At 43.9% G+C, this 57671-nt stretch carries 48 protein-coding genes (2 of these 48 only partly in view); 36 read left to right on the forward strand and 12 right to left on the reverse strand.

The features are described from left to right. The 3 genes from CK503_RS05280 to CK503_RS05290 form a co-directional block, all read left to right on the forward strand. A protein-coding gene (locus CK503_RS05280; protein ID WP_095605755.1) for a patatin-like phospholipase family protein crosses the window boundary here: on the forward strand, positions 1-459 show its 3' portion. Its footprint begins 321 nt before the window's first position; only the last 459 of its 780 coding nucleotides appear in the window; its start codon lies beyond the left edge, outside the window; the stop codon is at positions 457-459. Between the two features lie 549 nt (positions 460-1008). Next, positions 1009-2721, forward strand: a complete 1713-nt coding sequence (locus tag CK503_RS16260) for a BspA family leucine-rich repeat surface protein (RefSeq protein ID WP_141239889.1) — start codon at positions 1009-1011, stop codon at positions 2719-2721. A 265-nt stretch (positions 2722-2986) separates the two neighbouring features. Beyond that, a complete protein-coding gene (locus tag CK503_RS05290) occupies positions 2987-4897 on the forward strand; it encodes a BspA family leucine-rich repeat surface protein (RefSeq protein ID WP_095605756.1) in 1911 nt (636 codons plus the stop codon). A 71-nt stretch (positions 4898-4968) separates the two neighbouring features. Here the strand turns inward: CK503_RS05290 and CK503_RS05295 are convergent, their stop codons facing one another. Further along, positions 4969-5682: an SDR family NAD(P)-dependent oxidoreductase gene (locus tag CK503_RS05295; RefSeq protein ID WP_176466216.1), complete on the reverse strand. Its 714-nt coding sequence runs from the start codon at positions 5680-5682 to the stop codon at positions 4969-4971. A 493-nt stretch (positions 5683-6175) separates the two neighbouring features. Here CK503_RS05295 and CK503_RS05300 point away from each other — a divergent pair, with 493 nt between their 5' ends. From CK503_RS05300 to CK503_RS05415, 25 genes are all read left to right on the forward strand, one after another. After that, positions 6176-7744: a TrkH family potassium uptake protein gene (locus CK503_RS05300; RefSeq protein ID WP_095605758.1), complete on the forward strand. Its 1569-nt coding sequence runs from the start codon at positions 6176-6178 to the stop codon at positions 7742-7744. 24 nt (positions 7745-7768) lie between these two features. Then, on the forward strand, positions 7769-8455 hold the full coding sequence (locus CK503_RS05305; protein ID WP_217988341.1) for a potassium channel family protein: 687 nt from the start codon (positions 7769-7771) through the stop codon (positions 8453-8455). A 630-nt stretch (positions 8456-9085) separates the two neighbouring features. Further along, positions 9086-9238 carry a hypothetical protein gene (locus CK503_RS16070; protein WP_176466217.1) on the forward strand — a complete coding sequence of 51 codons (153 nt, stop codon included), beginning with the start codon at positions 9086-9088 and terminating at the stop codon, positions 9236-9238. A gap of 21 nt (positions 9239-9259) precedes the next feature. Continuing rightward, a complete protein-coding gene (gene kdpF / locus CK503_RS16410; protein ID WP_350354263.1) occupies positions 9260-9334 on the forward strand; it encodes a K(+)-transporting ATPase subunit F in 75 nt (24 codons plus the stop codon). 39 nt (positions 9335-9373) lie between these two features. Beyond that, entirely contained in the window at positions 9374-11071 is a 1698-nt protein-coding gene (kdpA, locus tag CK503_RS05315; protein WP_095605759.1) for a potassium-transporting ATPase subunit KdpA, read from the forward strand. A gap of 21 nt (positions 11072-11092) precedes the next feature. Next, on the forward strand, positions 11093-13126 hold the full coding sequence (kdpB, locus tag CK503_RS05320) for a potassium-transporting ATPase subunit KdpB (protein WP_095605760.1): 2034 nt from the start codon (positions 11093-11095) through the stop codon (positions 13124-13126). Positions 13127-13190: 64 nt separating this feature from the next. Further along, positions 13191-13760: a potassium-transporting ATPase subunit C gene (locus CK503_RS05325; protein ID WP_095605876.1), complete on the forward strand. Its 570-nt coding sequence runs from the start codon at positions 13191-13193 to the stop codon at positions 13758-13760. Positions 13761-13858: 98 nt separating this feature from the next. Beyond that, positions 13859-14593 carry a TorF family putative porin gene (locus CK503_RS05330; RefSeq protein ID WP_217988342.1) on the forward strand — a complete coding sequence of 245 codons (735 nt, stop codon included), beginning with the start codon at positions 13859-13861 and terminating at the stop codon, positions 14591-14593. A 152-nt stretch (positions 14594-14745) separates the two neighbouring features. Then, positions 14746-15411, forward strand: coding sequence for a potassium channel family protein (locus CK503_RS05335; protein WP_095605761.1), 666 nt, complete (start codon positions 14746-14748; stop codon positions 15409-15411). Next, on the forward strand, positions 15380-16390 hold the full coding sequence (locus CK503_RS05340) for an adenine nucleotide alpha hydrolase family protein (protein WP_095605762.1): 1011 nt from the start codon (positions 15380-15382) through the stop codon (positions 16388-16390). The genes CK503_RS05335 and CK503_RS05340 overlap by 32 nt, the downstream gene beginning before the upstream one ends. 210 nt (positions 16391-16600) lie before the next feature. Next, entirely contained in the window at positions 16601-17758 is a 1158-nt protein-coding gene (locus CK503_RS05345) for a sensor protein KdpD (protein ID WP_095605763.1), read from the forward strand. After that, the gene (locus CK503_RS05350) at positions 17748-19613 is read left to right on the forward strand and encodes a sensor histidine kinase (RefSeq protein WP_176466218.1); all 1866 of its coding nucleotides are present in this window, start codon (positions 17748-17750) and stop codon (positions 19611-19613) included. Before CK503_RS05345 ends, CK503_RS05350 begins: the two co-directional genes overlap by 11 nt. Beyond that, a complete protein-coding gene (locus CK503_RS05355; protein ID WP_095605765.1) occupies positions 19603-20928 on the forward strand; it encodes a sigma-54-dependent transcriptional regulator in 1326 nt (441 codons plus the stop codon). The genes CK503_RS05350 and CK503_RS05355 overlap by 11 nt, the downstream gene beginning before the upstream one ends. A gap of 493 nt (positions 20929-21421) precedes the next feature. Then, positions 21422-23275 carry a TrkH family potassium uptake protein gene (locus CK503_RS05360; protein ID WP_095605766.1) on the forward strand — a complete coding sequence of 618 codons (1854 nt, stop codon included), beginning with the start codon at positions 21422-21424 and terminating at the stop codon, positions 23273-23275. A gap of 24 nt (positions 23276-23299) precedes the next feature. After that, entirely contained in the window at positions 23300-24001 is a 702-nt protein-coding gene (locus CK503_RS05365) for a potassium channel family protein (RefSeq protein ID WP_095605767.1), read from the forward strand. Positions 24002-24505: 504 nt separating this feature from the next. Next, positions 24506-24832, forward strand: a complete 327-nt coding sequence (locus tag CK503_RS05370; RefSeq protein WP_095605768.1) for a ribonuclease E inhibitor RraB — start codon at positions 24506-24508, stop codon at positions 24830-24832. 97 nt (positions 24833-24929) lie between these two features. Beyond that, positions 24930-26165: a M48 family metallopeptidase gene (locus CK503_RS05375; RefSeq protein ID WP_095605769.1), complete on the forward strand. Its 1236-nt coding sequence runs from the start codon at positions 24930-24932 to the stop codon at positions 26163-26165. Between the two features lie 352 nt (positions 26166-26517). Continuing rightward, positions 26518-27129 (forward strand): sigma-70 family RNA polymerase sigma factor, encoded by a 612-nt coding sequence (locus CK503_RS05380; protein ID WP_095605770.1) that lies wholly within the window; start codon positions 26518-26520, stop codon positions 27127-27129. Between the two features lie 704 nt (positions 27130-27833). Next, positions 27834-28229, forward strand: coding sequence for an ArsI/CadI family heavy metal resistance metalloenzyme (locus CK503_RS05385; protein WP_095605771.1), 396 nt, complete (start codon positions 27834-27836; stop codon positions 28227-28229). 136 nt (positions 28230-28365) lie between these two features. Beyond that, positions 28366-29490 (forward strand): trans-sulfuration enzyme family protein, encoded by a 1125-nt coding sequence (locus tag CK503_RS05390; protein WP_095605772.1) that lies wholly within the window; start codon positions 28366-28368, stop codon positions 29488-29490. A gap of 171 nt (positions 29491-29661) precedes the next feature. Beyond that, the gene (locus tag CK503_RS05395; RefSeq protein ID WP_095605773.1) at positions 29662-29994 is read left to right on the forward strand and encodes a hypothetical protein; all 333 of its coding nucleotides are present in this window, start codon (positions 29662-29664) and stop codon (positions 29992-29994) included. Positions 29995-30185: 191 nt separating this feature from the next. Beyond that, the gene (sucB, locus tag CK503_RS05400) at positions 30186-31994 is read left to right on the forward strand and encodes a 2-oxoglutarate dehydrogenase, E2 component, dihydrolipoamide succinyltransferase (RefSeq protein ID WP_095605774.1); all 1809 of its coding nucleotides are present in this window, start codon (positions 30186-30188) and stop codon (positions 31992-31994) included. Positions 31995-32067: 73 nt separating this feature from the next. Further along, the gene (panC, locus tag CK503_RS05405; RefSeq protein ID WP_095605775.1) at positions 32068-32916 is read left to right on the forward strand and encodes a pantoate--beta-alanine ligase; all 849 of its coding nucleotides are present in this window, start codon (positions 32068-32070) and stop codon (positions 32914-32916) included. Positions 32917-32924: 8 nt separating this feature from the next. After that, positions 32925-33350 (forward strand): aspartate 1-decarboxylase, encoded by a 426-nt coding sequence (panD, locus tag CK503_RS05410; protein WP_095605776.1) that lies wholly within the window; start codon positions 32925-32927, stop codon positions 33348-33350. 204 nt (positions 33351-33554) lie between these two features. Beyond that, positions 33555-35594 carry a S9 family peptidase gene (locus tag CK503_RS05415; protein ID WP_095605777.1) on the forward strand — a complete coding sequence of 680 codons (2040 nt, stop codon included), beginning with the start codon at positions 33555-33557 and terminating at the stop codon, positions 35592-35594. A gap of 292 nt (positions 35595-35886) precedes the next feature. Here CK503_RS05415 and CK503_RS05420 read toward each other — a convergent pair whose 3' ends face one another. The 7 genes from CK503_RS05420 to CK503_RS05450 all read right to left on the reverse strand — a co-directional run bounded on the left by CK503_RS05420 (position 35887) and on the right by CK503_RS05450 (position 43138). After that, entirely contained in the window at positions 35887-36531 is a 645-nt protein-coding gene (locus CK503_RS05420) for an SDR family oxidoreductase (protein WP_095605778.1), read from the reverse strand. A 126-nt stretch (positions 36532-36657) separates the two neighbouring features. Next, complete coding sequence (locus CK503_RS05425) at positions 36658-37191, reverse strand: hypothetical protein (protein ID WP_095605779.1); 534 nt, start codon at positions 37189-37191, stop codon at positions 36658-36660. Between the two features lie 355 nt (positions 37192-37546). Continuing rightward, entirely contained in the window at positions 37547-38917 is a 1371-nt protein-coding gene (locus CK503_RS05430; protein ID WP_095605780.1) for a dipeptidase, read from the reverse strand. Positions 38918-39023: 106 nt separating this feature from the next. Continuing rightward, positions 39024-39806 (reverse strand): SH3 domain-containing protein, encoded by a 783-nt coding sequence (locus CK503_RS05435; protein WP_095605781.1) that lies wholly within the window; start codon positions 39804-39806, stop codon positions 39024-39026. Positions 39807-39808: 2 nt separating this feature from the next. Beyond that, positions 39809-41596: a BatD family protein gene (locus tag CK503_RS05440; RefSeq protein WP_095605782.1), complete on the reverse strand. Its 1788-nt coding sequence runs from the start codon at positions 41594-41596 to the stop codon at positions 39809-39811. After that, a complete protein-coding gene (locus CK503_RS05445) occupies positions 41580-42302 on the reverse strand; it encodes a tetratricopeptide repeat protein (RefSeq protein ID WP_095605783.1) in 723 nt (240 codons plus the stop codon). Before CK503_RS05445 ends, CK503_RS05440 begins: the two co-directional genes overlap by 17 nt. Positions 42303-42364: 62 nt before the next feature. Continuing rightward, positions 42365-43138: a YebC/PmpR family DNA-binding transcriptional regulator gene (locus CK503_RS05450; protein WP_095605784.1), complete on the reverse strand. Its 774-nt coding sequence runs from the start codon at positions 43136-43138 to the stop codon at positions 42365-42367. Positions 43139-43347: 209 nt separating this feature from the next. On the opposite strand from CK503_RS05450, the gene bshA reads away from it, so the two are divergent. The 3 genes from bshA (at position 43348) to lacZ (ending at position 48789) form a co-directional block, all read left to right on the forward strand. Further along, positions 43348-44502, forward strand: coding sequence for an N-acetyl-alpha-D-glucosaminyl L-malate synthase BshA (gene bshA / locus CK503_RS05455; protein WP_095605785.1), 1155 nt, complete (start codon positions 43348-43350; stop codon positions 44500-44502). A gap of 50 nt (positions 44503-44552) precedes the next feature. Next, a complete protein-coding gene (locus tag CK503_RS05460; protein WP_095605786.1) occupies positions 44553-45446 on the forward strand; it encodes a DMT family transporter in 894 nt (297 codons plus the stop codon). Between the two features lie 109 nt (positions 45447-45555). Continuing rightward, on the forward strand, positions 45556-48789 hold the full coding sequence (gene lacZ / locus CK503_RS05465) for a beta-galactosidase, LacZ type (protein WP_095605787.1): 3234 nt from the start codon (positions 45556-45558) through the stop codon (positions 48787-48789). A 25-nt stretch (positions 48790-48814) separates the two neighbouring features. Here lacZ and CK503_RS05470 read toward each other — a convergent pair whose 3' ends face one another. Beyond that, on the reverse strand, positions 48815-49618 hold the full coding sequence (locus CK503_RS05470; RefSeq protein ID WP_095605788.1) for a TspO-related membrane protein: 804 nt from the start codon (positions 49616-49618) through the stop codon (positions 48815-48817). A 124-nt stretch (positions 49619-49742) separates the two neighbouring features. Further along, a complete protein-coding gene (sucC, locus tag CK503_RS05475; RefSeq protein WP_095605789.1) occupies positions 49743-50948 on the reverse strand; it encodes an ADP-forming succinate--CoA ligase subunit beta in 1206 nt (401 codons plus the stop codon). 304 nt (positions 50949-51252) lie between these two features. On the opposite strand from sucC, the gene CK503_RS05480 reads away from it, so the two are divergent. Further along, a complete protein-coding gene (locus CK503_RS05480; protein WP_095605790.1) occupies positions 51253-52152 on the forward strand; it encodes an SMP-30/gluconolactonase/LRE family protein in 900 nt (299 codons plus the stop codon). An 8-nt stretch (positions 52153-52160) separates the two neighbouring features. On the opposite strand, the gene CK503_RS05485 is transcribed toward CK503_RS05480, so the two are convergent. Then, positions 52161-52715: a D-glycero-alpha-D-manno-heptose-1,7-bisphosphate 7-phosphatase gene (locus CK503_RS05485; protein ID WP_095605791.1), complete on the reverse strand. Its 555-nt coding sequence runs from the start codon at positions 52713-52715 to the stop codon at positions 52161-52163. A 190-nt stretch (positions 52716-52905) separates the two neighbouring features. On the opposite strand from CK503_RS05485, the gene CK503_RS05490 reads away from it, so the two are divergent. The 4 genes from CK503_RS05490 to CK503_RS05505 all read left to right on the forward strand — a co-directional run bounded on the left by CK503_RS05490 (position 52906) and on the right by CK503_RS05505 (position 56782). Further along, positions 52906-53766 carry a DUF4382 domain-containing protein gene (locus tag CK503_RS05490; protein WP_095605792.1) on the forward strand — a complete coding sequence of 287 codons (861 nt, stop codon included), beginning with the start codon at positions 52906-52908 and terminating at the stop codon, positions 53764-53766. A gap of 231 nt (positions 53767-53997) precedes the next feature. Then, positions 53998-54549 (forward strand): bifunctional pyr operon transcriptional regulator/uracil phosphoribosyltransferase PyrR, encoded by a 552-nt coding sequence (pyrR, locus tag CK503_RS05495; RefSeq protein ID WP_255233335.1) that lies wholly within the window; start codon positions 53998-54000, stop codon positions 54547-54549. Then, complete coding sequence (locus CK503_RS05500) at positions 54550-55512, forward strand: aspartate carbamoyltransferase catalytic subunit (protein ID WP_095605794.1); 963 nt, start codon at positions 54550-54552, stop codon at positions 55510-55512. It abuts the gene before it with no gap. Between the two features lie 79 nt (positions 55513-55591). Then, positions 55592-56782, forward strand: a complete 1191-nt coding sequence (locus CK503_RS05505) for a GAF domain-containing sensor histidine kinase (protein ID WP_095605795.1) — start codon at positions 55592-55594, stop codon at positions 56780-56782. 36 nt (positions 56783-56818) lie between these two features. Here the strand turns inward: CK503_RS05505 and CK503_RS05510 are convergent, their stop codons facing one another. Further along, positions 56819-57671: the 3' portion of a glycosyltransferase family 2 protein gene (locus CK503_RS05510; RefSeq protein ID WP_095605796.1), read on the reverse strand. The gene runs 554 nt beyond the window's last position; 853 of the gene's 1407 nt are visible here — the last part of the coding sequence; its start codon lies off the right edge, out of view; it ends in the stop codon at positions 56819-56821.

The raw sequence follows: 57671 nt of genomic DNA on the forward strand, positions 1-57671 counted from the left end.
GATGCTGATATATCCTTTGCCGCAGTAACGACCGACATTTCTACCGGTGAAAAAGTTATTCTTGATACAGGAGATGTTTCCGAAGCAGTAAAGGCAAGCACCTGTATTCCCGTGCTTTTTGAACCCATTGAATATAACGGACGTCTTTTGGTGGATGGCGGACTTAAAGAGAGCGTTCCGCTTTCAGCTATTCAAAATATGAGCGCTGAATTTACCATCGGGGTAGATTTGAATGCTCATAGACAATACAAGCGTCCCGAAAATATATTGGATATCCTGAATAATACCTTGGAAATTGCTTTGAAGCACCTGGCTAACGTAAACCTTAATGAAATGGATCTGCTTATTCAGCCTAACCTGGCCGAGTTCAGCCGAAGTGAAACCAAAGATATTGATAAGATGATTTTGGAAGGATATGAGGCCGCCAAAACCATTTTGGATAAGGAAGAGATCGGATAAGAGCATGGTTCATCACTGATTTTTTTCTGGGCCCTTCTCTTTTTTTACAAGGAATCGGTGTTGTGGTCTATATATGACGAAATATTAGAATATATAAAAAATGACCTCTTTTAGTTATAGGTCTCCTGATATAATAGTGAGACAGATAATGGACAGGATATATACCCAACTACAACTCCCCTGTCATCTCGAGTGAAACGAGAGATCTTTGTTTAATAGTAATGGCAACTTCAAAAACACAGATTTCTCTCTTTTCCCGAAAGCTTTTGGGATCGTTTGAAATGACAAAGGATAAGTTTAAAAGCAGTACTATCATTGGTAATGATGGGAATGAAATTCAATCCGTCTCCACCTGATTCATATAATCTACTGAAGTGTTGGATTTCTCTTCAAAGATTCTTTTATCGATAATTTGACCCGAATTTCCTTTCGGTTACGTATCTGTTAGTAGGGATTACTCAATTTAGTAGGGATTACTCAATTACGATCTACGAATCTTTTATTGGTCCAAAATCCCTTGACCAAAAATTTAATAAATCTACAGATACGATGTATAAATCAAGAGTTGTCCAAACGATACTTATTTCATGCATTGCATTAATACTACTTTCATGCGGGGGTGACGACGAACCCAGCCCGACCGGCGGTGGGGAGCCAACCTTCTATGATGTTAGCGTAAACGTGAACCCGTCTGGTGCTGGTACCATTTCCCCTTCAGTAGATGATACATACGAAGAGGGCAAGGAGGTTGAATTGCAAGCTAATCCCGGTGATGAGTATGTGTTTGCCAGTTGGACCGGTGATTTAGAAGAAACAGACAATCCTTTATTGCTCACTGTTGACAAAAACTATGAACTAACGGCGAATTTTGAACTCAAAACGTATGAACTTTTGGTCAGTACCGAAGGAGAAGGAGCCGTGTCAGAGACAGTAATTCAGGAAAAATCCAAAGAGTATGAGCACGGCACGGTCGTAGAGCTTGCGGCCACTCCGGCTGAAGGCTGGCGATTTGTAGAGTGGCAGGGGGATATTACGGGCAGTGATAATCCGAAGCAGATCACCGTGAATAGTCCCAAAGAAGTAACCGCCGTATTTGAGAAAAAAAGCTATCCCCTTACCATTCTGACCGATGGAGAGGGAGCCGTTTCAGAGACGGTGATACAGCAAAAGACCGCTGATTATGACCACGGTACGGTTGTAGAGCTGGAACCAAGTGCCGCTACCGGCTGGGAATTTGTCGGGTGGAAGGGCGATTTAACAGGTAGCCAAACCCCGATACAAATTACCGTAACGCAAAGCACAACGATTATAGCAGAATTTGAACTACTTGGCTCGGGCAGCCGCCCGGACTTCTACCTGGCTGAAAACGGGGTGACTATAAAATGTGAGGCTGCCAGCGTAGGCGACACTGGAACGGTGGATGGGGAGGAATACACTAAGCGCATCGCCGGAGATATTACCACTGGCAATGCCCCCACTACTTGCACCAGTGGCATTATGACTATGAGGACAATGTTCAGGGATTCAACGGCCTTTAACGGAGATATCAGCCACTGGGATGTGTCCAGTGTCATTGACATGAGTCTGATGTTTTATAATGCTTCATCCTTTAACCAGGATATTGGTGATTGGGATGTTTCCAGTGTAGGTAATATGAGTCAGATGTTTCAGTATGCTGCATCCTTCAACCAGAATATCGGTGATTGGGATGTGTCCGGGGTAGAAGAAATGGGTTGGATGTTTCGGGATACCGATGCCTTCAATCAAGATATTGGCGGCTGGGACGTATCCAATGTAACGGATATGCGTCTGATGTTTTATAATGCTTCATCTTTTAATCAGGATATTGGTGATTGGGATGTTTCCAGTGTAACAAATATGTATGCTATGTTTCAAGGCCCCTTTTCCGGAACCTCATCTTTTAATGCAGATATCAGCGACTGGGATGTCTCCGGTGTAGAAAATATGGGTAAGATGTTCCAGAATGCCGATACCTTCAATCAAGATATCAGCGGTTGGGATGTATCCGGCGTAACCAATATGAGTGGTATGTTTTCTGGCGCTTCAGCCTTTAACCAGGACATTGGTAGTTGGGATGTTTCTGCCGTGACAACTATGGGGGCTATGTTCAATAATGCCTCTTCCTTTAACCAAGACCTCAGCGGTTGGTGCGTATCCAATATTTCATCCGAGCCCACAAATTTTTCAGCCGGCAGTCTGCTTACGAATAGTAATAAACCGGTTTGGGGAACCTGTCCATAATTTGCCAGCAAATTAATTGATATTGTTTTGTCAGAAATAATAAATGCCCGGCTCTTCTAAAGTGCCGGGCATTTGTGTATAAAAGTCACCAGCTTCTGACGTACATGGTTAGAATTGTGCACTACTTATACATGTCCATGGGGTCTCCGATTAGTTGATTTTACAAGTCGATTAATATTTTATATATCTTTAAAAATTTATTTCAAGGGAGCTACAAATAATTCTGTTAAATATTTTTTTAACGCATCAAGAGAGCCTAACTGTTATGAGACGTTTATTATATTCTTCAATTCTTGTACTTCTTACCATTTCATTTATTTCTTGCGGGGGCGATTCGGGTACCGGCCCTGATCCGGATAACGACAACGAAGGCACCGGTGGAGAAGAAGCGACCACCTACACCGTGGAGGTCTCTGCTGCCGATGGCGGCTCGGTGTCGCCTTCCGGGTCCAACGAATATGAAGAAGGCGAGGAAATAGAGATTGAAGCCAGTGCCAACGACGAATATCTGTTTTCCGAGTGGACGGGCGATACCGAAAGCGAGGAGAACCCGCTGTCGCTTACCGTGGACCAAGACTATTCGCTGACGGCTAATTTTGAAAAGAAAAGCTATTCACTGACCACCAATACCGAAGGGGACGGAGCCATCGATGAAAATGTGATTGAGGAAAAATCCACTGATTACGAGAGTGGCACGGTCGTGGAACTGACGGCCAATCCCGCCGATGGGTATAAATTTGTGGAGTGGAAAGGCGATCTGACAGGCACCGATAATCCCCAGCAAATAACCGTGGACAGCCCCAAAGAAGTGACAGCGGTTTTTGAGAAGAAGACGTATTCGCTGACCACGAATACCGAAGGGGAAGGAGCCATCGATGAAAATGTGGTTCAAGAGAAATCCACCGATTATGAGCACGGCACGGTTGTAGAGCTGACGGCCAATCCTGGCGAAGGGTATAAATTTGTAGAGTGGAAGGGCGACCTGTCAGGCACCGACAATCCCCAGCAAATAACCGTGGACAGCCCCAAAGAAGTGACGGCCGTATTTGAGAAGAAAAGCTTTGCACTGACTACTAATACGAGCGGGAGCGGTTCAATAACAAAATCTCCTGATCAGTCAACTTATGAATATGGAACGACTGTTGAGTTGGAGGCTGTCCCGGCTGACGGCCATGTATTCGTAGAGTGGACTGGTGCAATAGCGAGTGCTGATAATCCTGTTCAGCTAACTGTCGATGAGGAAAAGGAAATGACGGCAGTCTTCGAAGAGGAACAAGCAAAATTCTATCTGGCATCCAACGGGGTGACTATAAAGTGTGAGGCTGCCAGTGTGGGGGATACAGGAACGGTAGATGGTGTGACTTATACTAAGCGCAGCGCCGATCAAATTACCACTGACAACGCCCCCACTACTTGTACCTCGGGCACTACGGATATGAGCGAGTTGTTCAAATATGAGGATAATTTTAACGGTGATATTGGGCACTGGGATGTTTCTTCAGTAACAAATATGCACCGAATGTTTACAGATGCCGACGATTTCAATCAAGATCTCAATAGCTGGGATGTATCCAATGTAACAGACATGAGTGTAATGTTCGCATCAGCCTCTAAGTTTAATGGAAATATCAGTGGATGGGATATATCGAGTGTAACTGATATGAGTGCAATGTTTAATGGCGCATTATCTTTTAATGGTGATCTCAGCGATTGGGATGTTTCCTCTGTAACAGATATGAGCAGTATGTTTAGGAAGGCTAATGATTTCAATGGGGACATCAGCGTTTGGGATGTGTTAAGCGTAACGGATATGAGCAATATGTTTTCCTCTGCAGCTTCTTTTAATCAAAATATTGGTTCTTGGGCTGTGAACAATGTGACGGATATGAGTAGAATGTTTTATGAAACTGATTCTTTTGACCAAGACCTGGACAATTGGGATGTGTCTAGTGTTGAAAATATGGATAGTATGTTTGCCTATTCCACTTTTGATGGGATTATTAGTAATTGGAATGTGTCGAATGTGACTAATATGGATCAAATGTTCTATTACGGTGCTTTTAATCGTGATATCAGTGGCTGGTGCGTTGAAAAAATTTACTCTGAACCTGACAGGTTTTCAGAATGGGGTGCCCTTGAAGAAAGCCACAAACCTGAATGGGGCACGTGCCCATAATAGGCCTACAAGTATATCTAATAAAATGCCCGGCAACTTCTGAAGTGCCGGGCATTTGTGTATAAAAACAATCAGCTTTTGCCATACACCGTTACGATACTTCCCCGCGTTACTTCATTTTCGGGAGAAACCAAGTAGGCAACCTGTTGGGCCAACTGCTTGGGCTTCGGCCACTTGCCAAAATCAGCATCGGGCATGCTTTTGCGGTTTTGTGGCGTATCAATCACCGAAGGGGCAATGGCGTTAACTAAAATATCATCCTCCACTACTTCGGCAGCCAGTGATTCAGTGAGTGCTGCAACACCTGCTTTAGATGTTGTATAGGCTGTCATTCCTTTTCCCTGTCGCGGCTCCTGGGCGGGACGTGCGGCAATATTGACAATACGTCCACCTTTGCCCTGTGACTTAAAATGCTGCACCGAAGCGCGACAGCTGTTGAAACAGGTAACTAAGTTTAAATTAATTTGCTTCATAAAATCCGCTTTGGGCGTGTTTTCAATGGAACCCATGCCAAAACCGCCGGCAATATGAATAGATCCCCATAGGGAGCCGTTGGCGTCAATCGCATCCTCATAAAATGATTGTGCCTGGGCTTCATCGGATAAATCCACACCAACCTTGGCAAAAACATTTTCGTGATCCGACAGCTCAAAAGAATCAAACTCATCCTGATTAAAGCAGGGGACGCTGCAAGTGGCACCGGAATCTAATAATAATTCTACAACAGCAGTCCCCAGTGATCCGGCTCCGCCTGTTACAATCACATGTCGATCAGAAAAATCCATAGTCAATTCTATAAAGTTTGAAACCACCCCCATTACAGATAAAAAAAGAGTGGAATTGAGATTCAATTATTCAATGAATCCAAGTTAAAAATAAACAAATAGAAACTTTAGTCTTCTATGTTCCCAAATACTTAAAAAAATATCCCATTTTGAGAATATGATCTCCCAAAATGAAGCATTATAAAATGAGAATTAAATTCCATTTTCTGTTAGAAAATCCTATAAATCGTTGCATAACAATTGGTTTTGGATATAATGGATGTGCTTCAATTTGAATTGGCACGTTTTTTTCAACTTATCTTATGTTCCAAGACTGTATCTCAAATACAGATGGCCATATATCACAAGACAATTGTATCGAAGATTGAAAACTATGTGTAATTAGCGGAAGCTGTTATAGGTGTAGATGACGACGATCCCTGTAAAATAGTTGAATAGTCTCCTTTCTAAATAATAGAAATACAACGAATAAGATTTAGATAATCCCCAATACATGAACGCAAAAAGAAGTCAATTTAGAACCATCATTAGAGATGTTGGAAGCATCCAATTACTCATTGGTCCCATATTACTGATTCCGGGTTTGGTTTCTATGTTATATGGTGAAACCTATTCGGCCTTCTCTTTTGGAATCAGCTCGGTTATTACTACCCTTTTTGGAGGTATTGCCTATCAAATAAATAAAAAGGCAGAGAGCAACGGACAGAGTCAGGCGATGATGACGGCAGCAGCGGCCTGGATGGTGACTTCGTTCTTCGGAGCTCTTCCCTTTTTCATCGCTGCTCATATTACTCCGGTTGAGGTAGCTCAGTCATTTGTACCGGCCGGAGAAACCTATTCTTCAAGCCTATACAATTTTAAGAGTTTCCTGCACGCTTTGTTTGAGAGTGTGAGTTCATATACCACCACCGGTTTGACGATGAGCGTTCATGAGCCGTCGGTTGGCTATGGACTACTGTTCTACCGCTCATTTGCGCAATGGCTTGGTGGGGCGGGTATGATTGTGTTGTCACTTGCTATCTTACGACACTCTAGCGGTATGCATGGGTTAGCCCTGTACAATGTTGAGGCCAGCGGACAAAAAATACGCCCCAATGTCAGGCAGACCACGCAAGCTATCTGGAAGGTCTATCTAACTGTCACATCCTTTTCTGCACTGTATATCTTTGTGGGCACCTGGATGGTATTTCCTGACTATAATCTTCTGCAAAACCTGTTTGAAGCGGTTAATCATGCCATGACCGGTCAGTCAACAGGAGGGTTCAGTACTTTTGATGACAGTATTTCCGGCTATGGATCATACGCCATGGAGATGATTTACCTATTGCCAATGTTATTGGGGGCGATCTCTATCCCATTATATTACAAAATTTACGAGAAAGGGAGCTTAAAAGAACTATGGCTGGATTACCAGGGGCGTTGGCTTATTCTGCTGAATATTGTTGGTTCTACGGTGCTGATTATAATGTTAATGAGTTCATTTTCTTTTTCTCAATCATTCAGAGAGGGGATTTTCCAATTTATTAGTGCGTTGACGACCACCGGCTGGCAAACGGCTGATTTAAACACGTGGCCAGTTTATGCCACATTATTGATGGCTTCGATCCCAATGATTATTGGAGGATCAACTGGAGCTACGGTAGGAGGAATTAAGATTTTTCGTGCCTATTTTATGGCAAAAGGATTTACATGGAAATTAAAGAAGGTTATTCAGCCGTCCAGTAGTATTATTTCAGTAAAGTTAGGAACAGACCGCTACCCATACAAAGAAGTTTCTGACGATTTGATGGAAGCATATGTGTACTCCATGTTATATTTTGTCGTACTATTGGGGGGCATTATAATTAGTGCCATGTTTATGGGAGAAAACTTTCAATTGATTGATGCCATCTTTGAATCGGTCTCAGCACAGGGTACGGTAGGTTTATCCAGTGGACTCACAAGTCCTTCTATGCATCCCGTAACAGAGATAACCTATATCATTCAAATGTTGGTAGGACGTCTGGAGCTTATTCCGATACTCATTATGCTGCGCTCATTTTTCAAACACTCAAAGATTTAACTAAAACTTTTACAAACAAGAGTTATGACTAAACAGAATAATATGATGTATCTTATCGTCGTGGGAGCTGGTCGCATAGGCAACCGTGTCATTGAACTGGCTACTCATGACGGACACGAAGTCGTGGTAATAGAGAAAAATACGGACTTGGCAGAAGTAACAAGCTCAAAGTATGATTGCCTGGTCATTAATGACGATGCCTCCAAAAACGATGTATTGGAAGATGCCGGTATTGAAGAAGCAGATGCCTTAATCACGACCACCAATGATGATTCCACCAATCTCTTAGTGATGATGCTGGGACGGCGATATAACGTCCCCCGGTTGTTGAGTTCGGTCAGAGAGCCGGATCATATCAGTTTGTTTGATGAATTGGATATCGATTCTGTTGAAAGTCCTCACCGATTGAATGGAGAATTCCTGTACAAAACGATTCAGCGTCCGGGTATTAAAGATTTTATGCGCCTGGATGGAGGAGCTGAGATTGTCGAGGTTGTACTTGAGAAAGAATCTTCACTAATCGGGCTGACTATTATTGAAGCGCTTGAATCCGAGAAAGTTGCAGAGGATGTCATTATTGTAGCTATTTACAGGGAGGGTGAGCTTATCATTCCGCGAGGTAATACCAAGTTTGAAGCAGGAGATACTATAACAGTGTTGTCCAAAGAAGGAATAGGAGAAGATGTCATTCAGACATTTAAACCCCGGTAACGTTATATGTTTCTCGAAAGAAATATATAGCATTGGATATGGAGCTTGTGCCAGCTGGTGGAATATGAGCTACCAAACATCATGATGGGGAATCATCCTGCTTGCTGTGATTGAAATTTTGACTACTTGTAGTCAAGCAGTTCAACCTGAAAAGAATTTTCATGCAAGTAAAGTTCTCCAGATCATAGAAAGGGCTGGCTGCAATGGTACCCCTTACACATCTACTACTTACTATAACTATACCAGTGAGGAGCTTGCCGGCTCATTGGATATTGTTTTGACAGCCAATTGTTACGAAGTTCTTTCTTGCCTGGTTCCGGGGCTTCAGTTAGGGAGGCTTAGCTGTAGTTGCGTCTCGGCGAAGGCAGGGAGACCAAAAGAATAGAACATATTGGTTTATAATTGAAGTTTAAGCTTTCCATATCTCTCCTCCCTTTCTATCAAGACATATTTCTTATTTGTCTGATAAGATTTTAAGCCCCCCCATGTTAGGTCTTCCCAAATTGATAATCCATCCTCTCATTTTGAATGAGCATTCCAGTGTTCAAAGATAATTCAGAGTTCTGACTAAAATTTGTAAGTATTTGTTAATAATAGACTTATAGAAATAAATAGGACTTAAAAAACACTTTGGCACGCTTATTTCCTACCCCTATACGTGAAGATGAAACCATAACCAAAGGCAGCAGCATGACACTTTTATTCTGGATTACACTCGTAACATTCGGTCTCGTCATTTTCTGGGGACTGTTCAAAAGCATCGACTTTTTTGCCGACATATAACTCTAAAACAACACAATTATGATGGTACTTCTCATTCTATCAGTCACAATGTTCGGGTACTTGTTTTATGTACTTCTGCACCCCGAAAAGTTCTAGCAATTAATATTCAATCATTAATCTAAATTTGAAACATCTATGGATACGCAACTAATAGGTATTGGGTTTATCTACCTACTTACAATCTTGCTGGCGATACCACTCGGTAAGTATATAGCCCGGGTATATCGCGGCGAGCATACCATGCTTGATCCGGCATTAAATCCGGTGGAAAAGCTGGTGTACAAAATATGCCGCATTACGCCTGGTCGCGAAATGAATTGGAAACAACATCTGGGAGCCCTGCTAACCATCAACATGATGTGGTTTGTATGGGGTATGGTGTTGTTGGTGACTCAAAAAGGCTGGTTTTGGAATCCGGCTGAGATAGCCAACATGTCGCCGGACCTTGCTTTCAACACTGTGATCAGTTTTGTGGTGAACTGTAACCTGCAGCACTATTCCGGGGAGTCGAGCCTGACCTACTGGTCGCAACTTGGCTTCATTACGTTTATGCAGTTTGTAAGTGCCGGTACCGGGATGGCCGCCTGTGCCGTAATTTTCCGTGCGATCAAGACCAAGCAAAGCGAAAAGCTGGGCAACTTCTACCGGCTGTTCGTGCGAAGCTGCGTCCATATCCTGCTGCCGCTTGCTATCGTGGTAGGTTCGCTGTTGGCATTAAACGGATCACCCGTTACCTGGGAAGGCTATGATACCATCACTACGCTCGAAGGCCATCAGCAAACCGTCGCTAAGGGGCCGGCTGCTGCCGAAATTGCCATAAAACAGCTGGGTACCAACGGAGGTGGATTTTTTGGAGCGAACTCTTCGGTTCCTTTTGAAAACCCGAATTACATTACCAATATCGCAGAAACTATGTCTCTTATACTTATTCCCATGGGCATGGTATTTGCCTTTGGCTACTACACAGAGAAGCGAAAACTAGCCTGGATATTCTTTGCTGTAATGACGGTCGGCTACTTGGCTTTAACGACGCTTGCAGTCTATGGTGAGATGGAAGGGAACCCGGCCATTGCCCAAATGGGAGTGTCACAGGAACTGGGCAGCATGGAAGGTACTGAGACGAGATTCGGTCCGGCTGCTTCAGCCTTGTGGGCTACCGCTACGACTTCTACTTCCAACGGCTCGGTCAACTCTATGCACGACAGCCTGATGCCGCTTGGTGGCATGGCTACACTCACGGGAATGTTCATCAATGCTAATTACGGTGGCGTGGGGGTAGGCTTTATCAACTTCTACGTATTCGTGATCGTTGCCATCTTTATTGCCGGACTGATGGTGGGACGAACACCGGAGTTTTTGGGTAAGAAGGTAGAGGCCAAAGAGATGAAGATAGCCACTATTGTCGTCTTGCTGCATCCCGCTGTTATTCTGGTGGGTACGGCCATTTCGGCTTGGTTGATCACCCATAATCCCGATTGGGGCTGGCTGAACAATGCCGGTTTCCATGGCTTCTCCGAGATGTTGTATGAGTTCTCTTCGGCCACGGCCAATAACGGTTCCGGTTTCGAGGGACTCGGTGACAATACGCCCTGGTGGAATATCGCAACGGGTGTTGCGCTCTTGTTGGGCCGTTATGTGCCTATCATCGGACCCATTGCCATCGCGGGGTTACTGGCTAACAAACAATTTATCCCCGAAACGGCGGGAACACTGAAGGCAGACACCGCAACCTTCGGCGTCGTGCTTTTCGCAGTGATTGTAGTTATCGCAGCCCTGGCGTTTCTGCCGGCTCTGGTACTCGGCCCGATCGGTGAATATTTCATGCTCTATTAATCAAATTAGGAATACATCATTATGAAGAAGCAACGACCTAAATTATTTGAACCTGCACTTGTAAAGACGGCCATAAAGGAGGCTTTTGTAAAACTAAAGCCTACTGTTATGGCCCGGAACCCGGTTATGTTTGCCGTGGAAGTGGGAGCGGCAATTATGCTGCTTGTGAGCCTGGCGGTTCTCTTTGGAATGGTTGACCAGGGAAGTTTTGGCTATAATATTGCCATATTCTTAATCCTGCTGTTTACCATTCTCTTCGCCAATTTTGCGGAAGCCCTGGCAGAAGCTCGTGGTAAAGCACAGGCCGACTCCCTGCGAAAAACCCGGAAAACAACCCCTGCCAAACGGCTTAACGAAGATGGTACTACGGAAACCATCCAGTCATCCGAACTGAAAAAAGGTGATATTTTTGTCGCCGAAGAAGGAGACGTAATTCCGGCCGATGGAGAGATCATCGAAGGATTGGCTTCGATTGACGAATCGGCCATTACGGGTGAATCTGCACCCGTGATCCGTGAATCCGGTGGGGATAAATCCGGTGTGACGGGTGGTACGAAAGTACTATCCGACCGTATTAAGGTGGAAGTGACCTCCGATCCGGGCGAATCATTTCTGGACAAAATGATTGGACTTGTGGAAGGCGCCGAACGTCAAAAAACACCGAATGAGCTGGCGCTCGGTATTCTGCTTGCCGGCTTTACGCTGGTGTTTCTGATTGTCGTGGTTACGCTGCAGCCGTTTGCCATGTATGCCAATACGGCTATAGCCATCGCATCGCTGATCGCTCTGTTTGTCTGCCTGATACCCACAACCATCGGTGGGCTGCTTTCGGCTATCGGTATTGCCGGTATGGACCGGGCGCTGCAGGCCAACATCATCAGTAAGTCGGGCCGGGCGGTAGAAACGGCCGGTGATATCGATACCCTGCTGCTTGATAAAACGGGTACGATTACTATCGGGAACCGTAAAGCAACCAACTTCTATCCGGTTAACAGCGTGGATGAGGATCACTTTATTCAGCAGTGTGTGGTCAGCTCGTTGGCTGATACTACACCGGAGGGAAAGTCCATTATTGAACTTGCCAAAGAGATGGACCAACCTATTCCGGAGCCGGACGAGGATGAGGTTGAATTTATCAAGTTTACTGCTCAGACTCGAAGCAGCGGAATCAACCTGCCGGACGGTACGGAGATTCGCAAAGGTGCTGTAGATGCTATGAAGGATCTGGTGGAATCGGCCGGGAATAATTTCCCGGATGCCCTGGAAGAGAAGGCGGAAGAAATATCGTCTGATGGGGGTACGCCGCTGATTGTAGCCGAAAATAAGGAGGCTATCGGGGTGATACAGCTCGAGGATATCATCAAAAAAGGAATCGAAGAGCGGTTTGCCCGCTTGCGCAAGATGGGGGTCAAAACGGTGATGGTGACCGGCGATAACCCGCTGACGGCCGAATATATTGCTAAAAAGGCTGGAGTGGACGACTTTATCGCCGAAGCGACGCCCGAAGACAAGCTCGAGTACATCAAAAAAGAACAGGCTGATGGGAAGCTTGTAGCCATGATGGGTGACGGTACCAATGACGCGCCCGCACTGGCGCAGGCCGATGTTGGCGTTGCGATGAACACCGGTACGCAGGCTGCCAAAGAAGCCGGTAATATGGTGGATCTGGATAACGATCCCACCAAGCTTATCGAGGTAGTGGAGATCGGCAAGCAGCTGCTGATCACCCGCGGTACGATGACCACCTTCTCCATAGCCAACGACGTGGCGAAATATTTTGCCATCGTGCCGGCCCTGTTCATTCTGACATTCCCGCAACTACAGGCGCTGAATATTATGAATCTGGCCAGCCCGCAATCGGCCATACTGTCGGCGGTTATTTTCAACGCCGTTATCATCCCGCTGCTAATTCCGTTGGCACTGAGGGGCGTGGAATACAAACCGATTGGCGCCTCAAAGCTGCTGGCCCGAAATCTCTTTATCTACGGGCTCGGCGGCATCATCGCGCCATTCGTGGGTATTAAACTGATTGACATTCTAATTAATCTGGTATAAAACTGAATCCTCCAAGGTTGTGGAACCCTTGGAGGAATTAAATAATAATCTAATTTCTAAAATTATGAAGAACGAACTTTTAAAGTCATTTTTGCTAAGTGTTGTTTTATTGGGATTGTTTGCATTCGGTTACCCCTTTTTGATAAAAGGAGTAGCCATGCTGGGAACAAGCCATAACGGTGAAGGCGAAGTCATCAAAGTAAATGATCAGGTCGTTGGTTACGAACTAATCGGTCAGCGCTTTACATCCGACCGATATTTTAACAGCCGGCCCGGAGGGTATGATGCCGCCGGAACCGGTGGTTCAAACAAAGGGCCTATGGATCCGGATTACCTGGAAACAGTGCAGACGCGCATTGACTCCATTCTGGCACAAAATCCCGATATCACCAAAGAGGATATCCCCACCGACATGGTGACGGCTTCCGGCAGTGATCTGGACCGGCACTTTTCTCCGCAGGCTGCCTACATGCAGATTCCGCGTATAAGCAAGGTGCGGGATATTTCCGAGGATCGCCTGCGCGAGCTTGTAAATAACCATGTAGAAGGACCTCTGCTTGGATTCCTTGGTCCGAATGAGCGCGTGCACGTATTGAGACTCAATATTGCTCTGGATGAACTGGATAATCAATAATTGCCAATAAAAAAACCGGCGGTGGTACTGGAGGTACCGGCCGCCGGTTCATTTGGTGCCTAAACATGGAACTGTCTAAACACACAAGGAACTTTATTATGAACATTTCAGGAACAAAGAACAAGGTTGTTTATTTATTTGCCACAATATGTTTTACCGCTATAGGACTTTGCAGCTTACCCGCCGAAAACGCTAAAGCCCAGGACGTTGATTTCGGGGCCGATTTTGTAAACCGTTACGTCTGGCGCGGAATTGACTTTGGTAAATCTGCCAGCATCCAGCCAACTATTGAATTTACCTCCGGTGGATTTACTGCGGGCACGTGGGCGTCGTATGCAATGAGTCCTGTAGAAAACAGCACGGTTAGTGCGGTCGGCGCCTCCGAGCACGACTTGTATTTGAGTTACAGCTTTGGGAACGTATCTGTCGGGGTAACTGACTACTACTTTCCCACCGGATCTGAGATCTTCAATTTCGATGACGATGGAGCCGGAGCGCACTATATTGAGCCTAATATTAGCATTGCGGGGCCCGAATCGTTTCCCGTAACCTTCTATGGTGCAATTAACGCCTACAATGATCCAGACCATTCCATCTATCTGGAAGCCAGCGTTCCATTTTCTGTGGGAGATACCGATATGGCGGTTACCATAGGAGGGGTACCGGCTGAGTCGAACTACTACGGCACGACCAAAGCGGGTCTTATAAATATGAATCTTTCGGTGTCGCGAGAGATCGAAATTACTGACAAATTCAGTTTGCCAATCTTTGGCGGCTACATCCTGAATCCCTACGCCGAACAGTCCTACCTGGTATTCGGGCTGAGCCTGTAACGAGATGCATTACTCCACCCAAAGCATCCACCTTGTCAAAATAATAAGTTGAAGGGTGGATGCCTTTGGGATTTTCGTCAGGGGATAATGGTGAAGATGCTGGATCTTGACCTTGCCACTGGATTTAAAATTAAGTTATTCACTTTTGAAATATGAATCTGATCATTATAGGTGCCGGACGTATAGGCCGTCGTATTATTGAACTTGCTACAAGTGATCATCACGACGTGGTTGTTATTGAAGATGATGAACAAGCTGCCCGAGAGGCGGCAAAAGATTTTGAGTGCCGTGTTTTACATGAGAAGCCAACAAATGACGAGGTTCTAAAACAGGCTGCCATCGCAGAAGTCGATGTTTTGATCACCACAACAAATGATGACACCGTCAATCTGACAACGATATTAATTGGCCGCCAGTATGGTGTTCCACGATTGATCAGCTCGGTAAGCGACCCCGATCATATCGAATTGTTTCGCAACCTGACCGTTGATGTTATTGCTGATCCCCACCGTTTGCTGGGGGAATACTTGTATCGAAATGCCCTGGAACCGAGTATGAAAGGTATTATACAACTTCGTGGTGGGGCTGAACTTACAGAAATCAAACTGGATAAACATTCTTCCCTGGTTGGTAAAACGATTGTAGATGCCCTGGAAAGCGAAATAATCACCAATCACGAAATTATAGTGGCTATTTATAGGAAAGGGGGGGTGATTATACCCCGTGGTGATACGCAATTTGAAATCGGTGACGGTGTAACTATCTTATCAAAAAAGGGAATCAGCAATGGTATCTTCAGGACAGTCCAAAGACAATAATGTGTTTGACATTCAAACGCTTAATGAAAATAACCTAAAGGCAAAATTAGCATCTTCAGAGGAACAAAAGAAAACTGATTCCACCGGGTATACCATTCTAATTCCCATTAGTAATCCGGATTCTTTCAAAGCATTGCTCCCGCCAGCCATTAAGGCGTGCTACAGGCATAGTGGGAGATTATTACTGTTGCATGTCCTCTCCGTTTCGCATGTCACAAATGGAGTTGAAGAAGCCAAATTGGATACTGCTAAATCACTGTTGCTGGAGGGATTGCAACGGGTTCGTGCAGCCGGGCTGGAAGCGGAATTATTGATACGAATTTCGAGCAACATTCCCGATGCCATAATTCATACTGCCCAAGAGCAATATACTTCCCTTTTGGTAATGGGATGGGGCGTTCCCGATGACGATGAGCAAAATCTAATTGATGCGGCTGCTGTGGATCGAATCTGTAGGAATGTTGAGGGAAATATTCTGATTGGTGAGCCTCACATACAATCAACGTTCAGAAAAGTAGTGGTGATGGTGGATGAACTCTCTTTGGTTGAGCCGGTACTGGAACATGCCTCTTTCCTATTGCATGGAAGACAGGAAGGAGTTGTGTTATTTCACTCATTTAAGGGAGGTCCCTGGGAAACTGGCATTAACGAATATATCCATTCTTTAAACAAAGAACTGCGAACATTTAAGCATAAGAATCCCGGATTTGAGGGAGAAATATTGCTCCGTCATATTTTAGAAACGGAGCTCGAGGACGGGGCGCTGAGCAACATACTTAAAGAACACGCGCAAGATGCCGATTGCATCCTGTTGGGAACCCGCGAGGAACACTGGGTCAAAAAAGCGTTACTGGTGGAGCGCCCCAATGTAATTACGGAGGCCGTGTCGAAACCCATATTTTTATCCCGTCCGCAAAATGCACAGCCTTCTACGTGGGTAGATATAATTTTCAATTATTTTAGAACACACTGGCTATAGTTGTTATAAAAATTGCTGATCAAATAAGTAATAGTTCCAAGAACTAGAAATATTTAGGTCTCCCAAAATGGGAATCGTCAATTCATATTTGTAGAATTAGACTCTTCTGTGGCTGCTAAAGAAAAGAAAAAACCTTGCTTAATTGACGTTGAAGGGTGTATACAGTTAATCTGAAGTATCTTGGCACGATATCTGCAAGCTTAAAAAGTGATGAGTAAAACTGAATCAGAACGTAAAGAAGCAGCGGTTAATCGGTTCCTGGGTCTCATCAGGAAATCGAGACGTGGCAAATTCAAGCTGTACATCGGCATGGCCGCCGGTGTGGGGAAAACGTATCGCATGCTGGAAGAGGCCCATCAACTCTTAGAAAAAGATGTAGATGTCAAAATCGGTATCATTGAGACCCACGGGCGCAAGGAAACGGCGGAACTGACTGAGGGAATTCCCCGAATTCCCATGAAGGAGGTGTTTTATAAAGGAAAAGAGCTTAAAGAAATGGATGTAGAGGCCATCAAACAAAACAAACCGGAGGTGATTCTGGTCGATGAACTGGCACATACCAACATCCCGGGCTCGAAAAACGAAAAGCGCTGGCAGGATGTGGTGGAGCTTTTGAATGCCGGCATCAATGTAATTAGCACGGTGAATATCCAGCACCTGGAATCGTTAAATAACGATGTAGAGCAAATTACCGATGTAAATGTCAAAGAACGAGTACCGGATACCGTGCTGCAGATGGCCGATGAGCTTGTCAATGTAGATCTGACGGTCGATGAACTTTTGCAACGGCTTGAAGATGGCAAGATTTATGATCCGTCTAAAATTAGTACGGCACTGGAAAACTTTTTTAAAAAAGAAAATCTGCTGCAACTGAGGGAGCTGGCCCTGCGAGAGGCGGCCGGACAGTTGGGAAGAAAAATTGATGCTGAGGTTTATAAAAAAGATGCTATTACCGGCAACCGAATCATGGTCTGTATCAGTACAAATCCAGAAGGCGGTAAACATCTGATACGGCGCGCGGCGCGTATGGCCTCGTCAATGCGATCAGAGTGGACGGTAATGTACGTACAGTCGAAGGAAGAAAGCAGTGATCGCGTTGATCTGGCGGACCAGCGGCATCTTATCAATAATTTTAAATTGGCCACCGAGCTGGGTGCTGAGGTGGAAAAGATAGAGGCTGAAAATATTGCTGAAAGTATCGTTGAATATGCGAAGGAGCATGATGTTCGGTGGATCATGATGGGAGCGCCTAAACGGACGATATGGAATAAATTGGGGCTTCGAACGCTTACTGAAAAAGTGCTCCACCTGGTAGAAAACTTAAACATTGATTTAATCGTGGTATCACACAATGGGCATGAACATTAAAACCAAACTGTACACAGGACTTGGGTTTTTGGCATTTCTGCTGGTCTTACTTTGGGGCAGTAGCTTGGTATCTGTCAATACACTCGCTGAAAATACCGTTGACATCATTCAGAACAACAGTCGTACAATTACCTACATGCAAAATATGGAGCATGCGATGAGTAAGCTCCATAAGAAAGAGGTCAATATGTTGTCTGATACAGCCCGTCCTGCATCAACGAATGTAGATTCGCTAAAACGAATTTTAAAGCGGGAGATGTCAAAACAAATGAAAAATTTTACGGAAACTGGTGAACCTGAGGCAAGCAGGGCGCTACGAGGGGCTCTTATGCAATACCTGGAACAGTTTGATCGGTTTCGTTCTCAAGAATATCGAGACATGAACTCTTATCAGACTATCGTAAATAAATACGCAGAGATCCAAGACCTGATTTCTCAGATCACGTATATGAATCTCGATGCCATTGACCGTAAAAAGGATCGAGCTCAAGAAACCGCGGCACAAGTTATTTTGTATATGACGATTATTGGTGCAATAAGTACGTTATTGGCACTGGCGCTACTCTTGAAATATCCCAATTATATTGTTAATCCAATCCGAGAGCTTATAGAGCGTATACAGAATATTGCGAACCAAAATTATGACCAGCGTCTGGAATTTAACACCGGCGATGAATATGAAGAGTTGGCCCAGGCGTTTAATACGATGGCCACCCGCTTGCAGGAATATGAAAGCAGCAATCTTGCCAAATTGAAGAATGAGAAGCAGCGCATTGAGGCCATTATCAACCAGATGAATGAGGCGATCGTCGGGCTGGACAGTGAAAAGAATATCCTTTTTGTAAATTCAAAAGCGGAAGAACTTCTTGGGCTGGATCGCAACAAACTGGTAGGGCAGTATGCGCCTGATGTAGCATCTACCAATGATTTGATGCGTAAACTGATTAAAGGCTTGATGGATACGGAGAAAACGAATCAAGATGAGGAAGGCGATCTAATTAAAATTGCCTCTGAAAATCGCCATATTTACTATTCCAAAGATACCCTGCCTGTCCTTTTAGATGATGAGGCGCAGCAGGATGGTAAACAGATCGGGACTATCGTTACGCTCAAAAACGTAACCCATTTCCAGGAAATGAATGAGGCGAAGTCAAATTTTGTGGCTGTGGTTTCTCATGAGTTAAAAACCCCCATTGCCTCCATAAATATGAGTCTGCGATTGTTGGAGGATGAACGTGTGGGACCTTTGAATGAAGAGCAGGTTGAGCTTATTGATAGTATTCGCAATGATGCCGACCGCATGAAACGTACCACAGCTGAACTGCTGGATCTTTCAAAAATCGAAAGCGGGAATATTCAGTTAAATAGCCAGCCAGCTCGTCCTTCCGACCTGCTTGATTATGCATTCGAAACCATGGTAATGCAGGTCGACCAAAAGGGAATCGACATAGAAATTGAATGTGAGGAAGAGCTGCCTGCCGTTAAAACCGATCTACAGAAATCGGTATGGGTACTTGTAAATTTAATATCGAATGCTGTGCGATATACCCCGGACCATGGAAAAATACTGCTGAAAGCAGAAGAGCAACCTCGTGTAGTTCGATTTTCGGTTACTGATAATGGAAAAGGCATCCCCGAAGAATATATTGACAAAATTTTCCAAAAGTATTTTCAGGTCTATGGAGATAAAAATGGCAGTGGAGGAAGCGGTTTGGGGCTGTCTATTGCCAAGGAATTTATCAATGCGCAGGGAGGAGAAATCGGTGTTGAAAGTGAGCTTGGAAAAGGAAGTACTTTTTATTTCACTCTGCCCAAAAATAGAAGTTTGGATAAAATAGATAGTTATGAAGTCTGAGCATGTATTGATCATTGACGATGAAGAGCGATTCAGGGAACTTTTGTCGCGAATTATAGGGCTCGAAGGATTTGAAGTTTTCCAGGCAAAAAACGTTCGGAAAGCGCTCAAAATATTGGAAAATGAATCGATTAGCGTAGTTGTTACCGATGTTAAATTGCCTGATGGCAATGGCATGGATCTGCTGGAACGAATCAAAAGAGAATATCCCCTGATAGAGGTTATTCTTATTACCGCTTTCGGTAACATTCAGGACGGCGTAAACGCTATGAAGCAGGGCGCGTTCGATTACATTACCAAGGGCGATGATGACGAGCATATCCACGTAGTGGTTGAACGTGCCGCAGAAAAAGCCCACATGCAGCAAAAGCTTCAACATCTCGAACAGCGAGTAGATGAAAAGTACGGGTTTACAAACATTATAGGGGAATCCGAAGCTATTCAAGAAGCAGTGCGAATGGCTAAGAAGGTGGCTGCTTCGGATATGAGTGTATTGCTGCAGGGTGAGACCGGGACCGGTAAAGAGCTTTTTGCCCAGGCTATTCACCAGGCTAGCCCGCGGAAAGGTGGTCCCTTTGTGGCCTTAAACTGTAGTGCCTTTCCCAAGGATATGTTAGAGTCTGAGATGTTTGGTTTTAAAAAAGGAGCATTCACGGGCGCTACGGAATCCAAAAAGGGGTTAATTGAAGAAGCTGATGGAGGAACACTATTTCTTGACGAAATTGGAGAGATGGACATTGGCCTGCAGGCCAAACTGCTGCGTTTTCTTGAAAACAACAAATATACAAAACTTGGTGAAACCCAGGAACGATCGGTTGATATTCGGGTTGTTGCCGCTACAAACAAGAATTTGAAGAGGGAAGCCGAGCAAGAAGCCTTCAGGGATGACCTATATTATCGCTTGGCCGGTTTCGAAATTAGTATTCCTCCACTCCGCGACCGTAAGCAAGATATCCCATTGTTGGCCAATTTCTTCCTTAAACGCCTGAATGAACGAGTGCAGCGGATTGATGACGAGACTATGAATCTGCTGCTTTCTTACACATGGCAGGGAAATATACGAGAACTAAAAAATATAATAGAACGGTCGGCTATCTTGGCCGAAGGCGATGTTATTACTCCCGATCTGTTGCCACCCGAATTTCATGGGGATTCGACCACGGATTCAGGCCATCCGGATTCGTTAAAAAAAATGGAACGTATTCATATTGGGAGAGTATTAGACCGCGTTGACGGAAATAAAACCAAAGCTGCAGACTTATTAGGCATCGGGACCAGTACGCTGTACCGTAAAATTGAGGAATATGATTTATAGATTTTGCCATTAATCAGCCCAATGGCTTAGCCTGAATTTGCATTCGATATGAGAATTGGTACCGTCTCCAAACGTAGAAATTTGTCCTGCCTGACTTTAAAAATTCCTAAAAACCTTCTCAAGGTTATTTACCAGCTACATTTCTCTTTTAGGTGCATATAAGTGAACGGCAATTTGTCAAAGTCGGTAATATTTCCGCTTCGGAAAGAGAAGCACTCGGCTCAAAGCGTATGGTAAAAGCTATGTTCTTGGGTTCGGAGAATATGAAAGCCGATGTTGTTGAATAAGCATTAACTCAGTATCAGGCTTAATGCCCTCTCATGGCATAAAGTTAATGATTCAACTACTCACTCAGGTAGAGGGGCAAGCAATCTCTTTTATGTGTAATATTTAGAAAAAGACAGGTCAAATCTTAGGGGAATTTGTGATTGAGTGATTGCAAAAAAAGCAATAGCTTGTTCAGGCCTGTTAATACCGTATCAAATTACCATAAATGAAAATTCCATATCACTGGAAACAAAAGTGGGTTGAGCTTCAACGTCGTTGGCGAACATTTAAAAGGAAAGCCAATCTTGAATTCCACTACGTCCAGGATGATCTGTATGAAATAGATAAGATTGCTGTTCCTTATCTCAGAGCATTCTCTGTGCTGCTTAGTATACTGGTTTTAGTCAGTATTTTATTACCGATCGCTTTTGAGTTGACCCCAGAGCTATCCCAACTAAATGAACAGATAGAAAGCTGGATCCTTATTGGATTTGTAGTAAATTTTGGGTTGCGGTTTCTACTTACGGGGAATCGGTCGTCCTTTCTTAGAAAACGTTGGTTTGAAGCGTTCTTATCGATATTCTCGTTGATAATATTGACCGATCTGGGCCTGTCGTTCATCAACGTAATCGACACCTATTTTTTGGGCATGGATAATCCCCGTATTGCATTTGTACGGTTTCTAAAAGGATATCTGTTGCTGTTTGTTATCATAAAATTTCTCCAATATTTGCCGGAGCTGCTGGACCAGCAAAAAAATACGGCGCGTTTCCTGGTCTATAGTTTTCTGTCGCTCATTGCTGTTGGTACATTTTTGTTAATGCTGCCGGGGGCTACCCAGGATGGACTCGGGCTTCAATTCATAGATGCCCTATTTACTTCAACCAGTGCAGTCTGCGTCACCGGTCTTATTGTGGTAGATACTGCCACCCATTTTACCCTGTTCGGGGAGTTGGTTATTCTGACACTTATTCAGCTCGGGGGTATTGGGATTATCTCATTCGCGACCTTTCTGTTTTTATTTATCAGTGGCGGATTGGGCGTCGGCCAGATGAATACCATTAAGGGTATGGTGGCAGAGAAAAACTCCAGCCTGGTGGCATCAACACTGAAACGAGTCGTCGGGTTTACGTTTGCGGTCGAGGCGGTGGGAGCCATCGCATATTATATTAGTTGGGAAGTAAGTTTTCCCAATCAGGGGCAGCGTATCCTGTTTTCGGTTTTTCATGCTATTTCTGCCTTCTGTAATGCCGGGTTTTCGCTGTTTACCAATAGTCTGGCCGACCCAGCTAATGCCACCAATTTGGGAATCAACATTACCACCATGATTCTCATTGTCTTGGGCGGGCTGGGATTTACGGTTATTTGGGAGTTGATTCGCAAAAGAACAGACAAAAGTAAATGGCGCAGTCGATTATCGATTCATACCCGAACGGTATTGGTTACCACTGCAGTGCTTATCATTGCCGGCACGGGGTTTATTTTATGGATGGAGTGGGGGAATACCCTGCGCGGATATTCATACGGCAATAAATTTATGCTTTCTCTTTTCCAGAGTATTACTACGCGAACCGCCGGTTTTAATACGGTAGACACAGGGGCTATTGGCATTTCCGCAACACTGGTTATGATGATTTTTATGTTTATTGGGGGTTCTCCGGCATCTACGGCTGGTGGCATTAAAACGACAACTTTTGCCGTCCTGATGCGGTCTATCAGTATGACCATCAAAGGCTACAATCGCATGGAGTTGTTTAAACGCACGATCCCCAATTCAACGATATTCCGTGCGGTAACCGTACTACTACTGGCATTCTCCTGCATTAGTGTAAGCACGATATTGTTATCGGTAGTGGAAGATCACGCATTTCTCGATCTGTTGTTTGAAGAGATTTCCGCATTTGCCACGGTTGGATTATCCCGGGGAATAACCGGCGACTTAAGTGCGTGGGGCAAGTTTATTATTGTGGTCTCTATGTTTTTAGGCCGAGTGGGAATACTCACCTTTATGGTGGCATTTGCCAGTCGCATGGATACCCACAAATACGAGTATCCTGAAGAAACAATTATGGTCTCATAATTTTAACGTATAACAGTATCTATTATGAAACGACGAAGTGACTTACATTTTGCAGTTATTGGAATTGGGGCTTTTGGCAGTGCCTTAGCCAAAAAGCTTTCTGAGGAAGGGGCTTACGTCATTGCTATCGATAACGACATGGAGCATATTAACCATGTTAAAGAATTCGTCTCAGATGCCATTTGCTTTGATGCCACTGATACGGATCTTTTGGAAAGCCACGGTATTACCAATGTGGATGTAGCTATTATCTCTATTGGTGAAGCCTTCGAACCGGTAGCCCTTATTGCCATGCATCTGCTTAATTCGGGGGTAGAAGAAGTTTATGGTCGGGCCGGGAGTCGTATACAGGAGCAGATTTTAAAGCAGATTGGAATTACGGATGTCATTCACCCCGAACGGCAGGTGGCCGAGCGGATGGGAGTATCACTGGTGCGTCGAGGGATGTCTGATGTTTTTGATATCGGAGAAGGACTGGCCATGTTTGAAGTTGAAGCCCCCGAGGCTATGGTAGGATATACCCTGACAGAACTTGATATACGGAAAAGGTATGAGCTCAATTTAATTACAATAAAACGACCGGTCGAGTTGGAAGGTGAAATTGGTCCAGACAAACAATATAAGCCGATCGGTATTCTGAAGGGATCAACAGAAATCAAGGAGGGTGATCACTTTCTATTGGTAGGACGTAAAGACGATGTCGATAAATTACTTGAAACCAATTGAGTTACTCGATAACGATGCTACCATCATATGTGGCTGAGGTATTTGCGCAGATGCACAATGGATTATGGGTGACCTTCTGATTTTAAATTCCCTTCCAGATTACATACGGCTCTAAAGGATATCGCGCTTGGCCTTATTTTATAATCTGCTCAATTATTTGTTGTAATGGGCGTAGGTATCTGCTTTGTATTTGTCGGTTGAAGGATAAATCTGACTTTCTATTGTATCTGCCCCAACTCTCTGCTGTTATGCTCCTAATAGATTCTTAAACATTCTAAGCTCTGAGGCATCAATGCCAATAAGCGGTCACTCCTATTCGGTATCATAGGATAGCCATCTGAGCATTCTTGGGTAAATGGAAAATAGAGGTTTAGGTTAAAGGTTCGAGTTGCTTTCTGATATGCGGTATAAGTAAGAGTCTGCATTTAATGATATCGTTCACTTTCCATACCTTTGGGAATGGAATTAAGAAAAAATTAGAGCAAAAAATAAATTTCACTGTCGATGGCACGAAAAACAGTAGAACAGATGGCCGTTAATAATATCGAGACGCCGGAGGGGGATCCCGATGTAGAGCAGTCTATGGAGTTCTTTTTGTACTTCCCCACCGAGTGGGATGCTCATGTAACGAAGTCTTGCCTGATGAATTTACAGTTTGATACGTCGGTGCATTATTCCGAATCGTCCGATAGTTGGTTGTGTCTGGCTAAAAAAGAGATTAAGCCTACCAAGGATCGACTTTTGGAGCTCAAGAATTTTTTTGACCGCTTGGCAACGGCCAAAAATGGTAGCTATGATGGCTGGGGCACAACTGTTAGAGACAATGAATAAATAGACAGCTGGGTCGTTATTACAATTGCTTAATTTTGCTCATCTTTACAGAATTCTATTTGAGTTAAAACGTATTTATTAAACTCCAAGTGTATTTATGAATATTTTTGCAGTAATAATTTTAGCCACGCTGGCCATCGATTTTATTCTCAACATGGTTAGCGATTACCTGAACTTAAAATCACTCGACACAGGATTACCCGAAGAGTTTCAAGATGTCTACGATGAGGAGACTTACGAAAAATCACAGCGCTATACGAAAGAACGGACGAAGTTTGGTATTCTAACTTCGGTATTTAATCTGGGGCTGTTGCTGGTTTTTTGGTTTGCCGGCGGATTTCAATGGCTGGATGAGATGGTGCGCAGCTGGGAGCTGGGGGTTATCTGGACCGGTTTGGTATATATTGGGATGTTAATTTTTGCCAGACAGATTCTATCTCTGCCCTTCAGTATTTATTCCACCTTTGTGATCGAAGAAAAATATGGATTTAATAAAACGACCCCCAAAACGTTTGTATTGGATCTGGTTAAGGGACTGGGGTTGAGCATTCTGCTCGGCGGTCCGCTGCTGGCTGGAATATTGGCCTTTTTTACGTTTATCGATCAATATGCGTGGTTGTACGCGTGGGGTGCGGTAACGGCATTTACGCTTTTCCTTCAATTCATAGCGCCCACGTGGATTATGCCGATCTTTAACGATTTTGAACCGCTGGATGAGGAGAGTGATCTGCGTCAGAAAATTCGTGATTACGCTGACAAAGTAAACTTTGCAATGGAGGGCGTTTATGTGATGGATGGCTCCAAGCGCTCCAGTAAGTCGAATGCTTTTTTTACCGGATTTGGTAAAAACAAGCGTATTGCACTCTACGATACGTTGATCGATAACCACGAGGAAGATGAGCTGGTTGCGGTGTTGGCCCATGAGATTGGTCACTATAAGAAAAAGCATATTATTAAGAATATGGGAATTAGCATTTTCCAGACAGGTATTATGTTCTTTTTACTGTCGATATTTTTAAATTCTGAGGGCTTATTTGACGCGTTTTTTATGGAACAGATGTCGGTATATGCCGGGCTCATTTTCTTTGGGATGCTTTATGCGCCCATCGATATGATTGTGTCGGTCTTTATGCAGATTCTGTCCCGCAAATATGAGTTCGAAGCCGACGAATTTGCATCTACGACGTACAAAAAAGAACCGATGATCGATGCGTTGAAAAAGCTCTCGAAGGATAATCTCTCGAATTTAACGCCCCATCCGTTTTATGTGTTTCTAAACTACTCGCATCCCCCGGTGCTGGATCGGATTAAAGCAATTAGGGCTACGGATTAACCTTGGTATTGTGAGTTTTGTCGCGGAGTAGAGTTACAAAACGAGAGGTGGGGTTACTACCCTGTCATCTCGACCATAGGGAGAGATCCTTGTTTCGATAAATAATGGCAGGCTAAAAACAAAGATTTCTCATTCCGCATAGCTCCATTCAAAATGAGAAGATGCTGTTTGTAAGTTTAATCTCCCTAAATCCCTCTTCTCCCACCGAATATTCGGGACAGGTAAGAGGGATTTTTGGATTAATTGCCTATGTAGAATTAAGCTCTGCTCTACAAAGTAAAAGGATTGATTTTCTGAAACGATGAAATCGCCTTAATTTGTATTCAGGAAAATAGAAACTCGTGTATAAAATATGTCAGATAACCAGCTAAACACTGAAAATCTTTGGCGACGATTTAGCGACCAAGTGCGCGGATTTATTCGATCGAAGGTTTCCAGCGATCAGGAGGCCGAGGATGTACTCCAGGATATTTTTATTCGGATCCACAAAGGGATTGGCGATCTGCGTCACAAAGATCGCGTGCAGTCGTGGGGGTTTGGGATCGCTCGTCGTGCGTTGGCTGATCACTATCGGCAAAAAGGAAGGGATAAGGAAAAACCAGTTGGGTCCGAGGTTAAAAGGGATGGCGATGAAAATCCATTACTCGATTTGAATGAGTTCGAGGGAGATCACGATGTTCACGAAGAGGTGCTTTCCTGGCTGATTCCAATGATAGACGAGTTGCCGGAAAAGTATGGAGAGCCCCTCAAGATGGCAGATGTGGAGGGGAAAACCCAGCAGGAGGTTGCTGATTATTTTGGGTTGTCGCTGTCGGGAGCTAAGTCAAGAGTGCAACGGGCACGACAGAAACTGGGCGAAGTATTGGCGGCTTGCTGTGAGGTACAATTCGGAGAAGAGGGGCGTGCTGTGGCTTATCATAAAATTAGAGATGAGAGTGAAGAAGATTCCTGTGACGACTGTTAGGTAAACTTTTTTGAACTTCGGTATTCATGGATGGATATTCCTGCTTAATCAATAAGCTATGAATTAAAGATTGGGTTAAATGATGTCCCTTTTGGCTTGATCCAAAAGGGACTAAAAGATCAAGGCTTTAAAATTCTGAATCCGCTCCGTCCTTCGGATGGGATAATTCTGATGGTCCTTCTCGTTTAATAACTATCTCGTAATGATTTATCGGTACAGAATTATCCTTTTCATCCTTGGCCTTTGCACAGAATTTTAGGCCGGCTATAAAAACTTTAGTATTCAATAAAGGTTCCGCCACTTAAAGATCGCAGGTCTTGCTGAGTTTAAGGTGTGGGGATTTAATCGGCTCATTTTCTTTAAGTGCTGGTTTTGATATCAATATTTTTGTCTTTCCGGCCTAATGAATTGTGGATAGAGTAAAGAGGGTGAAAAGGATAATTTCATACCGGTGAAGCATGTTGTATGAGCAATGAAGGCAAAGGACCATTGAAATTATCCAGCCCGAAGTACGTAATGTTTCCACAATTCTCAGCCGGTCAATTTTTTGGTTCATTTTTTCTTGACTGAAAAAATGAACGTACTAGCCTTAAGTCTGACGCATTTGAAAAAATCTGAAAAAAATTTGCGTCTTTTTTGGTTGGGGCCCGACTACATAGGTGTAAATGGTTAATTATAACTTAAAACACCTAAAGGTGACTATTATGAAACGCATGCACGTAATGTTAAAAGTGAATAACCTTAACGAATCAATAGAATTTTACAGCACGCTCTTTGGGGTAGCTCCAACGAAGCAAAAGGAGGATTATGCCAAGTGGATGCTTGATGATCCGCGCGTGAACTTCTCGATAGCCGAGCGCGAAGGTGCTAAGGGTATCGAACATCTCGGAATCGAGGCAGAATCAGAAGAGGAACTTCTGGAGCTGCGTTCAAATATCAACCGCACACACGGTTTAACCCGGAACGAGGGTGAAACGACCTGCTGCTATGCAAATTCCGATAAAAGCTGGGTTACGGACCCGCAAGGCGTAGAGTGGGAGGCTTTTCATACCTTTGGAGAAAGTGAAAATTACGCGGCCGAAGAGGAAGCGTGTTGCTAAAAGCATGACTTCTACCCGATCCCGAATTGCTGGGATCGGGTTTTTCTAATTAGAAGAACTTTACGACCTTACTCTTCATGTTATAAAATATCCAAAAGGATATTTACGTCATTCTAAAAAGAGATCTCACTTAATTATGCGAAAAGAAACCAAAGCCATCCACGCCGCTATGGAAGTGGCCAACAACAATCCTGATATCGTCCCGCCGGTACATCGGTCAACAGTTTATGAACTTGATAAAAAAGGTCGCACCGAAGGCGACTGGCACTATACGCGACTCGAAAATCCCAATCGGGTGCAGTGGGAGCAGGTGTTGAAAGTAATGGAAGAAGGAAAAGCGGCCGCGGCATTTTCAAGTGGAGTGGCTGCAGCGTCCGCAGTATTTCGAGCCTTGGAGCCGGACGATCATATTATCATCCCGGAAGATGTCTACGCCGGGAATCGAAAGCTGGTTAATAAGCTGATGAAACCGTGGGGATTGCAGGCTGACTTTATTGATATGACCGATCTCCAAAATATTGCGGACCATATTAACAAGGATACCAAGCTTATTTGGGTTGAGACTCCTTCCAATCCGTTGATGAGTATAATGGATATCGAGGCGATCAGTGAGCTGGCCCATGATAACGGCGCGATAGCTTGCGTAGATAACACCTGGCCGACGCCCATAAACCAGATGCCGTTGAAGCTGGGTGCCGACTTGGTGGTACATTCCACAACAAAATATTTTGGGGGACACAGTGATATCCTGGGCGGAGCAGTTATAGCTAAAGAGCAAGATGAACGATTTGAAAAAATAAGACTTGTCCAGCGTGTTGGTGGTGCGGTTCCGTCGCCGGATGATTGCTGGATGCTGGCACGCAGTACCAGAACGTTGCCGTATCGGATGAAAGGACACAACGAAAATGCTACTACTCTGGCTCGATTTTTGCAAAACCATCCAAAGGTTGAAAAGGTGTTCTATCCCGGTCTGGGCACCCATGCAGGGCATGAAATTGCCGACAAACAGATGAGCGGATTCGGAGGTATGATTTCATTTCTAATTGACGGCACTGCGGATGAAGCGATTGACATTGTAGGGCAATCTAAGCTGATTGGTCGGGCAACCAGTCTGGGCGGTGTGGAAAGTACCTGGGAGCATCGCCGAAGCAGCGAAGGGGAAGGATCAATTACGCCTGAAAATCTGATTCGCATCAGTGTTGGTTTAGAACATGCGGACGATCTGCTGGAGGATTTGGAACAAGCGTTGTCTGATGAGTGATACGCAGTAAGTATAAGACTATAATTTTAGTAAAATTTTGTGTCATGCTGAACTCGTTTCAGCATCTGTATAAGTGAGTTTTGTTGTAGACCCTGAAACAAAGTCTGTCCCGACGCATCAGGGGTCAGGATGACAAGAAGTTCTTAAGTATTTAATGGTTTAACTGCAAAAATGTCCAAAACCGTATTTTACATAAAGCTGGTTCATTCCTTCCTCTTTTTTCTGATTGGAATCAGTACCATTTATGTATTTGTGACGGCGGCGCTTGATCAGGTAAACACACTTACCTGGTGGGCATTCGGTGTGGCAATTACGGAACTTTTGGCATTGATGCTAAATAATTGGCGCTGTCCGCTTACCGATTTAGCTGAGCAACACGGCGCTGAGGTAGGATCGGTGGCAGATCTGTTTGTGCCGATATGGTTGTCTGATCGTTTGTTTGCTGTTTTTGGGGTTCTGTTTGTTGTTACTTGTCTGTTGTTAGCCTGGCGATTATTGGTTTAGCTATTGGATAAATGATTTTGAGACAGTTATTTAGTTAACTAAGTAGTTACTTAAATATGGCATATGCAGACCTAATTATTTTGATCTAACCCCATTTATTGTGATCTTTGGGAGCTGATTTCTGAACGTTTAAAGCAGCATTTTTATTAGAAGTATTTGTATCCAAAATTTTTAACATAATCTGAGTAACGATGGCCAGAGTTGAAGTAGAAATGCCCCAAATGGGCGAATCGGTAATGGAAGGCACCGTCATTGAATGGGCGAAAGAGATTGGCGACAGTGTAGAAGAAGACGAGACACTTCTTGAAATTGCTACGGACAAAGTAGATACCGAAGTGCCCTCCCCCCAAGCGGGAATTCTTATCGAAAAGTTAGCCGAAGAGGGCGATACCATAGAGGTCGGTCAGGCGATTGCTATAATTGAAACGGATGCTGACGAAGCTGATGTTTCTGCTGGCGGCGGATCTGCCGAGGAAGAAACCGAGGCTGAAGAACCAGAGACGGAAGAAGAGCCACAGCAGGAAGAGGTTGTTGCTCAGGAATCATCCGAAGAAGAACCTTCTGGCGGAGATACCGATGAGGAAGGCGAACGCGTTGAGGTTCAGATGCCTCAGATGGGCGAATCGGTGATGGAAGGAACGGTCATCGAATGGGCGAAATCAATTGGCGATGAAGTTGAAGAAGATGAAACACTGCTCGAAATTTCTACGGACAAGGTCGATACTGAAGTACCTTCTCCACAGGCCGGTACATTGGTAGAAATTCTGGTTGAAGAAGGCGATACCGTTGAAGTTGGTCAGACGATTGCAATTATCGCGACCGGAAAAGCGGCGTCAGCTTCTGCAGATACGAAAAGTGCTTCTACTGCTGATACTCAGAAAACGAAAGAAGAAACAACATCTACACAGAAAACAGAATCTAAGCCTGCTGAAGCATCTACAAGCTCAAATGGTGCGCCTTCCGGTGGAACCGAGCCGCAGCGTATTGGTAGTGACGGACGTTTTTATTCTCCGTTAGTGAGATCCATTGCAAAGGAGGAGGGAATTTCTCAGGAAGAGCTTGAAAGTATTGAAGGTTCCGGTCAGGGCGGACGTGTTTCCAAAGAGGATATGATGAACTACCTCAAGGAACGAAAAGCTCAGCCGGAGCAACAGTCACAACCTGCTGCACAGCCATCGGGCGGCCTCAGCAAGCCAAGTACGGAGTCGAAACCTGCTTCGCAAGGGAAGAAAGGATCTATTTCTGCCGGAGAACTTGATATTCAGCGACCATCAGAAAATGTGGAACGTATTAAGATGGACCGCATGCGTAAGATGATTGCCGAGCATATGGTTCGGTCTAAGCAGACTTCGGCACATGTTACAACGTTTTCCGAAGTGGATGTGACTAATCTCGTGCGCTGGCGTGAGGAGAACAAGCATAAGTTCCAGGAGCGTGCCGGGGTTAAGTTGACCTATACACCGCTCTTTATTGAGAAGATTATTCAGGCAATAAGGGAATTTCCTCTCATCAACAGTTCGGTGGATACCGAAAATGATGAAATTATCCTGAAACGTGATATCAACTTTGGTTTGGCCGTTGCGCTGGGCGAAGGGGGTAAAGGTGGACTTATTGTTCCCGTAATTAAGCATGCGCAAGATAAAAACCTCGTTGGCTTGGCGAAGTCGGTCAATGATCTGGCTCTCAAGGCGCGGAATAAGAATCTGAATCCCGATGATCTTGTCGGCGGTACGATTACGCTTACGAACTACGGAAGTGTGGGTAACCTGATGGGTACGCCTATTATTAACCAGCCGCAGGTTGCAATTATGGGAACTGGGGCCATTGAAAAACGTCCTGTTGTCCGCGAAACTTCCGAAGGCGATGTGATTGCCATCCGCCACATGATGTATCTCTCCATGAGTTATGATCACCGTATTGTTGACGGCGCTCACGGTGGAGCATTCCTCAACCGCGTCAAGGAGCTGCTCGAAGATTTCGATACTGATCGTGCGGTTTAGTCAATCCAAATTATAATAATGTAGAAGAAGGGGTTTATTACATACAATAAGCCCCTTCTTTTTTGTGATAGTTATGGAAGCACAGCGAACCATTGATGATATTCGTGAAAAGGTACGGGCCCTGAAAAAGGAAGGGAATACCATTGCCTTTGTACCTACGATGGGTGCTCTCCATGACGGACACTTATCTCTTTTTCGATTGGCCCGACAACATGCCGATGAAGTGGTCGCTTCTATCTATGTAAATCCCGAGCAGTTTGCTCCTGATGAGGATTTTGAGGAGTATCCGCGGGAGCTGCAAGATGATCTGAAAAAGTGCGAAGAAGAAGGTGTTGCTGCCGTTTTTGCTCCTACGGATGAGATCATGTATCCCGGCAAGCAGTATTTTAGTATTGAAGTAGATGAGCTCAATGAGTATATGGATGGCGGCTCGCGTCCCGGCTTTTTTGAAGGAATTCTGCTGGTTGTGAACAAGTTGTTCAATATTGTCGAGCCCGATTTTGCTGTATTTGGCCAGAAGGATATTCAGCAGTTTCGCATTCTGCAGCAGATGGTGAATGAGTTCAATCACGATATTGAGTTGCTGATGGGTCCCATTAAACGGGCTAACGACGGACTGGCATTGAGCAGTCGAAATAAGTATCTGGATGATGAACAGCGGAAGTTAGCGCCCGGCCTATATCGGTCCCTGCAGTATGTAGGGAAGCAGATCGTCGATGGAGCGAAAAACATTGAATTATTGTTGAACCATCAGAAAAACGAATTGGAAGCAAAAGGTTTTAAAATTGATTATCTTAACCTGTTTTCGTTTGAAAAGATGAAACCGGTTACCAGTCCCGAATCAGACAGCAAATATATTTTAGCCGGGGCCGTTTACCTTGGAGAAACTCGCTTAATTGATAATCTCATTATTGAAAAATAGCTACGACTATGAAGCTGACGATGTTCAAATCCAAATTACATCAGATGAAGATAACCGAGGCAAATCTTCATTACGAGGGAAGTATCACGATTGACCAGGAGCTGCTGAATGAGTCGGGTATTCTTCCCTACGAGAAGGTTCAGGTGGTAAATATTACCAACGGTGAACGTCTTGAGACCTACGCTATTCCCGGTGAGGAGGGATCACGGGTGTGCTGTTTAAACGGTGCGGCGGCACGAAAAACGCAGGTGGGGGATCGGGTTATCATCATTTCTTATGCCGAAATGACACCTGAAGAAGCCAAAGATTTCAAACCCAAAGTGGTTATTGTGGATGAAAATAATGACCCCAAAACTATTGTGGATGAATCTGAGCACGGTACCAAGTACGATCTCGAGAAAGGAGTTATTGATAATTCTGTTGTAGACGAGTAAGGAGTTTTTATTCTAAAGCAGAGTTTGAGGAGGATGTTATTTCTCTGGATGTTCAATAAGAGAGAGCTTATCTAAGATCAGGTAAAAGTTTGTTTATCTACGGTGTTGCCCATTGAAGCATGCCATTCAAATAGCTATTATTGTTTTGGTCGTAATTTCAGAATCATTCGTGGACAGCTTATTTAAATCCTAAAATCACTTTTTATGAAACGTTTTCTCCTTCCCCTCTTTGTTATCTTTTTGTTGCCCTTCATAACGGTCGCGCAATCGGATCAACCTTTTACCGGCATGGATGTGTTCGAGTTGCAATGGGTTCAAGATCCGCAAATATCACCTGATGGGGAACATATCGTATATTCTCGAGGACAGATGGATAAGATGAAAGATCGTCGGGTATCGCGTCTGTGGATAATAGATGCCGACGGTTCTAATCACCGGAAGCTCACGAATCGGGATATCAATGAAGGGAGTGCGCGATGGTCACCCGATGGCAATCGTATTGCCTTTACTTCTACATCAGAAGATGACGGCAGTGAAATCTATGTCTATTGGATGGAGAGTGGAGCTTTATCTCGTATTACTCAGCTTGAGAAGTCTCCGAGTAGTATAACATGGTCGCCCGATGGGAAGTACTTGGCTTTTAATATGAAAGTGACAGAGTCGAACCCTAAACTGGCCGATTCCAAACGGCCTCCTGAAGGAGCAGATTGGGCAGATAGCCCTCGTGTGACTACCCGACTCAATTATGAATCCGACGGCTCCGGTTATATTGATCCGGGTTTTACCCATATTTTTACGGTACCGGCAGAGGGCGGAGCGCCGCGCCAAATTACTGAGGGGGAGTATCACTATTCCGGCGATCCTGTATGGAGCAGCGATGGGGAACGGTTGATCTTTTCTGCTAACTTAAACGACAACTGGGAACACGAGCGTCGAGAATCGGAGTTGTATGCAGTGGATGTTGGAAGCGGTGAAATGGAACAGCTGACTGATCGGGACGGACCGGATTACAGTGCAAGGGTATCACCCGATGGCGAAACAATTGCATACCTGGGATATGATGACGAAGTACAGACGTATCAGCTGTCAGAGCTATATACGATGGATGCTGATGGTGACAATAAACAGAAAGTTGAGCTGAATTTAGATCGGAGTATATCTTCCATACAGTGGGATGAAGATGGTCGGGGCCTGTATTTTATGTACGATAATGAGGGCAATACAAAGATTGGTTACACTACACTTGACGGACAGACATCTGTAGTAGCTAATAATGTGGGAGGTACCACAGTAGCACGTCCCTATGGCGGAGGATCGTATTCGGTCGCTGATGACGGTACCATTGCATATAATGAAACAACACCGTACTACCCTGCCGAGTTGGCAACTACAAAAAGGGATCAAGATGGAAGAACAAAAATAACCGGGTTGAATGATGCGCTGCTGGATTACCGTAAACTGGGGCAAGTCGAAGAAATCTGGTACACTTCTTCGGTAGATGGACGCAAAATTCAGGGCTGGATTGTGAAGCCGCCCAGCTTTGACCCCGACAAGAAGTATCCGCTGGTGGTCGAAAATCACGGTGGACCTATTTCTAATTACGGTGATCGGTTTTCACCGGAAATTCAGTTGTATGCTTCGGCGGGGTATGTGGTTTTTTATCCCAATCCGCGCGGCAGCACCGGTTACGGAGAGGAGTTCGGTAACCTGCTGTATCACGATTATCCCGGCGATGATTATCACGACGTGATGGACGGCTTGGATGCAATGCTTGCAAAGGGTTATATAGATGAAGAAAACCTTTTTGTGACCGGTGGTAGTGCCGGCGGTACAATGACGTCTTGGATGGTTGGTAAAACGGATAAATTTGCGGCTTCGGCGGTGATTAAGCCGGTGATGAATTGGATCAGTAAGACGCTTACTGCGGATAACTATTACGGTTATGCCAATTACCGCTATCCGGGACAACCATGGGAAAATTATGAGGCGTATTGGGAGCATTCTCCCGTTTCTCTGGTTGGCAATATCGAAACGCCGACGATGGTAATGGTCGGGACTGACGATCTGCGTACGCCGCCTTCAGAGGCCAAGCAGTTATACAGTGCGCTACAGCTGCGCGAGATTGAAACAGCCTATGTTGAGATGCCCGGCGCGTCACATTTTATTGCTAATCGTCCCAGTCAGCTTATTGACAAGGTTGAGAATATTATTGCGTGGTTCGAACGATATCGGACGGATAAATAATTACCAATCATTAAAACTCGCAGGGTTTTTCTCGGAAATAACAAAGGATGTTCTAAGATGCTTCACCTAATTGGAAAGGAAACCTTGCGGGTTTAGGGTACTGAAATAAAAAAGGCTACGAACCGGAGGTCCGTGACCAGATAGAATATATTTCGTGTGATTCTCAGAATGTTAAATCTCGTTCCGTAGCCTGTTCCACGAATTTTTAACGTAGGAGAGCCTCCGGTGCGGACAAACAAGTCCTTAATACTTAGTGGTCTTCGGAAAAAGGAGTCATCAAAGCTTGAGAGAATTAATTATTGATCAGATTTTGAATAGCTTCGTTAATCGTTGTATCTCCGGAAGTCAGATCAAATTGATAGCCGGCCGCTTCGGGTGTTTCCAACACTTTTATAAGAACCCTTGCTACATCTTTACGGGGAATTTCGCCGGATGATAGATCACGACCAATAGTTACTTTTCCGGTTCCCGATTCGTCTGTCAGTCTGCCCGGTTTTACAATGGTATAATCCAGGCCGCTGTTGCGTAGTGCTTCATCAGCTTCAGCTTTTGCTTTCAGATAGGCTTTGAACACTTCATTGCCCCGGGGATTATTGGTTCCCATTGCACTAATCATTACATACCGATTAATGCTGTTAGCTTTTGCGGCCTCAATTAATTTTATAGCTCCGTCGCGATCAACGGACCATTTTCGGGCCGCCCCGCTTCCGGGGCCAGCGCCTGCAGCAAATACTACGGCATCAACATTACCGACTGCTTCAGAAATATCGTCAACTTCTTCGATATCACAGACAACGGGTTCAACACCAACTTCTCGCAAATCATCCGCTTGTTCTTCTTTACGGATGATGCCTCTGACCTGATGATCATTCTCAATTAACATGGGATGCATCAACATAGCAATACTTCCGTGACCTCCTACAACAGTAATTTTCATATAGAATACTCTTTGTGGGTTACTTTTATTGATACAGTTTTAACATAACTGTTAACTGTTGCATTCAAATAGACTTTGGGTTTTTAAGATGGGTGGTTTTAAGAAGTAGGGAGAGGATTGATTGAGTCAGTTTAGAATAAAAGCGCCTTCGAATTTTATGTCATAGGTTTCATTGGGGCCTTTGGGTTGTAGTGACGCTGAAACAGACCAAAGATTTTCGCTTAGTTTTTGTCCCTCTATTACCCCATATTCAACTTTTAAAGCTCCAATTTGGGGACAAAAACAACTTCTTTGGAAATAGATCTTTGCCTGACTTAGCTCACTGTTTTTAAACTTAAATCTGTCCACCTCCCTCGGGATTTGAAAATGGACTGTTTCTGAATATCCTCCGTCTGCTATGTTGCGTGGAGCTGTTATATTTTTATGATATCGGAATACTCGATTATTTCCGACAATGGTAGATACATTTAATAAGTTCATTGTACTGTCCGCACCAAAATCACGATGGGTAGTGTCGATGGCCAATGCTTTGTTATTTTGAAAGCTGTAGGAATACGTCTCTTGGAAAGAATCATCATTTGATAGGTCACAGCTTATGAAGGCTATAGCAAGGAATCCGGTAATGAAGAGATGGAATAAATATTTTTCTTTTGATGACATACGGCAGTTTGGCATTTTTTAGAGAGCCTCTCAGAAGACTACAAGTTAACCTCTTTGTTAGTAATAATATCTATTTCGAAACAAAGATGTAAGAGTAAGTGGTGAAACTGTATCACCCTGTACAATGAATTGCTGAAGTAAAAAAGGTCACGAACCGGAGGGCCGTGACCAGATAGAATATATTTCGTGTGACTCTCAGAATGTTAAATCTCGTTCCGCAAGATGTCTACGAAGTTTTAACGTAGTAGGGCCTCCGGTGCGGAATGTTTTTATCTTAGGGACCAAGTTCTAATAAAAAAGGCCGCACACCAGAGGTATGCGGCCAGATATTAGTCAAAGGGGAAAATAGGTAATCTTAGCTGTAATCGGGTAGCAGCTCAAAGAATTTGGAGGAAGTGTGAATGCCCCGGTAGAAATCTTTGAGTGCAAATTTTTCATTGGGCGAATGGATAGCATCACTATTGAGCCCAAAGCCCATTAGTATAGATTGCGCGCCCAGTATTTTCTGGAAGTCCGCGACAATAGGAATAGATCCACCTTCGCGGGTGAAAAATGGTTCTTTGTCATAAACCGCTTCAAAAGCATCGGCGGCAGCTTGTAGACCATAAAATGTTAAATCTGTTATGGCCGGATGTCCCCCGTGATGCTCTTCTACCTCAACGGTAACAGTATCAGGAGCTATCGATTCCACGTGCTCTTTAAAGAGCTTCGCAATTTTTTTGGGGTCCTGGTCGGGAACCAGACGCATGCTTACTTTGGCACCTGCCTTGGCGGGAAGGACTGTTTTAGCCCCTTCACCTTGGTAACCGCTCCACATGCCGTTTACATCCAGCGTGGGGCGAGCGGAAGTGCGCTCCAGGGTGTTGTATCCTTTTTCGCCTTTAAGCGCTTTAAGGCCGAGCTCATCCTTGTATCCTTCCTCGTCAAAAGGAAGCTTTTTAAAGGTTTCGCGATCTTCTTCCGTTAGCTCAACCACATCATCATAGAATCCGTCAATCTGGATTACCCCATCCTCGTCTTTGAGTTGGGCAATGATTTCACAAAGTACATTGGCCGGGTTGTCAACAGCCCCGCCATAAACACCGGAGTGTAGATCTCTGTTAGGACCCTGGACGTTAATTTCCATATAGGCAAGTCCGCGCAGCCCGTACGTGATGGATGGCGTATCTTCGGCAAACATGGCCGTATCTGAAATGAGCACCATATCACATTCGAGCAGATCTTTGTGCTCTTCGATAAAAGGCACAAGGTTGGGAGATCCGATTTCCTCTTCACCCTCAAAGATAAACTTGATGTTTACGGGGAATTCGGTATCTGTTTCCTGATAGGCTTCCAGTGCTTTTACATGGGTAAATGACTGTCCCTTGTCGTCGCTTGCCCCGCGGGCATAAATATCGCCGTCGCGTACTTTGGGGTCAAAGGGCGGGGTTTCCCATTTATCCATGGGATCAGGTGGTTGTACATCATAGTGTCCATATACCAACACCGTAGGCTTAGAATTATCCGTAATGAGTTCACCATAAACAATGGGATTACCGCTTGTTTCGAACACTTCAGCACGATCAAGATCAAGGTTGTTAAGATTATCGAGCAGAAAATTTGCGGCATCGATAACCTCATTTTTATAATCAGAGTCGGTGCTGATGCTGGGAATGCGTAAGAAGTCAAACAGTTCGTGTTTGAACTGCTCCTTGTTGATATCAATATAGTCGGCTACTTCAGACATAATAAAATGATTGTAATTTGTCCTTGTTAGGAGATTGTCATGTTGCGTATTTCATATTCCGTTTAGATACAATACAACGCACTACGAAATACGCAAATATTTACAATCAGAGTATAAGTATCTCGTTGTTTGGAATCCATCCGTAAAGGCCGTTGCGCATGCGAACGTACGACCAATCTTGTTGCGATTTGTTTTGGCGGTGATCGATGGTGAAGGTATATCCTTCATAGGCGCGACTTACAATGGGTGCTTCCTCAGTGGGTTCTTCTAAAACGGATACCTTTTCAGTTACCATCACGGCTTTGCTGTATCGTTCGTTAATATATTGTGTGTAAAAGCTAATGGCGATAATAAGGAGTGCTGCTGCAATCAGGGAAAATCCCCCGATGCGTAATACCTTGGGATACATCTGCAAAAACCAGTGCGTGATAAAAATAAATACTCCGATATTTAAGGTGATAATCCCTATCAGTAATATATTTTTAGCCCCAATATGTTCCTTTAACCAGTCGGTAGCTATATCCCAGGGCAGTTTGGGCAGGACAGCTGATTGGCGGCTGAATTGTGATTCTACAAACTCCAGTGCCTGATGAGCCTGTTCTTCTGTCTCCTCAAACTGGGAAGCTTTCAAAAAGTAATATTTTGCTTTTCCCAGCGAGTCGATACGCTGGTAGCTGATTCCCATATTTAAAAATAGAGCACCTGATACGGTGTTTCCATCCTCTAAATTTTGATATGAAGATATAGCCTGTTGATAGCTGCCTTCCTGGAGTAATTCATTGGCATTATCGAAAAGAGCCTGGGCATTCTGCTGGGCAAAGCTGAGAGGGGCTAATCCTCCGAAAAGAAAGAGAAAAAGAAATATTTTAATAAATCGATTGGTGAACACGGTTATAATACTTTTTGCAGTTTTTCGAGCGTACTTTCTGCCAATCCAACATGCGATTTAAGATAAGCATGGGTGGTATTGGGAGCATAACTGATAGAGGCACATTTATCCAGCAGCATGCGTACGTTCTTAACCAGATTTTCTTCGATATCTTGTTCTTTGAGTGCTTCTATATAGTCCTGATTGGATAACCCGGCTTCGGGCATATTCAGTCGATCGCTGATAAAGCCTGTTATTGCTTTTTGCAGCAGGTTATAGGCTTGTTTGATATCTCCCTGTTTGGAAACTTCAATAGCATTTTCAAGACGCTGTTGTGCTTTGTCGGATGCTTTGACTGATCGGGCAAAGGCTGTATCTGTTTGCATTTTTTGAACATACGATTTTCGCCAGTATGCTGCACCGGCAATAATCAGTGGAATGATTAGTCCGGCCCAAAACCACCATATTCCCAAAAGATCTGTTGGTTCCGAAGATATGGTAATCCAGCTGGCAAGACCTGTGATAGGAGAAACAGGAAATTGCCCGGAACTTTCAGAAGCGGCTATGGCCTCCGGATTTTCATCAACAGAGAAGGTAAGTGCTTCAAGCGTGGTAGTAATAAATTGGTCGCGTGACGGATTATAGTACGAAACTGTTTTTTCGGGAATAGTATAATTGCCCGGTGATCGAGCAATAATGATATCTGTAAATGATTTACTGCCGCTAATAGTACTGTTACTGCGATCAAGCCGCGTGTTTTCCTGGGGTTCGTAAATTTCTATTCCTTTGGGAAGATTGTAATTGGGTTTCGAAATAAGCGGGATGTTACCCGAACCTCTTACGCGCGTTTCAATTTCAATGGATTCGCCAACAAGGGTATTTGTGGTGCTGATGCTTCGGGAAATATCAAAATCCCCCACCGCTCCAAGGTAGTTGGCATTATCGGTAGAAGAAAGGGATTGAACATCTATCGTTATGGGATCACTGGAGAGCTCAACCTCGCGCTGGTTGCTTCCGAAGCCACTGAAGAAGCTGCTGAAAGGATCATTGCCGGAGCGGGCCGAGCGGACAGCTACAACAATTTTGTAAGGGCTAATTTCCAGTTCGCCTGATTTAGTTGGGAACAGCGAAAACTGTAGCAGTCGGGCTTTTCGATACCTCACGCCATCTAAAATAGTAGATTCGGCCCGGGGGCGTTCGGAATTTTTTAGTTCCTCTTTCCAGAATCCTTCGGCTTTCCAACCGGGTACGGGTTGGTAAGAATTGACTTCTAATCCATTCCTGAAATATAAGATAACATCAGTAATAATTTGTTGTCCCGTTACCGGTTGCTTGTCAGACACTTCGACCTGTAGAAAAATATCGGGTCGTTCCGACGAATCATCTGATGTGGCCGACTCGTTGCGGTCAATTACATTAACCCGAATAGGATCAGTGGAATAGGTTTCTCCGTCAATGGAAACGCTGACGGCCGGTAATTGGAATTCCCCCTTTTTCTGGGCTATAAGGTAGTAGCTGTAGGTATATGATACTGTGCTTTGTCCATTTACGTAACGATAGCTCCGAGAGGTGGAGGGATTGTTGCTCAGTAATCGAAATTTTTCAAATTGGGGAAGATCAGGCCGAGATACGTTGTTAAAGTTGCCACTTATTTCAATCGAAAGATTAACCCGTTCGCCGGTATAGACCGTAGTTTGAGACAAACTGGCTTCAACAGAAACATCCGATTGTGCCCAGCTGAATGAACTCCCGAGGAGTACGAAAACCAGAAAAAAGCCGATTGTATAAAGTGGTTTACCAATCTTTCTCATTGGAACTATTACTGGACTCCGTTTCCTGTTTTTTGAATTGCTTAAGCAGTTCTTTCTCTTTCTGTTCCAGGGCTTCTAATATCTTTTGTGCCTGAGCACGGCTCATTTTTTTGGGCTGCTGCTGTTGGTTCTGCTGGTCTTGATTTTGCTTATTCTGTTGGTTTTGCTGCTGGTTCTGCTGATTTTGTTGATCTTGCCGCTGTTGCTGGTCTTGTTGTTGATCCTGGTTCTGTTCGTTATTCTTCTGCTGCTGATTTTGTTGGTTCTGTTTATTCTTATTTTGCTGGTTCTGTTGCTCCTGCTGTTTTTTCTTGGCAAGCTCAAAATTATGTTTGGCATCGGCATCTCCGGCCATATAGCGAAGGGACTTTTTAAAATAGTCAACAGCTTTATCCCACTGTTGATTATCAGATAATACCTTGCCAATGTTGTAATTGGCTTTAGCTTTTTCTTGGGTGCTGCCGGTCATCGATTTGTACTGTTCAAACGTGCGGATAGCTTTTTCACTTTGTCCCGCTTGTGCCAAGGCCGAAGCTAAGTTGAAATGGAGTTTGGAGTTTTCAGGATCGGCGTCAATAGCTTTTTTGTATAGCGAGATCGCCTCTTCATAGTTGCCTTCATCATAGGCCTCATTAGCCTTACGGGCGTCTTCAACGGAAGCTCCAAGCAGTAAAAAACTTATCAGTATAGCCCAAACGTATCTCATAGTATTATCTTTATTTATTGTTCATCGCATTAACGAAAAAGGAGAACGAAAAATTGTAAAAATCAGTCCATCTCCTCCGCTATGGCCAGCGTTTCGTCATCCATCTTCATATTCGTAAATACGTTGGATACATCATCATTATCCTCAAACTTTTCCATCAGCTTAAAGTTCGATTCTGCCACATCGGTTTCTACTTTCACTTCGGTCATGGGGATGCGGATGAGTTCGGCAGATTCAATATCGTAATCCATTTCTTCAAGCTTATCATTGACCTCATACATCGACTCGCGGCCAGTTGTTACGTTTAATACCTTGCCATCAGTATCAATATCTTCGGCACCAGCATCGATAGCTTGTAACATAAATTCTTCTTCGTCGATTTCATGATCCTGATCCTCTTTTTTTATGCGGATCATTCCCTTTTGTTCAAACAGGTAGCCGACCGAGCCGTCCGTACCCAAGTTGCCGCCGTGGGATGAAAAAATATGTCGGATTTCTCCCACTGTGCGATTGTAATTATTGGTCGTTACTTCAATAAAATAAGCGATTCCACCGGGACCGTATCCCTCATAGGTGGCATCCTCATACTTGCCATCGCCCTCATCGAGTTCTCCCGTACCTTTTTTAATGGCACGTTCGATATTATCCTTCGGAACGTTATCACTTTTGGCATTATTGATGGCTGTATCAAGTCTGGGATTCATTTCCGGATCGCCGCCTCCTTCGCGTGCAGCAACGGAAATTTCACGCAGATGCTTGTTGAAAATCTTGTTCCGCTTTTTGTCTTCTTTCTTTTTTTTATGCTTTATATTAGACCATTTGGAATGACCAGCCATAGGTTGATATCTGTTTTTTGAACAAAAAGTGTATTTGGGTGCATAGGATCTCCAAAAAATCCTAAGTCTTTAATATAATAGATAACTGACTTTGCACCTAATATTGGATTGTAGGAAATGAGATACACTGTTATTTTGTTTCAATTAAACGTTAGACCTAATAAAGGGTTATACAGTATTACTAAATTAATTTTTTAAGTAACGATTAGATGAATATAGGAATTGTTTGTTATCCCACTTTTGGCGGTAGTGGCGTAGTGGCGACAGAGCTGGCAAAAGGATTAGCCCAGCGCGATCATAATGTCCACATTCTCAGTTATGCGCGTCCGGCCAGGCTCGATACGTTTCGGACAAATATCTCGTATCACGAAGTGAATATGAATACCTACCCGCTGTTTGAATATCCACCGTACGATCTGGCGCTGGCAAATCAGATGGCCAGCCTCATAGAATACGAAAAGATTGATGTTCTGCACGTACATTACGCCATTCCGCATGCAACCAGTGCTTATTTGGCGAAGCAGATATTGGGAGAAAAGGCAGAGCACGTTCCCCTTATTACAACATTGCACGGCACTGATATTACTATAGTGGGGAGTGATCCCAGCTACAAGAATGTGGTCGATTTTTCTATCAATCAAAGTGATGGCGTTACGGCAGTGTCGGAATATCTTCGTGAGGAAACCTATGAACGTTTCGATATCAAAAAGGATATCGAGGTTATTCCCAACTTTATTGACCTCGATCGCTTTCAAAAATCAGATCAAAACCATTTCAAGAAGGCTATTTGTCCGAATGATGAAAAGGTGGTGGTACACGTATCTAACTTTAGAGAAGTAAAACGGGTGCCGGAAGTGGTGAGTGTTTTTGCAAAGATTTTAGAAAATGATATTGAGGCCAAGTTGCTCTTGGTTGGCGATGGCCCTGATCGCCAGCGGGCTGAACAGCGGTGCCGCGAGCTGGGAATTTGTGATCAGGTTCGTTTTTTGGGCAAGCAGGATCAAGTGGAAGATATTTTGTCTATAGCCGATCTGTTTTTGATCCCATCAGGATCAGAAACATTTGGGTTGGCCGCACTTGAAGCAATGAGTTGCAGCGTTCCTGTAATAAGTTCTAACATAGGTGGGTTGCCCGAAGTGAATATCCATGGTAAAACAGGTTACTTATGTGATCTCGATGATATCGATTGCATGGGCGATTATGCCGTTAACATTTTATCGGATGAGAGTTTACACAAAGAGCTTGCTGAAAATGCCCGAAAGCAGGCCGAAACGTTTGAAATGAGTAAGATTATCAGCCGGTACGAAGAGTATTACAAGCAGTGTAAGCAGCAGTTAGAAAAAAAGTCGAGCAGTGCTGTGTAATCCTATAATGACCATTATCAAATCAGAGAGACCTCCCCAAAAAATTTGATATGACTGATTCACAAACTTCACTGCGAGCTATTGGTTATATCATTTTTGGGGCGGCAATGGTTAGTTTTACGTCGGTCCTTGTAGAATTGGCCAACGTTGGTCCTACCGTTTCGGCATTTTACCGGATGTTTTTTGGGGGATTTATCTTGTTGGTAGTGGCCGTTGTAAGAAAAGATCGACTGTGGTTCGGGATGAAAAACCTGGCTATTCCCTTAGTTTGTGCTTTTCTGTTTAGCATGGATCTGTTTTTCTGGCACCGGAGTATCAATTTTGTTGGACCTGGTTTGGCAACCATTTTGGGCAACATGCAGGTCTTTTTTGTGGCTTTACTGGCGGTTCTCTTTCTAAAAGAAAAGCTTGGATGGCGACTGTTGGTTGCTATTCCTGTTGCGGTAGTAGGGTTGTTTATGATTGTCCGAACGGGGTGGGGGCAGGATGGTGGCCGCGTGCAAATGGGAGTGCTATATGGATTACTTACCGCTCTTTCGTATGCCTTATATATTTTGGTACTTCGAAAATCACAGTCGGCGGGATATACGCTCCGCTTTTCATTGATTCCCAATATGATGTGGATTAGCCTGATGTCGGCGGCAATATTGGGTGTTGCGGTCACTGTTGAACCCGAAGCTCATTTTGGGATTCCTGACTTGCAGACCTGGGCAGCTTTAATTGGACTTGGTATTATGGGGCAGGTTCTTGGTTGGGTTTTTATATCCAAAGGATTGCCACAGGTAAATGCTTCGGTGGCGGGATTGGCACTGCTCCTTCAACCGGCCCTGGCGTTTGGGTGGGATATTCTTTTCTTCGACCGTCCCACAACAACTCTCGAATATGTGGGCGCTGCCATTGTTTTAGCCGCTATTTATTTGGGAGCAACTAAAACGAAGAAATGAAGCTGTTAAATTTTCATTAATTGCTATTAACCGCTGATCCATTTCGATTTTTGCAAATAATGTGTTAGCGTTATCATATCCTCATAATATCAATGGAAAACGCAACGCTATGGATTACTACAGCCGAACATTTACCGTTTCACTTCTTGGATTTTTACTTATTGTCTTGGGTTTAGGATGCCAGCAGGTGAAAGCACAATTTACGCTTTCCGAACTCTCGGATTGGGAAAATCCCCAAACAATTGGAATTAATAAAGAATCGCCCCGCTCCATTTTTGTTTCTTATCCCGATATGGAATCGGCGGTAAATGATACGGATCTTGAGGTCACCTCTCCTTTTTATAAATCGTTGGATGGGGAGTGGAAATTCAAATGGTCTCCTAATCCTAAATCTCGACCGGCAACATTCTATAAGAACAATTCTGAGGTTAATAATTGGGATGATATTCAGGTTCCGGCTCCATGGCAAACGCAGGGATATGGGCAGCCGATTTATTTAAACGAGCAATACCCCATGGAGTCGATAATGGGTGGACTGTTTCCGCCACGTGTACCTCGGGATAATAATCCGGTTGGTTCGTACAAGCGGACGTTTACCGTACCCGGTGGCTGGGAAGATCGACAGACATTTGTCCATTTTGGCGGGGTGAAAAGTGCATTCTATCTGTGGGTGAACGGTAAAAAAGTGGGTTATAGTGAGGGGGCAATGACGCCGGCCGAATTTAACATCACGCCTTATCTGCAAGAGGGGGAAAATACGCTCTCGGTTGAAGTATATCGCTGGTCGGATGGTTCTTGGCTGGAAGATCAGGATATGTGGCGGCTGAGCGGTATCTACCGAAGTGTCTATCTGCACTCTCAGCCGAAGGTGCATTTTCAGGATTTTGAGATTCAAGGCGGATTGGACGAGCAGTATCAGGATGGGAAATTAGAGATTACGGCTGAAGTACGGCATAATACCGATAAGTTCATTGATGCACCTATCGTAGAAGCGCATCTTTTTGACCAGCAGGGTAATCGTGTGGGAGACGGACCGGTAGCCACGGCCGAAACCGAATATAACTTGGAGTCGGGGATGCACAGCCTGGCCGAATTACGCACTGAGATAAAAAATCCTCAAAAATGGACGGCCGAAACGCCCAACTTGTACACAGTTGTACTGGTACTGAAAAATTCTGATGAAAGAGTGCTGGAAATCACGCGCGAAACCACAGGTTTCCGCGAGGCTGAAATCCGTGACAATATGTTTATGGTGAATGGGAAAGAGGTCAAACTCAAGGGGGCAAATCTCCATGATCACGATCCACAGACTGGTCGAACGGTAGATTATGAAACGATGGTCAAGGATGTAAAGCTGATGAAGCGAAATAATCTCAATGCGGTGCGGATGTCGCACTATCCTCATGATGCCAAATATTACGAACTGTTTGATCAATACGGTTTGTATGTGATGGATGAAGCCAATATCGAAACGCACGGCATCTCCTTCCGCAAAAACTTGTTGCCGGGCAGCGATCCACTTTGGACTGATGCCGTAATGGATCGTACAAGAAGTATGGTGGAGGCCCGAAAAAATCATCCCTCTGTAGTGATGTGGTCACTCGGCAACGAGGCGGGGTACGGAACTAATTTTGAGCAGATGGCTGCGTATATCCGCAAAGCAGATCCTACACGGCCGATTCATTATCAGCATATGAATAGCGTGGCAGACATGATGAGCTACATGTATCCATCTCTGGATTATTTGCAGGATGTGATAAATGATCCGGAAATCACCAAACCGATTTTACTCTGTGAGTTTGTCCATTCCATGGGTAATTCCACCGGGAATTTGGATGAATATATGTCGCTGATGGAAAATAACCATAACTTTATCGGTGCCTTTATCTGGGATTGGGTAGACCAGGGATTGTGGAAAGAAACGGAAAATGGTGAGGGGTATTGGGCCTACGGTGGGGACTATGGTGATGAACCCAACGACGGAAATTTCAACTTCAATGGAGTGGTTTTTCCGGATCGGCAGCCAAAACCGGCACTTGAGAAGGTGAAACACTCTTATCAATCAATAAAAGTAGAGTCTGAAGATTTGAAAGAAGGCAATATTCGCGTAACGAATAACTTTTCACATAGTTCACTTGAGGATTATCAATTGCGCTGGTCAATGACCGAGGATGGCAAAAGCATACAGTCGGGAAGTGTTGATGCGTTGAATATCAAAGCCGGAGATTCTCAAGAAATAAATCTGCCGACGGATACCCCAAAGCTACAAGCTGGACGTGAATATTGGCTAAACATCAGTTTTCATCTGAAAGAAGATACTCGCTGGGCAAATAAGGGGTTCAAGGTAGCCTGGCAACAGATGAAAATACCTTATGCAGTAGATTCGGCGCCCCAAATTTCCACGGATAAGATTACTTCGTTACAGGTAGAGGAAGGAGATGATAAAATTAAAATTTCTGATTCAAATTTTTCAGTTGTTATTTCTCAAAGCACCGGTGCTCTTGAGCGGTATCAATTTGAGAATGAAAGCTATATCAGTGGTTCTCTTAAGCCAAATTTTTGGCGGGCAACCACCGACAATGACCGGGCTGGCTGGGGGGGTAGCTTGGATCCGTGGAAAGAAGCAGCCCAAAATCGAACAGTGAAAAGCATAGATGTGAGCAAGGTCAGTGGCAATCGTGTACAGGTGTTAGTCAAAGGAACGTTGCCGGTTGGGCAATCGACCTATCAGACCAAGTACACTGTTTTGGGAGATGGAATGGTGCAGGTCGATCAAAAAGTGACGCCCATTGGGAATGAAATTCCACCGGCTCTACCCAGGGTGGGTATGCAGATGCAGATCCCCAAGCAATATCAGACCATGACGTGGTACGGTCGTGGGCCGGAAGAAAATTACTGGGATCGAAAAAAAGGTATTTCTGTTGGCAATTACGCTGGGCAAATTGATTCGCTGTGGACGAACTACCCCTATCCGCAGGAAAATGGAAACCGGAGTGATGTACGCTGGGTGGCGTTTACGGATGATCAAGGCAATGGCTTGATGGCGGTTGCCGAAAGCATGTTGAATATCAGTGCTTGGCCATATACGCTGTGGGATTTGGAGGAGGCTTCTCATATTAACGAGCTGCCCCGACGTGATTTCTACACCGCAAACATTGATTATAAACAGCAAGGCGTAGGTGGCATTAATAGTTGGACGTCGCATGCACGAGCATTACCCGAATATCGAATATCAACAAGTGAAAGCTACCGCTATCGGTATTATTTACATCCCATTACTTCAGAAATGGATAAGCTGAGAAATGTGGGGAATCGGGCATTTCCACAGAAATCGCAGAAATAAAAAGCTGGCAAGCATAAAATTCAGTTTAGGACTTCCTTTTTCTCATCTGTTCATATTTAATATGGGGAGCAGTGTGTCGATTCTGGTAACCATGGATTGAAATAGCGATAAATAATATTGCCGAAACAATAAAGGCCGTAGTAACAATTGATTGATGGGCGCCCCAGTTTGCAGCTGCTACGGCAACCAGTCCCCATATGCCTACCAGTGCGAATTCGCGCATGTTGCGGGATACAATCATAAATAAGTTAATCAGTCCCGCAATGATAATCATAATAATAGCCCAGCTTATGTTGCTGATACCAAAACCATTCCAGCCTATTTTTGTAAGGTAAGCTGAGATGTTTGCAATAATGGCTACGGTTATCCATCCGGAGTAAAAACAGAATGGCCACCACAGTAGGAGGATTTTTGGGAAGGGAGCATCCCAGCGCTCCATGTTCGTGTTGATGATGACCTTTATCAAAGAAAAAAGTAGAAGTGCTATCAGTATAACGGATAGCCCAATATAGTCGTAGATCCAGACAACAAGCCACAGGCTGTTGGCCATACAGCTTATAACAAACCACCAGCCTATTTGTAGGATAAAGTCATCGTTATCAACTTGTTTGAAAAGACCACGTGCCTGGTAGATGGCAAACGCCGCAAGCATCAGGTAGATTAATCCCCAAATGGAAAATGCATATCCTGCTGGAGTAAATAGGTTATCATAGCGGGCTGATATCTCACCGATTGTTTGACCGTTGATCAACCCGGCACCAGCTACATAATTTAAAATACAAGTAACAATAAGTGCTATAACGTTGGCGATTTGCAGTGTTTTCTTCATAAGGACTACATTGGGTTGGGATATTTTATCGACAAAATAAAAAAACCTGCCGGGAGTTCACCACCCGACAGGTTTTTGTAAAAGATGTCGTTTAGAAGGAATAAAATCCTTTCGAAAATGTGTATTAAGCCAATACTTTGGATACTTCTTCGGCTGCTTCTTTCAGAAGTACGGCCGAGATTACGTTCAAGTCTGAGTTGTCGATAATCTCTTTGGCTTCTTCTGCGTTGGTACCCTGCAGGCGTACAATGATGGGTACATTTTCGACTTTTTCGGCAATTTCGGGATCTTTTACTGCTTCGATGACCCCATTTGCCACGCGATCGCAGCGAACGATACCGCCAAAGATGTTAATAAGAATAGCTTTTACATTTTCATCTTCCAGGATGATGCGAAATCCGTTTTTAACGGTTTCGACATTGGCACTACCGCCTACATCGAGGAAGTTTGCGGGATCGCCACCGGAAAGCTTAATAATATCCATGGTAGCCATGGCAAGTCCGGCACCGTTTACCATACAACCCACGTTTCCGTCAAGCTTAATATAGTTAAGCCCAAATTCGGAAGCTTCAACTTCAACGGGATTCTCTTCAGACTTGTCACGTAGCTCTTCGATATCGGAGTGACGGAAGAGTGCGTTATCGTCGAATGTCATCTTGGCATCAAGCGCCATAACATCGTTATTGGTAGTAAGAACCAGCGGGTTGATCTCTACCATATTGGCATCGGTCTCCAGGTAGCAGTTGTACAGCGCCATAATAAACTTCACTGCTTTTTTGAAAGCATCGCCTTCAAGTCCCAGCGCAAAAGCAAGATGACGCGCTTGGTTGTGCTGCAGATCCATACCTGGCTCAACCCATTCCTTAACAATTTTTTCGGGCGTTTCTGCTGCTACTTTCTCAATCTCAACGCCACCTTCAGTAGAAACCATGATGACGTTTTTGCTTTTAGAGCGGTCGAGCAGAATACCAAGATAAAATTCCTGTTCAATATCCACACCGTCAGTAACATAGATGCGCTGAACTTTCTGCCCCTCTTCACCGGTCTGTTTGGTTACCAACACATCACCGAGCAGGGATTCGGCCGCATCGCGAACCTCATCAATCGTTTTACAGAGAATTACGCCACTTGCACCACTGTTTTTGGTTTTCCCCTTACCGCGTCCACCGGCATGAATTTGGGCTTTAACCACAAAAAGGGATGAACCATTTTCTTTCATCTCTTTAGCGGCTTCAACTGCTTCGTCAACCGAAGAAGTTGCTACACCGGCCGGGACGGCAACATTATAATCTTCTAAAAGTTCTTTCGCTTGATACTCATGAATTTTCATAACAACAATCGTATAGTTAGTAATTACCTCAGTTTAGCTCGTCAAAATGGGATGCTGTGAACATCCGGAAATACCGTATCAAAATCGAGCGATTAATATAACAAATGAAAGGCAAGAATTTTAGGACTTTGGATTTAAATATTCTATTGATGAAATATTCACTTCTATATAAACCGTAATTTTTAGGGAGAGGAATTCTTTAGTAATTTTTATAATATTAAATTATTAAGTTTCTTCTGTTATACAGGGTATAAATAATAAAAGAGAATTAAATTTCAGGGTATTTTAACAAACCAAAATTATTATGGAAAAAGTATCTAAAGTATTTTTAGCATTATTAATGATGATCGTTTTCCCGGTCATGATAACATTTGGGCAGCAGATTGTTGAGGAAGATGCGGAGCCCGAAATAATTACTGAAGGATATGAGTTTACGGAGGGTCCGCTCTGGCACGATTCGGGCTATCTGTTGTTTAGCGATATTCCGGCGAACATAGTGTATAAATGGACGCCCGGGGAAGGAGCTAATGAGTATTTAGAACCCAGCGGCCATTCGAACGGACTAACTTTTGATCAGGATGGAAATCTGTTGCTGGCTCAGCATGATGGTCAAGTCTCACGATTAACCGAGGGAAAAGAGTTTTCAGTAGTAGCTGATACTTATAATGGGAAGCGCCTTAATAGTCCCAATGACATTACAGTAAAATCGGATGGGTCGATCTACTTTACGGATCCTTCTTTTGGTGTTTCGGATGAGGATAAGGAGCTAAATTTCAATGGCGTGTATCGTTATTCCGAGGATGAAGGCCTGCAGTTGCTGATTGATGATTTTGATCTGCCCAATGGTATTGTCTTTTCTCCTGATGAATCCCGTTTGTACGTAAATGATACTGGTCATAATCATATCCGCGTGTTTGATGTTAATCAGGATGGAACATTAAAGAACGGAAGAGTATTTGTCGAAATGGAATCGGATGCCGAAGGTGCAGCGGATGGTATGAAAGTGGATACCGAAGGCAATTTGTATTCTGCCGGTCCCGGTGGGCTTTGGGTCTTTTCACCAGAGGGGGAAGTACTTAAGCAGGTTGAGGCACTGGCAGGTGTTACGAATTTAGCTTGGGGCGGACCTGAGTACAGTACGCTTTTTCTGACGGCACCTAATGCTATTTACCGGCTTGAGACGAATAGAAAAGGGAATAAGTGAACGAATATTTACTGGAAATAAGGAGATGATATAACCTGCCCAATATTGTCGAAGGCCGGTATCTCATAACGTTTTAACCATTTTTTATCCTGATTAGCTTCGTGTCGCGAGCGAATAAAAAACGGGGTCATATTTAATTCAATGGCTGGTTTTAAATCAGTAATTTTATCTCCCGCCATATAAGATTTGCTGAAATCGATATCATGCTTAGCGGCTGCTTTTTCGAACATTCCCGTGCCGGGTTTACGATCTTCGGGAGCATGTTTATTGTCGGGATCATGTTTCGGATGGTGTGGAGCATAGTACCAGTCATCAATATGTAGATCACGTTTAGCCAGCTCTTTGTCAACCCATCGGTGAAGATCTTGCACATGCTGTTCAGTATACCGGCCGCGGGCAATACCGGATTGATTGGTCACTACAATTATTTTGAATTTTCGCTCTTTCATCCACTGGAGAGCATCAAGAGCACCGTTGCACCAGGTCCATTCCTCGGGGGTGTGTACGTAATTGTAGTCGATATTAAGCGTGCCGTCGCGATCCAGAAAAAAAGCTTTATTCATAAAAAGAGTTACAATTGAGGGTAATAGCTCGGGATAGTAGATGGTTTGCTAAAATTACGGGATACGGGATGTAATAAATTTTAGACCCATACTGTGGGAACATTTCTATATGTATGCTATATCAACAAATCCCAGTAGATAAAATATCTAACAGACTTCAATAGCATAAAATAACGAAAAGGACATAATTATGAATACCCCAAATATTAAATCGACAGTTTATCGTGTGTTGCAAAGTACATTGGTGGTAGGACTCATTGCTTTTATCGCAATTTCTTGTAATGACATAAATTCCAACGATACCAATACTGAAAAAGCCCAAATGAATGTAAGTCTCATCGATGCCCCGGGCGACTACCAGGAGGTTAACATTGATGTGCAAGGATTGCGGATTCAATATACGCCCAGTAGTAACGATACCGCAAGTGCCGATGGACAATGGATTGATCTACCGGTAGAACCTATGAAAATAAATCTGCTTGAGTTGACTAATGGTGTTGATACTTTGCTGGCTGAAGCTGAATTAAATCCTGGACATTATGAAGAGCTTCGTCTTATTCTCGGAGAGGATAATACAGTAATGGTTGACAGTACAATCCAAAACCTCAAAGTGCCAAGTGGGCAGCAATCCGGTTATAAAATTAAATTCAAGACCGACCTTGAGGCAGGAGATGAGCTGGATGTTGTTGTTGATTTTGATGCCGGTCGTTCGGTACATAAAGCCGGAAACAGTGGAAAATATATCCTCAAGCCTGTACTGAAAGCATTTGTTGAGAGCGGCGACGAAGTAGATGTGGGATCTGTAGCCGGCGTCGTTGATCCTTCAGAGGCTGCTCCCAATGTTTATGTACTGATGGGTGAAGATACTACTGCCACTACGCAGACCGACGAAGACGGCAGTTTCTTGTTGCAAGGATTGGAAAACGGTCAATATGATATCAGTATTGAACCGACCACTGAGCAATACGCTGATACTACGGTTAATGATGTGATGGTTGAGGAAGATGAACAAACAGATTTAGGGACAATTATCTTGAACGAAACCGAATAGAATAAGAAAGGTAGCTTTCGCTTTGGATTGTAAGCCCGACTGCCTATAAGGGGTCGGGCTTTTTTGTTTGTGCCACTTGGTTACGATTATTTAGACTCACAAATTGATTAAGTTGGATGTAAATTTGTCCGGCTGTTGATAACAAACTATCTTCTTGCGTGGTATTGAGTTCGTAATAAGCATTGACTACATTCTTTCTGATTGAATCAAAGACCGAATGAGGAGCCACGTTTGAATACAACTAAGATAATGTCGGCGGATGATCTAAATCGCACCTATTTGCGATTCGCCCATCAGTTTTTAGAGCCGCATGACGATCCCCAACAATTAGCTATTATCGGCATGCAAACCCGTGGGGTGTACATGGGAAAACGCATTGTGCAGTATGTACAGGAAAAGTTCGGTTATGATATTGATTTTGGAATGCTCGATGTAACTTTTTACCGAGATGATTTTCGAACAAAGTTAAAGATGCCACAGGTGAAAGTGACCGAGATTCCCTTTGATCTATATGACCGAGACGTGGTGCTGGTGGATGACGTACTTTATACTGGTCGAACAGTACGTTCTGCTATGGATGCACTTATGGATTACGGGCGTCCGCGTAGCATTAAATTTTGTTGTATGGTGGATCGGGGCCACCGTGAACTTCCTATTTGTGCTGATTACGTGGGGACAAAGCTCCCAACCCACGTACAAGAAGAAGTGCGTGTAAAGGTGAAGACGTTGGATAATGAAGATGCCGTTTATGTGGTAGAAAATGCAGATGAGGAGGGCGGATAAATGACTGAGAATATCGAACTGCAGGATAGTAATCACGATTTTACCCACAAGCATTTGTTGGGACTGGCGGATTATTCCAAAGACGATATTTTATTTGTACTGGAACAGGCCAAGTATTTTCGGGAAATCCTGGATCGGCCTGTCCCCAAGGTGCCGACCCTTCGTGACAAGACTATTGTGAATCTTTTTTATGAGGACAGTACCCGAACGCGGCTTTCTTTTGAGCTGGCACAAAAGCGCATGGGGGCAGATGTGGTCAACTTCTCCAAGGGATCGTCGAGCGTTAAAAAAGGAGAATCGCTCAAAGATACTATTCGCAATATTAGCTCTATGAAAATTGATATGGTGGTAGCCCGCCACAAAAGCCCTGGTGTACCTCACTTCTTAACACGTTGTGTAGATGCAGCTATTATTAATGCAGGCGATGGCGCACATGAACATCCTACTCAGGCCCTGCTTGATATGTTTACCATGCAACAGGTGTATCCTGATTTAACGGGTAAAAATATTGCCATTATCGGGGATATTGCTCACAGTCGTGTGGTGCGCTCAAATGTTATCGGGTTGCTGAAGTTAGGGGCCAACGTTACGGTTTGTGGGCCCAAAACTATGATGCCGGCTTATGTTGAAGAGCTCGGTGCTGACGTATCTTATAATATTGATGAGGTTTTGAGTTGGTGTGATATTGCCATGGCGCTTCGTATCCAATTAGAGCGACAGGAAGGCGGTACCGAGCTGTTTCCCAGTATTCGCGAGTATCACCAGCTTTTTGGGATTACGATGGAGCATCTCGAGGAGTATCCTGATTTTACCATCATGCATCCTGGTCCGGTGAATCGGGGAGTAGAAATGGAGAGCGAAGTGGCAGACAGTGATCGATCAATAATCTTAAGCCAGGTTACCAATGGCGTGGCTGTACGAATGGCTATTCTTTATTTGTTAAGTGGCAGAACACGCGTTTAGTGAGTTCTCGTTAGGATGTGTTTTTTCTTAGGTTAACAGCCACAAGAGAGGAACAGGATTGAGGTTAAAAAAATATTTTATGGATAAGGAATTAGATCGTTTACAGCATCTTTCTTCATTTGCTTTGGATTATGATTCGTATCACGAAAAGTTAGAACCATTTGTAGAACTGGCTAAAACGATAACGGATTCCCCGGTTTGTGAAATAAATATCATCGATGCCTATAATCAGTGGACGATTGGACGAACGGAGAAAGATCTGAAAGTAATTCCTCGTGAAGAAAGTATTTGCCATGATACTATTGAGAAAAACAAACCATATGAGATAAAAAATCTACAAAAAGATAAACGTTATCGTGACCGCGATTATGTTGTAGGGGCGCCCTACTTTCGCTATTACTGCGGAGTGCAGCTTACCACTAAAGCAGGTGTTAATGTTGGTTCAATTTGCGTGCTGGATCAGAAAGAGAAAGGAATTTCTGATAAGAAAAAAGAGCATCTGCAGTATCTTGCTAATTTAGTTGTTCAGTATCTGCAGAAAGATCAGTTGGTTTATCGGTCCAAAGGAAAGCTGCATGATCTTCAGCAGCGTTTTCGAACATTAAATCATGACCTCCGGAGTCCGGTAAATGGCATTGTAGGCATTGTTGATTTGTTACTTACTGACGAGGATGAGGTAGAAGTATCAGCCGAAGACTTGTTGATGATTAAAGATTGTGCGGAAGCTATTGTTGATGAAATTGATAGCGTTTTATCACCAGATAAGAAGACAAGTAACAAAAGTGGGAGTGATAACATATTATTGGAAGGTGTTTTTGAAAAAGTAAAACGCCTGAATGCCCCGCCAGCTCAGAACAAAGAGATAAGTTTTAAGGTAGAGAGTCAAACTGATAATAATTATAGTATTTCAGTTTATTCTTCGAGAAAATTAATTCAAATTGTCAGTAATCTTGTAGCGAATGCTATTAAATTTACGGATAACGGAGGGCGGATTTGTGTGCGATATGCGCTTGTTGAAAACGATGAACAGAAGGTTTTGAAGGTTATAGTAGAAGATAACGGTATTGGAATGAATGGAGATAAAGTTGATAATTTTAATAGCGGAGAAAAAGTCGTAGGATCTTCTGGAACAGCGGGAGAGGAAAGTTTTGGAATCGGGCTTCAACATGTAAGACAATTGGTTGCTGAATTGGGTGGTAAAATTTCAGCAGAGAGCTCTATTGGCGAGGGAACTGAATTTACGGTATTGGTAGAAGCTCAGAATTTGTAGGGGAGTAATGCTTGAATTTAAATAGAATGACAGGAACTACTCTTTAAACCCTTTTCGAATCATTTTGCCCCAGCTTTTCTTTCCCTTAAAAAAGTCAATGAGTCCTTTGAACTGCCACCACGAGTGAATCTGTCGATACCCTATATTCTCAAGGAGAGAGTACAAACTCAAAATAGCGACATCTTTAAAACTACTGTAGGTTTTGAATGCGACCTCTTCAGCTAAAACAGCAATGAGCGAAACAACCATCCCATAAATGATAGAAACCCCCAGGAATAACAGGATAAAGGTCAGGCTGAAAAGGTCTGGAAATGAAATTATGATAATCAGGTAAACGTAACTTAGCAGGTTGACAATGGGGCCTAATAACTCAAAGAAGAGAAAGAAAGGCATTACGAACATCCCGATATGTTTGTAGGTGGGATTAAATAGCATGTATTTATGTTGCCACAGTGAATCGGCCAGGCCCCGGTGCCAGCGGTTGCGCTGGTTACGTAAACTCTTGTAGTCAGTAGGAACTTCCGTCCAGCAGATAGGTTCTGGTAGGAATCGAATCTGGTAATCCTCATTATTACGAAGGTGGTAGCTGTGCAGGCGGACAATCAGTTCAATGTCTTCGCCCACGGTATCAGTAAGATAGCCCCCTACTTTAATAACAGCTTTCCGGTCAAAAATTCCGAATGCTCCCGAGACAATTAGCAGACTTTTGAAGTAATCCCACCCTACACGCCCAAATAAAAATGCCCGAATATATTCCACCGACTGCAGTCTCCCCCAGAAACTTTTGGGAACGTGTATTTCTTTTATTTCTCTATTTCTTATCTGGCATCCGTTGATAACCCGGACGACCCCTCCTGCAGCAATGGTGTTTTTATGTTCTATAAATGTT

It is taken from the genome of Fodinibius salipaludis (genome assembly GCF_002287075.1).
GTDB lineage: Bacteria > Bacteroidota > Rhodothermia > Balneolales > Balneolaceae > Fodinibius > Fodinibius salipaludis.

Coding starts and splice junctions, on each gene's coding strand:
- CK503_RS16260 (WP_141239889.1), top strand. CDS start 1,009: ATGTATAAATCAAGAGTTGTCCAAACGATACTTATTTCATGCATTGCA.
- CK503_RS05290 (WP_095605756.1), top strand. CDS start 2,987: ATGAGACGTTTATTATATTCTTCAATTCTTGTACTTCTTACCATTTCA.
- CK503_RS05295 (WP_176466216.1), bottom strand. CDS start 5,682: ATGGATTTTTCTGATCGACATGTGATTGTAACAGGCGGAGCCGGATCA.
- CK503_RS05300 (WP_095605758.1), top strand. CDS start 6,176: ATGAACGCAAAAAGAAGTCAATTTAGAACCATCATTAGAGATGTTGGA.
- CK503_RS05305 (WP_217988341.1), top strand. CDS start 7,769: ATGACTAAACAGAATAATATGATGTATCTTATCGTCGTGGGAGCTGGT.
- kdpA (WP_095605759.1), top strand. CDS start 9,374: ATGGATACGCAACTAATAGGTATTGGGTTTATCTACCTACTTACAATC.
- kdpB (WP_095605760.1), top strand. CDS start 11,093: ATGAAGAAGCAACGACCTAAATTATTTGAACCTGCACTTGTAAAGACG.
- CK503_RS05325 (WP_095605876.1), top strand. CDS start 13,191: ATGAAGAACGAACTTTTAAAGTCATTTTTGCTAAGTGTTGTTTTATTG.
- CK503_RS05330 (WP_217988342.1), top strand. CDS start 13,859: ATGAACATTTCAGGAACAAAGAACAAGGTTGTTTATTTATTTGCCACA.
- CK503_RS05335 (WP_095605761.1), top strand. CDS start 14,746: ATGAATCTGATCATTATAGGTGCCGGACGTATAGGCCGTCGTATTATT.
- CK503_RS05340 (WP_095605762.1), top strand. CDS start 15,380: ATGGTATCTTCAGGACAGTCCAAAGACAATAATGTGTTTGACATTCAA.
- CK503_RS05345 (WP_095605763.1), top strand. CDS start 16,601: ATGAGTAAAACTGAATCAGAACGTAAAGAAGCAGCGGTTAATCGGTTC.
- CK503_RS05350 (WP_176466218.1), top strand. CDS start 17,748: ATGAACATTAAAACCAAACTGTACACAGGACTTGGGTTTTTGGCATTT.
- CK503_RS05355 (WP_095605765.1), top strand. CDS start 19,603: ATGAAGTCTGAGCATGTATTGATCATTGACGATGAAGAGCGATTCAGG.
- CK503_RS05360 (WP_095605766.1), top strand. CDS start 21,422: ATGAAAATTCCATATCACTGGAAACAAAAGTGGGTTGAGCTTCAACGT.
- CK503_RS05365 (WP_095605767.1), top strand. CDS start 23,300: ATGAAACGACGAAGTGACTTACATTTTGCAGTTATTGGAATTGGGGCT.
- CK503_RS05370 (WP_095605768.1), top strand. CDS start 24,506: ATGGCACGAAAAACAGTAGAACAGATGGCCGTTAATAATATCGAGACG.
- CK503_RS05375 (WP_095605769.1), top strand. CDS start 24,930: ATGAATATTTTTGCAGTAATAATTTTAGCCACGCTGGCCATCGATTTT.
- CK503_RS05380 (WP_095605770.1), top strand. CDS start 26,518: ATGTCAGATAACCAGCTAAACACTGAAAATCTTTGGCGACGATTTAGC.
- CK503_RS05385 (WP_095605771.1), top strand. CDS start 27,834: ATGAAACGCATGCACGTAATGTTAAAAGTGAATAACCTTAACGAATCA.
- CK503_RS05390 (WP_095605772.1), top strand. CDS start 28,366: ATGCGAAAAGAAACCAAAGCCATCCACGCCGCTATGGAAGTGGCCAAC.
- CK503_RS05395 (WP_095605773.1), top strand. CDS start 29,662: ATGTCCAAAACCGTATTTTACATAAAGCTGGTTCATTCCTTCCTCTTT.
- sucB (WP_095605774.1), top strand. CDS start 30,186: ATGGCCAGAGTTGAAGTAGAAATGCCCCAAATGGGCGAATCGGTAATG.
- panC (WP_095605775.1), top strand. CDS start 32,068: ATGGAAGCACAGCGAACCATTGATGATATTCGTGAAAAGGTACGGGCC.
- panD (WP_095605776.1), top strand. CDS start 32,925: ATGAAGCTGACGATGTTCAAATCCAAATTACATCAGATGAAGATAACC.
- CK503_RS05415 (WP_095605777.1), top strand. CDS start 33,555: ATGAAACGTTTTCTCCTTCCCCTCTTTGTTATCTTTTTGTTGCCCTTC.
- CK503_RS05420 (WP_095605778.1), bottom strand. CDS start 36,531: ATGAAAATTACTGTTGTAGGAGGTCACGGAAGTATTGCTATGTTGATG.
- CK503_RS05425 (WP_095605779.1), bottom strand. CDS start 37,191: ATGTCATCAAAAGAAAAATATTTATTCCATCTCTTCATTACCGGATTC.
- CK503_RS05430 (WP_095605780.1), bottom strand. CDS start 38,917: ATGTCTGAAGTAGCCGACTATATTGATATCAACAAGGAGCAGTTCAAA.
- CK503_RS05440 (WP_095605782.1), bottom strand. CDS start 41,596: ATGAGAAAGATTGGTAAACCACTTTATACAATCGGCTTTTTTCTGGTT.
- CK503_RS05445 (WP_095605783.1), bottom strand. CDS start 42,302: ATGAGATACGTTTGGGCTATACTGATAAGTTTTTTACTGCTTGGAGCT.
- CK503_RS05450 (WP_095605784.1), bottom strand. CDS start 43,138: ATGGCTGGTCATTCCAAATGGTCTAATATAAAGCATAAAAAAAAGAAA.
- bshA (WP_095605785.1), top strand. CDS start 43,348: ATGAATATAGGAATTGTTTGTTATCCCACTTTTGGCGGTAGTGGCGTA.
- CK503_RS05460 (WP_095605786.1), top strand. CDS start 44,553: ATGACTGATTCACAAACTTCACTGCGAGCTATTGGTTATATCATTTTT.
- lacZ (WP_095605787.1), top strand. CDS start 45,556: ATGGATTACTACAGCCGAACATTTACCGTTTCACTTCTTGGATTTTTA.
- CK503_RS05470 (WP_095605788.1), bottom strand. CDS start 49,618: ATGAAGAAAACACTGCAAATCGCCAACGTTATAGCACTTATTGTTACT.
- sucC (WP_095605789.1), bottom strand. CDS start 50,948: ATGAAAATTCATGAGTATCAAGCGAAAGAACTTTTAGAAGATTATAAT.
- CK503_RS05480 (WP_095605790.1), top strand. CDS start 51,253: ATGGAAAAAGTATCTAAAGTATTTTTAGCATTATTAATGATGATCGTT.
- CK503_RS05485 (WP_095605791.1), bottom strand. CDS start 52,715: ATGAATAAAGCTTTTTTTCTGGATCGCGACGGCACGCTTAATATCGAC.
- CK503_RS05490 (WP_095605792.1), top strand. CDS start 52,906: ATGAATACCCCAAATATTAAATCGACAGTTTATCGTGTGTTGCAAAGT.
- CK503_RS05500 (WP_095605794.1), top strand. CDS start 54,550: ATGACTGAGAATATCGAACTGCAGGATAGTAATCACGATTTTACCCAC.
- CK503_RS05505 (WP_095605795.1), top strand. CDS start 55,592: ATGGATAAGGAATTAGATCGTTTACAGCATCTTTCTTCATTTGCTTTG.